A 57,061-nucleotide genomic window follows, 5' to 3' on the forward strand; every position below is an offset into this window, starting at 1 on the left:
CCCCCCCCACACCCCCCCCCCCCCCCCCCCCCCCCCCCCCCCCCCCCCCCCCCCCCCCCCCCCCCCCCCCCCCCCCCGCGTTTCTGCCGCTTGTTTTTGCCCGATTCTTTCGACCAGTTCCGACCAGACCAGGAGAGCCTCAATGGCCCGTATCCGCATCACCGCCGGCGGCTACCAGTTCGTCGCCGAGACCAATCCCGACGCCCCGCTCACCGTAGCCGCCTTCACCAAGCTGCTGCCCTATCGCCAGAAGCTGATCCACGTGCGCTGGAGCGGCGAAGGCTGCTGGATTCCGCTGGGCGAGTTCAAGCTCGGCGTGGGCTTCGAGAACCACACCAGCCACCCCTCCGTGGGCGACATCCTGTTCTACCCGGGCGGCTACAGCGAGACCGAGATCATCCTCGCCTACGGCAGCTGCTGCTTCGCCAGCAAGATGGGCCAGCTCGCCGGCAACCACTTCCTGACCATCGTCGAAGGCAAGGAAAACCTGCGCGCGCTCGGCACCAAGGTGCTGTGGGAAGGCGCGCAGGATGTGGTGTTCGAGGCGATGTAGCGCGAGCCATGCGGGGCGCCGCCGGGACGCAGCTTCATGGGTCCCGTTGCGAAATTTCCCCGACAAACTCCGCCATCCGCTTGCTACCCTGCGCAACGCATGCCCGCGCCGCGCAGCCGTCGCGTGCCTCACGGCATGCACGGCCTGCGAAAAAACACCAATGGAAGCGAGCATCACACGATGGCGAAGCACCTGATCCTGTCCGCGCTGCTGCTGGGCAGCGCCGCCCCCGGCGTTCTTGCCGCGGCAGCATGCGTCCCCGCAACCGAGTTCGAACCGCGCACCTGCCTCATCCACCTGCCGCAGATCCGGTCGGTCACGATCACGGAGAATGCGCGGCGCTCGCCGCTGGCCACCGATGCCGACTCCACCTGCAAGGATTTCGTCGTCACCGCGCGCACGGTGCGCCGCTTCCTGACTGGTGCAAGAGAGATCAGTCAGCAGGATGCCCTTCACGCCGTCGACTGGTCGCCGTGCTCGGCCGCCGGCGAGGTGTCGTTCAAGGACGGGAAACGGGGCACGTGGAGTGTCACGCAGTATCGGTCGGGCAATCTGGTCATCGAGGGCGAGCCCGGCGTGTCGCTCTATTGCCCCACGTGCCATTTCAAGCCGTTCCGGTGACGGGGGAATAGTCCCGGGCGAATAGTCCCCGTCCCGGCACGAAACAGGGCCGCGCAGGCTTGCGCGGCCCTGCCGGCGGCATCAGCGCGCCACCACCGCCCCCGCCTCCGGCGCCTTCACCCTGAACCACGCCGCGTACAGCGCCGGCAGGAACAGCAGCGTGAGCGCCGTGGCGACGATCAGGCCGCCCATGATGGCCACCGCCATCGGGCCCCAGAAGGCCGAGCGCGAGAGCGGGATCATGGCCAGCACGGCGGCCGCCGCGGTCAGGATGATGGGGCGGCAGCGGCGCACCGCCGATTCGACGATGGCTTCCCAGGCCGGCGCGCCGCCGCGGATGTCCTGCTCGATCTGATCGACCAGGATCACCGAGTTGCGGATGATCATGCCGAGCAGCGCGGTGATGCCGAGCTGGGCGACGAAGCCCATCGGCGCGCGCAGCAGCAGCAGCGTGGCGGCGGCGCCGATCAGGCCGAGCGGGCCGCTCAGGAACACCATCAGCGCGCGCGAGAAGCTGTGCAATTGCAGCATCAGCAGCGTGAAGATGATGAAGATGCACAGCGGCAGCTGCGCCGCGATGGAGGCGCCGGCCTTGCCGCTTTCTTCCTCGGCGCCGGCGACCGTGATGCGGTAGCCGGGCGGCAATTGCGCGCGCAGCGCGTCGAGCCTGGGATTGATCTGCGCGGTCACGGTGGGGCCCTGGATGCCTTCGACCACGTCGGACTGCACGGTCACGCCGAAGTCGCGGTTCTCGCGCCAGACCACGCCGGGCTCGGAGCGGAACGCGATGCGCGCCACCTGGGTCAGCGGCACCACGCGGCCGCTGGCGGTGGGCACCTGCACGTTCTGCAGGTCGGACATGGCGTCGCGCTCGTTGCGCGGGGCGCGCATCAGGATGTCGATCAGCTTGTCGCCGTCGCGGTACTGGCCGACCGCCACGCCGGTGAGCACGGTCTGGGTCACGCGCGCGATGGCGGTGCTGCTCACGCCGAGCGCGCGCGCCTTGTCCTGGTCGATGTCCAGGCGCAGCACCTTGACGCTCTCGTTCCAGTTGTCGTTGACGCCCAGCGTGTTGGGGTTGGCGCTCATCACCGCCTTGACCTCATCGGCCAGCTTGCGCACGCCGGCCGCTTCGGGGCCGATCACGCGGAACTGCACCGGATAGGCCACGGGCGGCCCGTTGGGCAGCAGCTTGACGCGCCCGCGCAGGTGCGGGAAATCGCTGGCCAGCAGGTCGGTCACGCGCTGGCGCACACGCTCGCGCAGGGCCACGTCGGCCGGCAGCACGATCACCTGCGCCACGTTGCTCTGCGGGAAGATCTGGTCGAGCGGCAGGTAGAAGCGCGGCGCGCCGGTGCCGACGAAGCTGGCCAGGCTGGCGATCTCGCGGTCGTCGCGCAGCGCGCGCTCGAAGCGCCGGGTCTCGGCCTCGGTCTGGGCGAAGCTGCTGCCTTCGGGCAGCCACAATTCCACCATCAGCTCGGGGCGGCTGGAGTCCGGGAAGAACTGCTTCTCGACGAACTTGAAGGCATAGAGGCCGAGGCCGAAAGCCACCAGCGTGACCGCGATCACGGTCTTGCGCCAGGTCACGCACCAGTGCACCAGCCGCCGGAAGCGGTTGTAGAACGGCGTGTCGAAGACCTCGTGCTGGGCGCCCTCGCCGGCCGGGCGGGCCTTGAGCAGCAGGTAGCCCAGGTAGGGCGTGAAATAGACCGCGGCCAGCCACGACAGCACCAGCGCCAGCGCCGTCACGGCGAAGATGGCGAAGGTGTATTCGCCCACCGTGGAGCGCGCCAGCCCCACCGGCAGGAAGCCGGCGGCGGTGATCAGCGTGCCGGTCAGCATCGGCATGGCGGTGGAGGTGTAGGCGAAGGTGGCGGCCTCCATCTTGGAAAAGCCTTCCTCCAGCTTGCGCACCATCATCTCCACCGCGATGATGGCGTCGTCCACCAGCAGCCCGAGCGCCACGATCAGCGCGCCGAGCGAGATCTTGTGCAGGCCGATGCCGAACAGGTTCATGAACAGAAAGGTCACGGCCAGCACCAGCGGGATGGTCAGCGCCACCACCAGCCCGGGCCGCGCGTCCAGGCGCAGCGGCCGGGTGTGCAGGCCGAGCGAGACGAAGCTCACGCCCAGCACGATCACCACCGCCTCGATCAGCACGTGCACGAACTCGCCCACCGAGCGTTCCACCGCCTCGGGCTGGTTCTGCACCTGATCGAGCTCGATGCCGACCGGCAGCTGCCCGCGCAGGCCGTCCATCGCCGCGCGCAGGTTCTTGCCCAGCGCGATGATGTCACCGCCCTTCTCCATCGAGATGCCGAGGCCGATCACTTCCTTGCCCTGGAAGCGCATCTTGCTCTGCGGCGGGTCCACGTAGCCGCGGTAGACGTGGGCGATGTCGCCGAGGCGGATGTTGGCGATGCCGCTGGGTCCGCGCAGCACCAGGTTCTCCAGGTCGGCCACGTCGGCGAACTGGCCCGACAGGCGCACCTGCAGGTTGTCGCCGGGCGTCACCAGCACGCCGCTGGCGTTCATGCCGTTCTGCTGCGAGATCTGGTCGGCGATGGCGTTGATGTCGAGCCCGAGCTGGGCGAAGCGGGCCTGATTGAACTCGATGAAGATCTTCTCGTCCTGCAGCCCGATCAGCGCCACCTTGGCCACCGCGGGCACGCGCAGCAGTTGCTGGCGCACCAGGTCGGCGTACTCGCGCAGTTCCTTGTAGTTGAAGCCGTCGGCGGACAGCGCGTAGATCGAGCCGTACACGTCGCCGAACTCGTCGTTGAAGAACGGCCCGCGCACGCCGGCCGGCAGCGTCTGCGCGATGTCGCCGACCTTCTTGCGCACGGTGTACCAGATCTGCGCGGTCTCTTTGGCCGGCGAGGTGTCCTTGAGCTGGAAGATCACCGTGGTCTCGCCGGGCTTGGAGAAGCTGCGGATCTTGTCGGCGTAGGGCACTTCCTGCAGCTGGCGCTCGATCTTGTCGGTGACCTGCACGGCGATCTGCTCGGCGGTGGCGCCGGGCCAGTAGGCCTGCACCACCATCACGCGGAACGTGAACGGCGGGTCTTCGTCCTGGCCGAGCTGAAAGTAGGCGAACAGGCCGCCCAGCAGCAGCACCACCAGCAGGTAGCGCGTCAGCGGCTGGTGCTCGAGCGCCCAGCGCGAGAGGTTGAAGCGGGAATGTTCCATGCCGCGCGCCTCAGTTGCGCGCGGTGGCGGGCGCCACCGACGGCAGCGGCTTCACCTTCTGGCCGGGCTTGAGCAGGTGCACGCCGGCGGTGACGATGGTCTGCCCCGGCGCCAGCCCCCGCGTGACCTGCACCTCGTTGCCCTGCGGCTCGCCCAGCGTCACGCTGACCGGCCGCACGGTGCCGGCCACCGCGTTGGCGGCGGCCTCGTAGATCCAGACCTGGTTGCCGCCGCCCTGCTGCAGCAGCGCGGACAGCGGCACGCGCAGCGCGGCGCTGTCGCCGGTGCGCGTAAACGTCACCACCGCGGTCATGCCGAACTTGAAGTCGGCCGGCGGGTTGGGCACGCTGACGCGCGCGGCGTAGGTACGCGTGACCGGGTCGGCCATCGGCGCGATCTCGCGCACGCGGCCCGGCAGCGGGCGGCCCGGCTCGGCCCAGGTGCGCACCGTCACGTCCGAGATGCCGCGCAGGCGCTCGACCTGGTCTTCGGGCAGCCCCACGGCCACTTCCTTCTCGGCGGTCTGCGCCACGCGCACCACCGGCTGTCCGGGCGTGACCACCTGGCCGACCTCGGCGTCGATGGCCGTGACCACGCCGTCGGCATCGGCGGGCAGCACGGCATAGGCGGTCTGGTTGGACTGGTTGCGCAGGCCGGCCTCGGCCTGGCGCAGGCGCGACACGGCGGAGTCGAAGGTGGCCTGGCGGCGCTGCTGCTCGGCGGCGCTGATGAAGCCCTTGGCGAACAGGTCGTTGTAGCGCTTGAGATCGGCCTCGGCGAGGTCGCGGTCGGTCCGGGCGGCGTCGAACTGCGCGCGCGAGCCGGCCTCGGCCAGGCCCAGGTCGGTCGGGTCGAGCCGGGCCAGCGGCTGGCCCTTGCGCACCGTGGCGCCCACGTCGACCAGCCGGGCGGCGATCTTGCCGCCCACGCGGAAGCCCAGGCGCGACTCGATGCGGGGCCGCACGTCGCCGGAGAACTCGAAATCGGTCTTGCCGGCGCCTGCCTGCAGGCGCATCAGGCGCACCGGGCGGACTTCCGGGGCCGGCTCCGGCTTGGGGCTGCAGGCCGCCAGCACCGACAGCAGGCCAGCCGCGGCCAGGCAGGCAGCCAGGCCGCGCGCGCTCCGGGCGGCCCGGCCGACTCGGCCGGCGGGCGCGGAAAGCGAGGAAGAAAACACTTCGGCGGCCGCGACGTCCGGCCTGGGGCAAGGCACTGGCATGAATTGAGCGTGAGATCGGTGGGACTGCGGGCACAGCGAGAGCCGGCGGGGCAATTAATAACCCGCCGGTCAGCAATATAGCGGGGTGGACCCGAATGCGTCAAACGGCGCTCCGTGGGGGAAGCCCTCTAAAGCGCCCGCGGCGGCGCTTGCCGACCGTCCCGGACACCACCGGCAGGCGATGGCGGCAAGCGCGGCGGATTGTCGCAGCAGCGCGCCCGGCGCATGCGGGCCGGCGCGGGCGCGGTGCTACAATCCGCCGCGTTCCCCGGGCGGCCCCGCCGTCCGGCGCGGATGCCCCCCGCGGATGCCCCCACTTCACCGACCGAGACCGGCGTGACGCCCGATCAGTATTGCCAAGACAAAGCCGCCCGCAGCGGCTCCAGCCTCTATTACAGCTTCCTGTTCCTGCCGCCCGCGCAGCGCCAGGCGATGACGGCGCTGCACGCCTGGTGCCGTGAGATCGGCGATGCCGTCGACGACACCCAGGACGCCAGCGTGGCGCACCAGCAACTGGCCTGGTGGCGCAACGAGATCGGCCAGATGTTCATGGGCGCGCCCAGCCATCCGGTCACGAAGGCGCTCCAGCCCCACGCGCAGGCCGCCGGGCTGACGCAGGCGATGTTCGGCGAGGTGCTCGAAGGCATGGAGATGGACCTCGCCCAGTCGCGCTACCTCGACGACATCGCGCTGGCCCGCTATTGCCATCACGTGGGCGGCGTGGTCGGCACCATGAGCGCGCGCCTGCTGGGCTGCCAGGACCCCAGCACGCTGGCATTCGCCGAAAAGCTCGGCCTGTCGCTGCGGCTGGTCGACATCCTGCGCGACGTGGGCGAGGACGCCCGGCGCGGGCGCATCTACCTGCCCGTCAACACCATGCAGCGCTTCCAGGTGCCGGCGGCCGAGATCACGCGCGGCACGCATTCGGAGCGCTTCGCCGCGCTGATGCGCGAGCGCGCCGGGCAGGCCCGCGCGCTGCACCGCGAGGCGCTGGCGCTGCTGCCGCGCGCCGACCGCCGTGCCCAGCGCGCCGCGCTGGTGATGGGCGCGATCCACCAGGCGCTGCTCGACGAGCTGGAGGCGAGCGACTTCCAGGTGCTGAACCAGCGCATCTCGCTCACGCCCATGCGCAAGCTGTGGATCGCGTGGAAGACGTGGCTGCGCAACCGCTGACGCGCGCCGGGCGCGCCAGGCGCGTGGTTTGCCGCGAGAATTGAGCGCGCCGGCGGCGTTATCATCCCGGTTTCACCCCCGTTTCGCCATTCCCGCTTCGCGCCGCCCGCCCGCCGGGGGCGCGCCGCTGCTGGCACGCTTTTCTTTCCTGCCATGACCCAGTTCACTCCGCTCCCGCAAGCCGGCGCCCCGCTCGGCCAGACCATCCTCGACCAGGCCGACGCGCTGGCCCGCTTCTCGGACATGGAAGGCGGCCTGACCTGCGCCTACCTGACCCCGGCCCACCGCGCCGCGCAGGCGCAACTGGCCGAGTGGATGCGCGCGGCCGGCATGGCGGTGCGCATCGACGCCATCGGCAACGTGATCGGCCGCTACGCCGCCGACCCCGCCGCGGGCGAGGCGGCGCGCGTGCTGATGACCGGCTCGCACTTCGATACGGTGCGCAACGGCGGCCGCTACGACGGCCGGCTCGGCATCCTGCTGCCGGTGGCGGTGGCGGGCGCGCTCAACGCGGCCGGCATCCGCCTGCCCTATCACTTCGACGTGGTCGCCTTCGCCGAGGAAGAAGGGCTGCGCTTCAAGACCAGTTTCCTGGCCAGCAGCGTGCTGGCCGGCCGCTTCGACCCGGCCCTGCTGGCGCGCGCCGACGCCGACGGCGTGACGCTGCGCGAGGCGCTGGCCGCCTCCGGCCTGCCGGGCGCGGGCAGCCTCGACGCGCTGCGGGCCGCGGCGGTCGATCCCGCCACGCTGCACGGCTTCGTCGAGGTCCACATCGAACAGGGCCCGGTGCTGCTGCACCACGAACTGCCGCTGGGCGTCGTCACCCAGATCGCCGGCAGCAGCCGCTTCCAGGTGCGCGTGCGCGGTCTGGCCAGCCACGCTGGCACCACGCCGATGACCATGCGCAAGGACGCCGCCGCCGCGGCGGCCGAGATGGTGCTGCTGGTGGAGCGCCGCTGCGGCGAGGCGCCCACGCTGGTGGGCACCGTGGGCCAGTTGCAGGTGCCGAACGGGTCGAGCAACGTCATTCCCGGCGAGTGCGTGTTCTCGATGGACATCCGCGCCGGCGAGGACGGCATCCGCGAAGCCGCCATCGCCGACATCCTGGCCGGCATCGAGGCCATCGCCGCGCGGCGCGGCCTGGCCGCCGAGGTGGAGCGCGTGGCGCCGGTCAACAACGCGCCGTGCGCGCGCTGGCTGATGGACCAGTTCGGCGCGGTGCTGAAAAAGCGCGGGCTGGAAGCGTTCGAGCTGCCCTCGGGCGCCGGCCACGACGCCATGATGATGCAGCGCATCACCGACGTGGCCATGCTGTTCGTGCGCTGCGGCAACGGCGGCATCAGCCACAACCCGCTGGAGACCATCACCGCCGCCGATGCCCAGCTCGCGGCGGAAACGTTCGTGGATTTCCTGCGGCATTTCCAGCCGCACGGCTAGGCGCCGCGGGCGGGATCGGTAAGAGGCATGCCAATCACAACGCCCCGCCGGAAGGCCGGCAAGCCCGCGCAGGCATGGTGCGGGCAAGGGGCGGGCATGCGGCGGGCGCGGCGTCAGCCGCCCTGGTACATCTCCCGCCCGAGGTCGTAGAGGTTCTGGCGCAGCTTGCGGCGCTCGTCGGGCGACAGCTTGTCGTTGGACTGGTCGCGCGACAGCCGTTCGTTGAGATCGCGCTCGGCGCGGTACTTGCCGGCGCGGGCGCGCGCCTCGTCCTGGCCGAAGCGCTCGCGCTCGTTGCGCGCGAAGCCGTCGCGGGCGGGGGGATTGGGCGCGGCGGCCCGCCCCGGACTCTGCAGCAGATGCGCCATGCCCGGCGACTGGGCATGGCCGGCGCCGGCGGCGAGCAGCAATGCCACCGCCGCGCCGGTACGATAAAGAGAAATCCCGGCGCGCTTGCGGGTAACTTTCATTGATAATGGCGGTTTTCGCTTCTGGAACGGCGGCCGGCCGGCCTGCCGGAAGCAGGAGATCCCGTTGCCCCGCCGCGCGCATCCTCCGGTATTGCCGGGGTCGTGCACGGCGACACCCGCGCAAGCGGCACGAACTGCGGCAAAACCCGCGGTGCGAGCCGCAGTACAAGCCGCGGCAAAGCCGCGGTACGAGCGCGCGCGGGCGCGGCTGCGGAAACGGTATGCGGCAGTGTACAAGGACGCCGGATGCGCGCCGCCATGCCACGGGGTAAAGTATGTAACCTTTTGTTAAGCCATTTTGAGCGAAAGCGATTGTCGCTAAGATACCGCCATGGAAAATACCAGCCACAAGATTCTCGTCGTGGACGACGATCCCCGTCTGCGCGACCTGCTGCGCCGCTACCTTGGCGAACAGGGCTTCACGGTACTGGTAGCGGAAAACGCCACCGCGATGAACAAGCTCTGGCTGCGCGAGCGTTTCGACCTGCTGGTCCTCGACCTGATGATGCCCGGCGAGGATGGCCTGTCGATCTGCCGCCGCCTGCGCGGGGCCAATGACCAGACCCCGATCATCATGCTCACCGCCAAGGGCGAGGACGTGGACCGCATCGTCGGCCTCGAGATGGGCGCCGACGACTACCTGCCCAAGCCGTTCAACCCGCGCGAGCTGATCGCCCGCATCCACGCCGTGCTGCGCCGCAAGGGTCCGGCCGAGGTGCCCGGCGCGCCCTCGGAAACGCCGGAGACCTTCGCCTTCGGCGACTTCGTGCTCAACCTGGCCACGCGCACGCTGACCAAGAACGACGAGGAGATCACGCTGACCACCGGCGAATTCTCGGTGCTCAAGGTGTTCGCCCGCCATCCGCGCCAGCCGCTGTCGCGCGAGAAGCTCATGGAAATGGCGCGCGGGCGCGAATATGAAGTCTTCGACCGCAGCCTCGACGTGCAGATCTCGCGCCTGCGCAAGCTGATCGAACCCGATCCGGGCAACCCGAGGTTCATCCAGACCGTCTGGGGGCTCGGCTACGTATTCATTCCCGATGGCGTGAAGTAAGGCGCCGCGCATGGCGACCGCCCTCGGCCGCGCGGCCACACGCCTGTTCGGTTCGCTGTTCTGGCGGACCTTCATGCTGATCGCCCTCCTGCTGGCGCTTTCGCTCGGTATCTGGTTCCAGAGCTACCGGCTGTTCGAGCGCGCGCCGCGCGCCCAGCAGATCGCCATGCAGGTGGTCAGCGTGGTCAAGCTCACGCGCGCCGCCCTGCTCTATTCCGACCCCGCGCGGCGGCGCTTCCTGCTGCTCGACCTGGTGCAGAACGAAGGCATCAAGGTCTACCCGCGCGAGAAGGACGACGATTTCTCCCGACCCACGACCAACCCGTTCCTGACCCAGCTGGTGCAGCAGGAGATCCGCGGCCGGCTCGGCGAGGACACCGTGATCGCCACCACCGTCAACGACATTCCCGGCGTGTGGGTCAGCTTCGAGATCGAGGGCGACGACTACTGGGTGGCGATCAGCCCCGAGCGCTTCGAGCGCGTGCCCGGCATCCAGTGGCTGTGGTGGAGCATCGCCGCGCTGCTGCTGTCGATCATCGGCGCCGCCTTCATCACCTCGCTGGTCAACCATCCGCTCAAGCGGCTGGCCAACGCGGCGCGCGCCATCGGCGGCGGCGGCGACCCGCCCACGCTGCCCGAGCACGGCGCCAGCGAAGTGGCGCTGGCCAACCACAGCTTCAACCAGATGGTGCGCGACCTGCGCCAGCTCGACGACGACCGCGTGGTCATGCTGGCCGGCATCTCGCACGACCTGCGCACGCCGCTCACGCGGCTGCGGCTGGAGACCGAGATGTCGCCCGTGGACGACGCCACGCGCGAGGCCATGATCGCCGACATCGAGCAGATGGACGCGATCATCGGCCAGTTCCTCAATTACGCCCGCCCCGCGCTGGAAACGGTGGAGCCGGTCGACCTGTCGGCGCTGGTGCAGGACGCGGTGGGCGTCTACGGCGCGCACGACGACGTGCAGGTGCACGTGCGCGCGGGCGAGCCCGTGATGGCGGTGGCCAACCGCATGGAAGTACAGCGCATCCTCGACAACCTCGTCGAGAACGCGCGGCGCTACGCCAAGGCCGAGGACAACGGCGTGGCGGTGGTCGAGATCAGCACCCGCATCGAAGACAAGGAAGCGGTGCTGACCGTGGCCGACAACGGCAGCGGCGTGCCCGAGGCGCAGCTGCCGCTGCTCACGCGCCCGTTCTACCGGCTCGACGGCGCGCGCAGCGAGGCCAAGGGCGCGGGGCTGGGGATGTCGATCGTCAACCGCATCCTGCAGCGCAACGGCGGCCGGCTGATGCTGGCCAACCGGCCGCCGCCCGAGACCGGGCTGGTGGTGAGCGCATTTTTCCGGCGCGCCTAGCAGCCGTTTCAAGAGGATCCTGGCGGCGTCGCATCGAAGGCCATTTCGCCGTGCCCCGCGCGGGCATCGCGAAATGGCCTTCCGCATTTCCGCCCCAGCCCTGCGCCCGGAAAGTCCGCCGCAAGTGCCCCTCCCCACACCCGCGCCGGCGACTGACAGGTTTTCGACAGCCGCTGATATCAATTTGAAAGGCCTTTGACAGCGGATTGACAGCGCCCCGGCGCAAACTCCCGCCATCAGCCGGACCGCCGCCCACGGCACCGCGCAGCCACGTGCGCGGCCTCCCCGCAAGGCTGACAGAAACCACCACAATCAAGCCGCCGGGACTGACCGGCGGCGCCTGCGAGAGACAGCCACATGTCAAGCTCCACGTCCCAGCAGCACGGGTTCCGTACCGTGTTCCGCGTTGTCAGCGGCAACTTCCTGGAAATGTACGATTTCATGGTGTACGGCTTCTACGCCGCCGCCATCGCCAGGACGTTCTTTCCGAGCGGCAACGAATTCGCTTCCCTGATGCTTTCGCTCGCGACCTTCGGCGCGGGCTTCCTGATGCGCCCGCTCGGCGCGATCGTGCTGGGCGCCTACATCGACCACCACGGCCGCCGCAAGGGCCTGATCCTGACGCTGGTGCTGATGGCGTGCGGCACCCTGCTGATCGCCTGCGTGCCGGGTTATGCCTCGATCGGCGTGGCCGCGCCGCTGCTGGTGCTGGCCGGGCGCCTGCTGCAGGGCTTTTCCGCCGGCGTCGAGCTCGGCGGCGTGTCGGTCTACCTGGCGGAAATCGCCCAGCCCGGCAAGAAGGGCTTCTACGTGGCCTGGCAGTCGGCCAGCCAGCAGGTCGCGGTGATCTTCGCCGGTCTGCTGGGCGTGGCGCTGCACGCGCTGCTGTCGCCCGAGCAGATGGGCGAATGGGGCTGGCGCGTGCCGTTCGTGATCGGCTGCCTGATCGTGCCGTTCCTGTTCCTGATCCGCCGCTCGCTGGAAGAGACCGAGGAATTCAAGGCGCGCAAGCACCGCCCGAGCGTGGGCGAGATCTACCGCTCGATGGCCGCCAACTGGCGCATCATCGTGGCCGGCTGCCTGCTGGTGGTGATGACCACGGTGTCGTTCTACATGATCACGGCCTACACGCCGACCTTCGGCAAGACCGTGCTCAAGCTCGACGACGTGGACAACCTGATCGTCACCATGTGCATCGGCCTGTCCAACTTCATCTGGCTGCCGCTGATGGGCGCCGTGTCGGACCGCGTGGGCCGCAAGCCGATGCTGATCCTGTTCACCGTCCTCACGCTGGCCACGGCCTATCCGGCGGTATCGTGGCTGGTGGCCGAGCCGTCGTTCGGCCGCCTGCTGATGGTGGAGCTGTGGCTGTCCTTCCTGTACGGCGGCTATAACGGCGCGATGGTGGTGGCGCTGACCGAAGTGATGCCGCCGGCGGTGCGCACGGCCGGCTTCTCGCTGGCGTACAGCCTCGCCACGGCACTGTTCGGCGGCTTCACGCCGGCGATCTCCACCTACCTGATCCACAGCACCGGCAACAAGGCCGCGCCCGGCCTGTGGCTGATGTTCGCCGCCGCGTGCGGGCTGGCCGCCACGCTGACGATCTTCCGCGCCGGCCGGCAGCAGGCCTACGTGGAAGCGGCCGGCAAGGCCGCCTGAACACGGCCGCCATGCGGCACCGGCGCGCCGGCCGCGCGCCGGTGGAGTAGACTTCCGATGCCGGCCGGCCTGGCCTGCGCGATGCCCCTGCATGGCACGCGCGGCGCGTGTCCCGGCTGACATGGCGCCGCAACATGCGGCGGCCACCATCGTTGGCCGGCGTGCATGGCCGGTGCGCGCAGGCGCCACCCCGGCTATCGGGCTCTTTGAGATTTTCAATTAGCCCGGCCTCCGGGGATGACGCATAATCCATGTTCGTTGCGCTGCTGTTCTGCCCCCCGGCGGATGGCGGCGCGAGCGTCTCTCTTCAACCGCATCCAGGAGCAGTCTATGAAGACCGTTGGTGACAAGATCGAAGCCTTCCACGTCGTCGGTGTCAAGCCGGGTTTCAACAACCATGAAGAGAATGGCCAGTCGGCATTCGAAGACATCACCGAGAAGTCGTTCGAAGGCAAGTGGAAGATCATTTACTTCTACCCGAAGGACTTCACCTTCGTGTGCCCGACCGAAATCGTTGCCTTCGCCAAGCTCAACGGCGACTTCGCCGACCGCGACGCGATCGTGCTGGGCGGCTCGACCGACAACGAATTCGTGAAGCTGGCATGGCGCCGTGAACACAAGGACCTGAACAAGCTGGACCAATGGCAGTTCGCCGACGTGACCGGCTCGCTGATCGACCAGCTCGGCGTGCGTGACCACGCCGCGGGCGTCGCCCTGCGCGCCACCTTCATCGTCGACCCGGACAACGTGATCCAGCACGTGTCGGTGAACAACCTGAACGTCGGCCGCAACCCGGACGAAGTCCTGCGTATCCTGGACGGCCTGCAAACGGACGAACTGTGCCCGTGCAACCGCGCCGTTGGCGGCGCCACGCTGTAAGCTTCAGTACGGCTTGCATGCAGCGCAAACTGCCGGTGCCACAAGGCCGGCGGTTTGCGGCGATCTGCGCGCGGGCTACGGCCCGCGTCTCGAAACCCGCCCCGGCGGGTTTTTTGAGCCCCTACCGATAGGAGATTTGTATGGAATTCATCAGCACGATTAAGGGCCTGATTCCCGACTACGCCAAGGACATCCGCCTGAACCTCGACGGCACCATCGCGCGCTCCTCGCTCGAGGGCAACGATGCCGTGGCCGTGGCCCTGGCCGCCGCCTTCGCCGCCAAGAGCCGCGTGCTCGTCGACACGATCCGCAACTCCGGCGTGCTGTCGCCCGAGGAAACCAACGCGGTGCTGACCGCCGCCGCGCTGATGGGCATGAACAACGTCTGGTATCCGTACATCGAGATGGCCGACGACCCCGATCTGGCCAGCCAGCCCGCGGGCCTGCGCATGAACGCGTATGCCACGCACGGCGGCGTGGACAAGCGCCGCTTCGAGATGTATGCGCTGGCCGCGTCCATCGTCGGCAAGTGCCATTTCTGCGTCAAGTCGCACTACCAGCTGCTCAAGAACGAGCAGGGCATGACCGCGCAGCAACTGCGCGACGTGGGCCGCATCGCCGCCGTGATCGTGGCGGCCGCCAACGTGATCGCCGCGGAATAAACTCCCCGCAAAACGCCCCCGCAGCTCGCCACGGGCGGGAAGGCAGGCGCCTTCCCGCCATGTTGGCCACCGCATCGGCCAACATGACGGCCACCGCACCGGCGCCTGTTGCCGGCGCGCCAAGTCGGTAATTCACTGACTGCTTTTGTGCTCCGAAGGGCCTACAATCCAGCAAGGTCACAGCCTTCGCCCCACCATGAGCACCCTGCCTTCGCATACTTCCCCGCGCTTTCGCTACCGTCTCGCCGCCGTGCACGACTGGGGCGACATCGCCGCCGTGACCCAGCAGGCCTACGGGCAGTATGAGCTGGAGATCATGGAGGACTGCCGCGCGTCGTTCCAGCAGGGCATGAAGTCCGTGCTGGCGGCGAACACCTCGGAAATGGAATGGTGGGTGGCGGAGACCGATCACGGCGTCAGCGGCGCCGTGCTGTTCTGCCATCCCGGCGCGACCGTGCCGGTGCTCGACGGCAGCACCGTCACGCTGGCCCTGCCCGAGGCGCGGCTGCTGGCGGTCAGCCCGCAGGCGCGCGGGCTGGGCCTGGGGCGCACGCTGATGCAGGTCTGCATCCAGCGCACGCGCGACATCGGCGCCGGCGCGCTGCTGGTGCGCACCATGCCCGAGATGAAGTCCGCCAACCGCCTGTGCCAGCAGATGGGCTTCGTCAAGCGCACCGAGGCCGGCGCGCGCGCGGGCGCGATGGCCCGCCTGATCGACTACGTCTACGCGGTGCCGCCCGAAGGCGCGGCGGCGCCCAAGGGCTGAGCGCGCGCGTCGCTCCTCCGTTTTCCCTCGATCCTTCAGTCCTGCTGCTGCGTGATCGTGCCGCGCCAGATCAGCACCACCGCCTGCGCCACGATGCCTTCCTGGCGCCCCTCGAAGCCGAGCTTCTCGTTGGTCTTGGCCTTGACGTTGCAGCTCGCGGGCGGCAGCCCGAGGTCCTCGGCCAGGTTGGCCACCATGCCGCCGACGTGCGGCGCCAGCTTCGGCGCCTGCGCGATCACCGTCGCGTCCACGTTGCCGATCTCGTAGCCGGCCTCGCGCACGCGCCGGGCCGCCTCGCGCAGCAGCACGCGGCTGTCGGCGCCGGCGAAGCGCGCGTCGGTGTCGGGGAAATGGCGGCCGATGTCGCCCAGGCCGGCCGCGCCGAACAGCGCGTCGGTGATGGCGTGGAGCAGCGCGTCCGCGTCGGAGTGGCCCAGCAGGCCGCGGTCGTGGGGAATGTCCACGCCGCCCAGGATGAGCTTGCGCCCGGGCACCAGGGCATGTACGTCGTAGCCTTGGCCGACACGGATATCGAATGGGGTCATGGAAGCGTCACTCCTTCAGGGACAGGGGTTCGAATGGGCAAGGCGGATCAGGACCGCGCGGCGGCGTCGCCCAGCAGCAGCTCGGCCAGCGCGAAGTCTTCCGGATACGTCACCTTGAAGTTGCGCAGCGAGCCGTTCACCAGGCGCGGATGCAGGCCCAGCCGCTCGATGGCGCTAGCCTCGTCCGTCACCACCGCGCCGGCCGCCAGCGCTTCCTGCAGGGCCTGGCGCAGCACGCCGATGCGGAACATCTGCGGCGTCTGCGCCTGCCACAGGCCTTCGCGCGGCACGGTGGCGCCGATGCGCACCGCCGCGCCCTGGCCCGGCGCGTCGCTGGCGCGCTTGAGCGTGTCGGGCACGGGGATCGCGAGGATGCCGCCGATGGCGGCGTCGGGGCCGTCTTCCTCACCGCCCTCGCCTTCCACCGCGCGCACCAGCGCGTGGATCATGGCGGGCGTCAGGCCGGGGCGCGCGGCATCGTGCACCAGCACCCAGTCGCGCTCGGTGGCGCCGAGCTGCGCCAGGTGATGCAGGCCCGCCAGCACCGAGGCGTGGCGCGTGTCGCCGCCCACGAAGGCGGTATCGAAGCGCAGCCCGGCAAACGTGCCGGCGCCGAAGCGCGACTCCAGCGGCATGTCGTCCGGCGCCAGCACCAGCGCGGTCGCGCTGACGGCATCGCAGGCGGCGAAGGCAGCCAGCGCGTACCAGATCATCGGCCGGCCGGCCACGGTCTGGTATTGCTTGGGCAGGCGGCCGCCGGCGCGGCTGCCGGTACCGGCACAGGGGATCAGGGCAAAGCGGCGGACGGACACGGATGGCGCAAGGAAACGAAGTGGGTGCGCGGGGCACGGGACGCGCGGCAAGGCCAGCGGATGCTGGCCGCCGGGGGGAAGGCGGGCAAACGCGGCTCCTGATGCGCAGCTCTTGGAACGGCTGTTGAAACGTGGATTCGGTGCGCATTCTATAATACGGCCTTCGCTCGCGGACAAACGGGCGATGAAAGCACAATGCCGAAGCGCGCCGCCGCCTGCTTCGGCACGGGTTGCATGCAGCGACACCCCGCCCGCGATGCCGGCGGGGTGTCGCTGCTGCGCGGCCCGCGCTTTCTCGTTCGTCTTGCCGCCGTCCTGCGTTCGTTTCGCGTTCGTTGTGTGGCCCGCTGTGTAGCCCGCCGCGTGCCCGCCGTGCGTTGTGCGTGGCGCCGCATGCGTGCGTCACATGTGTCCACTAACGTGCCCATGCCACCGATGCGCGACGATACGCGACGATACGCGCGCGTTTGCTCGATTGCCCGATTGCCCGCGCCCTGCCGCTCCGGTGCCCCGGTGTCCGTTTGCCGAATGCCCGCCGCAGCAAGGCCTCCGCACCCAACCGCCAGTCCGTACCTGATGCCCGAAGCCAATCGTCCCGTCCCTTTCGCCAGCCTGCCCTTGGTCAAGGCCGGCCAGCGCCACACCATCGCCGGCCTGCCGGGCTCCGCCGACGCGCTGGCGCTGGCCGCCTACGCGCGCCAGCACCGCGCGCGCGTGCCGATGCTGGCGGTGGTCTGCGCCAACGCGACCGACGCGCAGCGGCTGGCCGACGAGATCCCGTGGTTCGCGCCGGAGCTGCGCGTGCGCCTGCTGCCGGACTGGGAAACGCTGCCCTACGACAGCTTCTCGCCGCACCAGGACCTGGTCTCCGAGCGGCTGGCCACGCTGCACGACATCCAGGGCGGCCAGTGCGACATCATGCTGGTGCCGGCGCAGACCGTGCTCTACCGGCTGGCGCCGCCGGCCTTCCTGGCAGCCTACACCTTCTTCTTCAAGCAGGGCGAGCGGCTCGACGAAAACGCGCTCAAGGCGCAGTTCACGTTGGCCGGCTACGAGCACGTCAGCGCGGTGATGCGCCCCGGCGAGTACAGCGTGCGCGGCGGGCTGATCGACCTCTATCCGATGGGCTCCACGCTGCCCTACCGCATCGACCTGTTCGGCGACGAGATCGAGACCATCCGCGCGTTCGACCCCGACACGCAGCGCAGCCTCTACCCGGTCAAGGAAGTGCGCCTGCTGCCGGGCCGCGAATTCCCGCTCGACGAAGCCGCGCGCACCGCCTTCCGCGGCCGCTGGCGCGAGCTGTTCGAGGGCGACCCGACCAAGTCGCCGATCTACAAGGACATCGGCAACGGCGTGCCGTCGGCCGGCATCGAGTACTACCTGCCGCTGTTCTTCGAGCAGACCGCGACCGCCTTCGACTACCTGCCGGCGGGCAGCCAGCTTGCCTTCGTGGGCGACGTGCCCGACGCCATCCGCCGCTTCTGGGCCGACACCACGCAGCGCTACAACTTCATGCGGCACGACCGCGAGCGCCCGCTGCTCACGCCGGCCACGCTGTTCCTCTCCGACGAGCAGTTCTTCACCGCCGCCAAGCCGCTCGCGCGCCTGGTGCTGCAGGCGACCAACGACAACACCGCCGCCGCGCCGCTGGCCGAGGCCCTGCCCGACGTCTCGGTCAACCGCCGCGCCGAAGACCCGCTGGTCAACCTCGAGGCGCTGCTGCTCAGGAAGGACCGGCGCGTGCTGATGTGCGCCGACTCCGCCGGCCGGCGCGAGACGCTGATGCAGCTGTTCGGCGAGAGCGGCCTGCGCCCGCTGCCGGTGGACGATTTCGCCGCGTTCCTGGCCGGCGACTCGCATTTCTCCATCGCGGTGGCGCCGCTGCAGAGCGGCTTCGCGCTGCCGGCCGCCGACGGCGGCGCGCCGCTGGCCTTCGTCACCGAGGCCGAGCTCTACGCCGGCGTGGCGCGCCGCACCGGACGGCGCAAGCAGGAACAGGCCAGCGCGGTCGATTCGATGGTGCGCGACCTGGCCGAGCTCAAGATCGGCGACCCGGTGGTGCACAGCGAGCACGGCATCGGCCGCTACCAGGGGCTGGTGACGCTGGACCTGGGCCAGGGCAACGAGGAATTCCTGCACCTGGACTACGAGAAAGGCAGCAAGCTCTACGTGCCGGTGCACCAGCTGCACGTGATCTCGCGCTACTCCGGCGCCGACCCCGACACCGCGCCGCTGCACTCGCTCGGCTCCGGCCAGTGGGAGCGCGCCAAGCGCCGCGCCGCGCAGCAGATCCGCGACACCGCCGCCGAGCTGCTCAACCTGTACGCGCGGCGCGCGGCGCGCGAGGGCCATGCGTTCCCGCTCTCGCCCAGGGACTACGAGAAGTTCGCCGAGAGCTTCGGCTTCGAGGAAACGCCGGACCAGGCCGCCGCCATCTCCGCGGTGATCGCCGACATGACCTCGGGCAAGCCGATGGACCGCCTGGTGTGCGGCGACGTGGGCTTCGGCAAGACCGAGGTGGCCTTGCGCGCGGCCTTCGTCGCGGTGATGGGCGGCAAGCAGGTGGCCATGCTGGCGCCCACCACGCTGCTGGCCGAGCAGCATTTCCAGAACCTCTCCGACCGCTTCGCCGAATGGCCGGTGCGCATCGTCGAGCTGTCGCGCTTCAAGACCAGGAAGGAGATCGACGGCGCCATCAAGATGATCAACGACGGCACCGCCGACATCGTCATCGGCACCCACAAGATGCTGTCCGACGACGTGCGCTTCCAGCGCCTGGGCCTGGTCATCATCGACGAGGAACATCGCTTCGGCGTGCGCCAGAAGGAGGCGCTCAAGACGCTGCGCGCCGAGGTCGACGTGCTGACGCTGACCGCCACGCCGATCCCGCGCACGCTGGGCATGGCGCTCGAAGGCCTGCGCGACTTCTCCGTGATCGCCACCGCGCCGCAGAAGCGCCTGGCCATCAAGACCTTCGTGCGGCGCGAGGAAGACGGCGTGCTGCGCGAGGCCATCCTGCGCGAGCTCAAGCGCGGCGGCCAGGTCTACTTCCTGCACAACGAGGTCGAGACCATCGAGAACAAGCGCGCCAAGCTCGCCGAGCTGGTGCCGGAGGCGCGCATCGCGGTGGCGCACGGGCAGATGCACGAGCGCGAGCTGGAGCGCGTGATGCGCGATTTCGTCGCGCGGCGCGACAACATCCTGCTGTGCACCACCATCATCGAGACCGGCATCGACGTGCCGACCGCCAACACCATCCTGATCCACCGCGCCGACAAGTTCGGCCTGGCGCAGCTGCACCAGCTGCGCGGGCGGGTCGGGCGCTCGCACCACCAGGCCTACGCCTACATGCTGGTGCACGACGTGGACGGCCTGAGCAAGCTGGCGCAGCGCCGGCTCGAGGCGATCCAGCAGATGGAGGAACTGGGCTCGGGCTTCTACCTAGCCATGCACGACCTGGAGATCCGCGGCGCCGGCGAAGTGCTCGGCGACAAGCAGTCGGGCGAGATCCACGAGATCGGCTTCCAGCTCTACACCGACATGCTCAACGCCGCCGTGAAGGCGCTCAAGGGCGGCAAAGAGCCGGACCTGATGGCGCCGCTGGCGGCCACCACCGAGATCAACCTCGGCACGCCGGCGCTGCTGCCCAGCGACTACTGCACCGACGTGCACGAGCGCCTGTCGCTGTACAAGCGGCTGGCCAACTGCGAGACGGCCGAGCGCGTGGACGACATCCAGGAAGAGCTGATCGACCGCTTCGGCCGCCTGCCGGACCAGGCCCAGGCGCTGATCGAGACGCACCGCCTGCGCATCGCCGCGGTGCCGCTGGGCGTGCGCAAGATCGACGCGAACGAGACCGCCATCAGCATGCAGTTCCTGCCCAACCCGCCCATCGACGCGCTCAGGATCATCGAGCTGGTGCAGAAGAACCGCCACATCAAGCTGGCCGGCCAGGACAAGCTGCGCATCGAGGGCAAGATGGCCGACGTGGCCGTGCGCGCGCAGACCATCAAGCACACCCTGCGGCAACTGGCCTGATCATTGCTCGCTTCCCGGGTCCGCCACGCTGCGGCCCCGGGATGGTGCGCCACGCATGGACCCCGGTCCGCGCGCGGTGTAGCATCACCCGCTTGACACCTTATCCAAAGCCATACCAAAGGCACCCCGCCATGCAAGCCGACACCCTCAGCAAGCCTGCCGACGCCGCCCCCCGCGGCAGCGCCCTCGACTGGATCCAGCGCCTGGTCAGCTACGACACCACCAGCCGCCATTCCAACCTCGGCCTGATCGAGACGGTACGCGACCATTTCCTCGCCAAGGGCCTGCGTCCGCACCTGAGCTACAACCCGCAGAACGACAAGGCCAACCTGTTCGTCACCGTGCCCGCCGCCAACGGCGCCACCGACGGCGGCATCGTGCTGTCCGGCCACACCGACGTGGTGCCGGTGGACGGCCAGAACTGGACCACCGACCCGTTCAAGCCGGTGATGCGCGACGGCCGCCTGTACGGCCGCGGCACCTGCGACATGAAGGGCTTCATCGGCACCAGCCTAGCGCTGCTGCCCACCATCCTGCAGGCCAAGCTGCGCGAGCCGGTGCACTACGCGCTGTCGTTCGACGAGGAAATCGGCTGCATGGGCGCGCCCTACCTGCTGGCCGAGCTGCGCGAGCGCGGCGTGCGCCCGGCCGGCTGCATCGTGGGCGAGCCCACCAGCATGCGCGTGATCGTCGCGCACAAGGGCATCAACGCCTACCGCTGCTGCGTCAAGGGCCAGGCCGCGCATTCGTCGCTCACGCCCAGAGGCGTCAACGCCATCGAATACGCCGCGCGCCTGATCTGCTTCATCCGCGACATCGCCGACGAGTTCAAGGCCAACGGCCCCTACGACCAGGCCTTCGACGTGCCGTTCACCACCGCGCAGACCGGCACCATCCAGGGCGGCATCGCGCTCAACACCATCCCGGCGCTGTGCGAGTTCGTGTTCGAGTTCCGCAACCTGCCCGGGGTCGACCCGGAAGCGATCTTCGCGCGCATCCAGGCCTACGCCAACGACGTGCTGCTGCCGAAGATGCGCGCCGAGCATGCCGACGCGGGCCTGGCCATCAGCAAGATCGCCGCCGCGCCCTCGCTCGACGTGGCCGAGCAGGAAGCCATCACGCAACTGGTGCGCGTGCTGACCGCCGACCGCGACGTCAACAAGGTGGCCTACGGCACCGAGGCCGGCCTGTTCCAGCGCGCCGGCATCCCGGCCGTGGTGTGCGGCCCCGGCGATATCCAGCAGGCCCACAAGCCGGACGAGTACGTCGAGCTGACGCAGCTCGCCGCGTGCGAGTCGTTCCTGCACAAGGTGATCGACAGCCTGCGCGTGAGCTGAGCGGAATCGGCTCCGCGGGGTTGTGGGGCCGGCGGGCGCGCGGACGTTTACAATACGGGTCCTTGCCGCCACGGCGGCCTGCCATTCCGCATCCAACGCCACCCGGCGCGCCGCGCGCGCCCGCATCCACGCCATGCCCCTGATTCTCCAAAGCCTCGCGCCGATCGGCGCCGCCGACCTCGACGCGCTGCGTTCCCTGGCCCAGGCGCCGCAACTGGCCGCGCGCACCGGCCAGGTCGCCACCGCCGACGACTGCGCGCCGCTCACGCCCGCGCTGCGCGAGGCGCTCGACGCCTTCTGCGGCCCGCGCGCCATCGACTGGGCCATCGTGCCGGCCGGGCGCAGGCTGTCGGACTTCAGGCTGGTGGCGATGGACATGGACTCCACGCTCATCACCATCGAGTGCATCGACGAGATCGCCGATTTCTGCGGCCTCAAGGCCGAGGTCTCGGCCATCACCGAGGCCGCCATGCGCGGCGAGATCACCGATTTCAACGAGAGCCTGCGCCGCCGCGTGGCGCTGCTCAAGGGCCTCGACGCCAGCGTGCTGGAGCGCGTCTACGAAGAGCGCCTGCGCCTGTCGCCGGGCGCCGAGAACATGCTGCGGGCCGTGCAGGCGCTGGGCCTGCGCACGCTGCTGGTGTCGGGCGGCTTCGTGCATTTCACCGACAAGCTCAAGCCGCGGCTGGGCCTCGACTTCACGCGCGCCAACACGCTGGAGATCGTCGGCGGCAAGCTTACCGGCCAGGTGCTCGGCGAGATCGTCAACGCCGACGTGAAGGCCCGCACGGTGCGCGAGGTGTGCGCGCAGATCGGCGCCGATCCGGCCCAGGCCATCGTCATGGGCGACGGTTCCAACGATCTCAAGATGATGGCCGTGGCCGGCCTCTCGGTGGCGTTCCGCGCCAAGCCGGTGGTGCGCGCGCAGGCCAGCGTGGCGTTCAACCACGTCGGGCTCGACGGCCTGCTGCAACTGTTCCCGCACTGATTTCCGCGCGTTGATCCGCCCCGCCCCGGGACGCGCGCAGCCAGCCCTACCCCGGCGCCCGCCGGGGTTTCCCCTCCGTCCCGCCGTCTGATCGTCCCTGCCCGCCCGCGCGCAGGGCGCCTTGTCACGCACCGTTGCGGGGCAAATTTCCCTCTCCAGGCTTGCAAGTACAAATCGTAATCATTATCATTTGTCTTTTCCAGAATAATCCCGACCCGCCATGCAAGTGCTCGCCGTGCTGCTTGGGTTGGGCGGCGCCTGTGGTTTTTATCTTGCATCGCCCAACCAGCGCCTTCTTTCTCCCCTGCCATCCGCCGCCACCGCCTGGCTGTGCCGGGCAGCGGCAGTAGCCGTCGCCGTGTCGGCCTGGGCATGGAGCACGGCGCAGGGCTGGCCCTGCGCCATTGCCGCGACGCTGGCCACGGTCGGCACCGGCCTGTCGCTGTGGCCGTTCGCGGGCGCCTGCCTCGATGCGCGGCGCCAGCGCCAGGAGCGGCAACCGGCGGGAGCCGCCCGATGACGGCGGCGAGCCTGCGCGGCGCGCGCAAGCCCCGGCCCGGCATGGGCACCAGGTGGCTGGCCGGCACGCTGCTGGGCCTGCCGCTGTCCGTGGCGCTGTGCGCGCTGTCCGTGATGTGGCTGCCGGGCGGCTGGCAGAGCGGCGCCGTCGGCGCCATGCTGGCGTGCCTGCCGCTGTGGGTGGCCATCATCAGCGCCTCGGTGCTGTTCCGCAGCAGCCTGGCCGCGTGGTCGTGGCTGGCGGCCGGCAACGCGGCCGCGTTCGGCGCGCTGTGGGCCTGGCGCCTGCTGGCGGGCGGCGCGGCATGACCCCGCGCAACAGGAGCGACACATGAAAGCCGCCACGCTGCGCCTTTACCAGACCCTGCATACCTGGGTCGGCCTGATGGCCGGCTGGGCCCTGTTCATCGCCTTCTTCGCCGGGGCCATCACGGTCTTCCACGAGGAACTGCACACGTGGCAGTCGCCGGGACGCGCACTCGCCGACCGCCCGGCGGCGCAGGGCGCCGATCCCGCCGCGCTGGACCATTTCATGCGCGCGCTGGTGGCGGCGCATCCCAGGAGCGCGGAAAGCGCCTACGTCACGCTGCCGACCGTGCACGAGCCCGAGTTCACCGCCTACTGGCTGGACCAGGACGGCAACTGGCAGACCAGCAGCTCCGGCAAGCTCGAAGCCGGCCGGAACACGCCCGGGGACACCTCGCTCGATGCCGAGCACGGCGAGCTGGCGGCGTTCATCGACAGCCTGCACTACACGCTGGGCGTGCCGGTGGCGGGCAACTATTTCATGGGCGCGGTCTCGGTGCTGTACGGCCTGGCGCTGGTGTCCGGCGTGCTGCTGCACCTGCCGCGCCTGAAGGCGGACCTGTTCGCGGTCCGGCCCGGGCGCAACCTCAAGCGCTTCTGGATGGACGCGCACAACGTGATCGGCCTGTTCAGCCTGCCCTTCCATCTCGTGTTCGCCATCACCGGCGCCGTGCTGTGCCTGGCGATGGTGCTGATCACGACGTTCAACGTGCTGGCCTTCGACGGCAAGCTGTTCGAGGCGCTGCCGCGCCTCACCACCGCCTCGCCGGAGCTGAAGGCGGCGGGCCGGCCGGCGCCGATGCTGCCGGCGGCCACGCTGATGGAGGCCGCGCGCGCCAGCGCTGGCGCGCGCTTCACGCCGCTGTCGGTGCGCTACCAGCACTACGGCGACGCCCGCGCCCTGATCGAGATCCGCGGCAACAGCGCGCGCGCGCTCGGCAACTATGGCTCGGTCTCCGTGCACGCCGCCGCCGGCCAGCCCGACAGCGGCCGCGTGCTCGCGGACCAGACCGCCGGGCGGCGCGACGCCAACCACGCCATCTACAGCGCCATCTACGCCCTGCACTTCGGCACCTACGGCGACCTCGCGCTGCGCCTGGTCTACCTGATTGGCGGGCTGGCCGGCGCCTTCCTGTTCTACTCCGGCAACCTGCTGTGGATCGAGTCGCGCCGCAAGACCCGCCAGGCAGAGCAGCCGCGCGTGCACCGCCTGCTGGCGCAGGCCACCGTGGGCGTGTGCATCGGTTGCTGCATCGGCGTGGCCGCGGCCTTCTGCGGCGCGCTGGTCTGGCCCGGGCGCGCGGCCGGCTGGCACTACTTCCCGGTATTCTTCGCCGCGCTGGCCTGGGCGCTGCTGCGCGCGCCGGCGCGCGCGGCCATCGAACTGCTGTGGGCCGCCGCGGCCGGCGCCGCGCTGGTGCCGGCGGTCAACGCGGCGATGACCGGCGACTACCTGTGGCAGGCGGCGCTGGCCGGCCACTGGGCCGTGGCCGGTTTCGACTTCGGCGCGCTGGCGCTGGCCTGCGGCTTTGCCGTGCTGGCCCTGGCCACGCGCCGGCGCGCGCGCAACGGGCCGCCGCATTCGGTGTGGGCCCTGCCGGCGCGCGGCGACCCCGCCACCGCGGCCAAGGCGGCCAAGGTGCCGGCGTCGCTGGCCGAGCCGTCCTGAGCGCCGCGGCGCCCGCCTTTCATCCGCTTTCGTCGTACCCGTCCGGGCCCGCCAGCGGGCTGGCCTGGCCTCACTTTTCCTAAAGAACCGTCCTTATGCCTTCTTTTCGCCCATCGCAAGGGTGCGCCGCCGCATGCGCGCCCGCTCTCCGGCTCTCGCCTGTCGCCAGCGCGGTGCTGGGCCTGACCGTCGCCTTCGCCGCGCTGCCGGCGCTGGCCCAGGCCCAGGCCGAAGCCACCTTGCCGACCGCCACCGTGTCCGCCTCGCGCGACGCGGAGCCGGCCAAGGTCGAACGCGTGAGCGGCGGCGCGCTGGGCGACCGCAAGCCGGTGGACACGCCGTTCTCCGTGGTCGGCGTCACCAGCGAGGAGATCCAGGAGCGCATGGCGCAGACTGCCAACGACGTCTTCAAGTACGACCCGTCGGTATCCATCCTGGGCGACAACACGCGCACCGAGAATTCGTATTTCGCCGTGCGCGGCATGCGCGTGGACCCGCTCAACGGCACCAAGGTGGACGGCCAGAATTTCGTGGCCTGGGATACCGAGCTGCCGCTGGAGCCGTTCGAGCAGGTGGAACTGCTCAAGGGCCTGTCCGGCTTCATGTACGGCTTCGGCACGCCCGGCGGCATCGTCAACTACGTGGTCAAGCGCCCCACCGACACGCCCTATCGCCAGTTCACCTTCGGCTACCAGGCCAACAACATCTGGAGCGAGAAGCTCGACCTCGGCGGCCGCTTCGGCGTCGACGACCGCTTCGGCTACCGCATCAATGCCGTCAACGAGGAAGGCAACTCGGTGGACCCGAACGTGCGCGTGCGCCGCCAGGTCTTCTCGCTGGCCACCGACTTCCGCATCACGCCGGACCTGACCTGGTCGGCCGACGTCATGTACTGGAAGCGCAAGACGAGCGGCACGCTCTTCGGCATGTCCTTCGCGCCCGGCGTCGACGTGCCCGGCGCCAGCAAGGTCGCGCGCGACATCGTGCAGCCCTACTCCTCGCACGAGACCGACACCACCACCGTGGGCACCGGCCTGGACTACCGCATCAACGACGCCTGGAAGGCCAGCTTCAAGTACCGTTTCGCGCGCGAGAACCGCCTGAACGCGGACAGCTTCCTGTTCGTCGAGGACGCCGCCGGCAATTTCGCCGACACGCAGTACCGCTGGAAGACGGCCTACTACTACCAGGCCTACGACGCGATGGTGCAGGGCAAGTTCGACACCGGCGGCATCAAGCACGAGGTGGTGGCCGGCGTCGGCTACCAGACCCAGGTGCGCGAGCTGGATTCCGGCCTCGGCGGCAACGGCATCTACCTCGGCGAGAGCAACCTGTACAACCCGGTGCCGCTGCCCGAGCAGGCCGGCGTGGGCAAGGACTACGTGCCCTACCGCGACTACAAGATCACGCAGAAGTCGCTCTACCTGAGCGACACCATCCAGTTCACGCAGCGCTTCTCGGTGCTGGCCGGCCTGCGCTACACCGACTTCGCCCAGAGCAGCTACGACACCTCGGCCCAGACCACCTCGCGCTACAAGGCCAGCCCGGTCTCGCCGACGGTGGCGCTGATGTACAAGACCGACGACTTCTCCACCGCCTACTTCAGCTACGTGCAGGCGCTGGAGCAAGGCGGCTCGGCCGGCATCACCAACGCCAACTACCCGGCCGTCTACGGCCCGCTCAAGAGCAAGCAGTACGAGATCGGCTTCAAGACCGAGCGCCGCGACTGGGGCGCCAACGTGGCGCTGTTCCGCGTGGACCGCGGCTACGAGTACACCAACACCGCGAACGTGTTCGTGCAGGACGGCACGCAGCGCTTCACCGGCCTGGACACCAGCGGCTGGCTGCGCATCGCGCGCGACGTGCGGCTGCTGGGCGGCGTGATGTGGCTCAACGCCAAGGCGCACGGCGTGGACGATCCCGCCATCGACGGCAACCGCGTGTACGCCACGCCGCGCTACATCGCCACCGCCCGCGTCGAGTACGACACGCCGTTCCTGCGCGGCCTGACGCTGTCGGCCGGCGCCAAGATCACCGGCGACATGTACGTGAACTCGGCCAACACGCAGAAGGTGCCGTCCTACACCACCGTGGACCTGGGCGCGCGCTACCTGACCAAGGTCGCCGGCAAGGCGGTGACGCTGCGCGCCGGCGTCAACAACGTGGCCGACAAGCGCTTCTGGACCACCACCTACGACGGCTTCGTGCTGCCGGGCGCCTCGCGCACCTTCCTGGCCAACGCCAGCGTGCAGTTCTGACCGCGCCGCCGGCGCCTTCCGCGCGCGCCATGAAAAACGGCCCCGCCGAGGCTTCGGCGGGGCCGTTTTCGCATGCGCGCCGGACTCAGGCGCGCAGCGTCGCTTCCATCGCCGCGCGCAGGTCGGCGATCAGGTCGCGCGTGTCCTCCAGGCCGATGTACAGGCGCACCAGCTCGCCCGTGCCTTCCCAGCCGGCCGGCGGCCAGCTGCCCGCCGGCCGCATGGTCTGCACGTGGTACGGCACCGCCAGGCTGTGCGCGCCGCCCCAGGACCAGCCGATGGCGAACAGGCGCAGCGCCTCGACGAAGGCGTCGACCTGCGCGCGCGTGTAGCGCTCGCGCAGCACGATCGAGAACAGGCCGCTGGCGCCGGTGAAGTCGCGCCGCCAGAACTCGTGCCCCGGGCAGTCGGGCAGCGCCGGGTGCAGGACCTTGGCCACTTCCGGGCGCCGGCACAGCCATTCGGCCACCTCGCGCGCGGCGCGGTCGTGCGCGGCCAGCCGCACCGGCATGCTCGGCAGCGAGCGTAGCACCAGGTAGCAGTCGTCGGCGGACACGCCCCAGCCCATCAGCATGCGGGAGCGCCTGATGCGGTCGTGGAGCTTGTCGTCGCGGGTCAGCACCGCGCCCATCAGCACGTCGCTGCCGCCCGACTGGTACTTGGTCAGCGCCTGCACCGAGATGTCGATGCCCTTGTCGAACGGCCGGAAATACACGCCGGCCGACCAGGTATTGTCGATGGCGGTGAGCACGCCGCGCGCGCGCGCCGCGGCCACGATGGCTTCGGTGTCGGGGATTTCCATCGTCACCGAGCCGGGCGACTCCATCCAGATCAGCTTCGTGTTCTGGCGGATCAGGCCCGCGATGCCGGCGCCGATCATCGGGTCGTAGTAGCGCACCGACACGCCGAAATCGCGCGCCAGCCATTCGCCGTGCTCGCGGTTGGGGCCGTAGACGTTGTCGGGCACCAGCACGTCGTCGCCCGACTTGACCAGCGCGAAATACACCTGCGAGATCGCCGCCAGGCCGGACGGCAGCAGCAGCGTGTGGCGCGCGCCCTCGATCAGCGCCAGATGCTGGCACAGCGCCTCGCTGGTGGGCGTGGCGTGCAGGCCGTAGCGCCAGTAGGTGGTGGCGCCGTCGCCGTGCGCGCGCAGCTCCGCGAGGTTGCGGAAGACCACGGTGGAGCCCCGGTGCGTGGGCGGCGAGAACGAGGCGAAGCCGGGCGCGAGGTCCAGCTCCGGCTGGACGGCCACGGTTTGCAGGAAGGCGGGTTGGGGAGCGGGATGAGAAGCGGACGGCTCCGGCGGCTGGCGGTCGGACACGATGGTTCCTTGTCTGGCGATGACTCGATAAGCATTCGAGCTTACCAGCATTCCGGCGCGCGTTGGCCCGGGGTGCCTTCTTCGCCTCCGCCCGCGCCCGGCTGGCTAGTGGTCGGAGATCGACGACTTCGGCGGCGGCGGCGCGTAGGTGATGCCGCTGCCGGGCCTCATGTCGAACGGCGGGATCACCAGCACGCCGAGCGGCCGGATCATGAAAGGCAGCACGATGGCCGGGTTGGCCGGGTCGGTCCAGTTGCCGCGCACCGCGCCGGTGGCGTCGATGGCGCCCTCCCAGCTGCCGGTCACGTGGGTGCCGTCGCTGGATTCTTCCATGAGGAAGCCGCCGTTCTCGTATTCGCCGGCCAGCAGGCGCACGCCGCCGCCGCCCGCGCTGTATTCGCCGTGCACGCTGTCGCGCTCGTCCGGCTTGGGGCCGATGCGCAGGCGCACCGGCTGGTCGCCCAGCGTGCCCACGTAGACCGGCAGCGAAGCGTATTCGGGGCGCGGCGCGAGTGGCCGGGGCGCGCCCGTGGAAAGCTGCGCGCCGCGCTTCGCCTCGCCGTCGCGGATCGCCTGGTTGATGCCGAAGCCCTTGCCGTCGCCAGCCGGCGGCGCCGTGGACAGCTCGGTGCCGCCGGCGGCCAGCGCGGCGCCGGCCAGCATGGCCGCGGCCACGCCGGCCGCCAGCGGCAGCCGGGCGCGGAACGATCGGTTCGCGGGACGACGCACTGCCGCTGCCTCAGATGCGCTCGAAGATGGCCGCGATGCCCTGGCCGCCGCCGATGCACATCGTCACCAGCGCATAGCGGCCCTGCACGCGCTGCAGCTCGTACAGCGCCTTGACCGTGATCAGCGCGCCGGTGGCGCCGATCGGGTGGCCGAGCGAAATGCCGGAGCCGTTCGGGTTGACCTTGGCCGGATCGAGGCCGAGCGCCTTGGTCACGGCGCAGGCCTGCGCGGCGAACGCTTCGTTGGCTTCGATCACGTCGAGGTCCGCCACGCTCAGGCCGGCGCGCGCCAGCGCCTTCTTCGTGGCCGGCACCGGGCCGATGCCCATCGTCTTCGGGTCCACGCCGGCGTGCGCGTAGGACACCAGGCGCGCCAGCGGCTTGAGGCCGCGCTTCTCGGCCACGCCGCGCTCCATCAGCACCACGGCCGCGGCGGCGTCGTTCAGGCCCGAGGCATTGCCCGCGGTGACGGTGCCGTTTTCCTTGACGAAGACCGGCTTGAGCTTGGCCATGTCGTCGATGGTGACGTCGTGGCGCACGTGCTCGTCGGTGTCGAAGGTCACGTCGCCCTTGCGGGACTTGAGCGTGACCGGCAGGATCTGGTCCTTGAAGTGGCCGGCGCGGATGGCCGCCGAGGCGCGGCGGTGCGACTCCAGCGCGGTCTCGTCCTGCTGGCCGCGGCTGATGTCGTATTCCTTGGCCACGTTCTCCGCCGTCACGCCCATGTGGATGCTGTGGAACGGATCGTGCAGCGCGCCGAGCATCATGTCGAGCAGCTTGGCGTCGCCCATGCGCGCGCCCCAGCGGGCCGACTGCGCCAGGTACGGCGCGCGGCTCATGCTCTCGGCGCCGCCGCCGATGGCCACGTCGGTGTCGCCCAGCAGGATGGTCTGCGCGGCGCTCACGATGGCCTGCAGGCCCGAGCCGCACAGGCGGTTGACCGTCAGCGCGGGCGCGTCGATGCTCACGCCGCCCTCCACCGCCGCCACGCGCGACAGGTACATGTCGCGCGGCTCGGTCTGGATGACGTTGCCGAACACCACGTGGCCGACCTCGTCGCCGCCGACCTGCGCGCGGGACAAGGCCTCGCGCACGACCAGGGCGCCCATCTGGGTCGGGGAAAAATCCTTCAGGCTGCCGCCGAAGGTACCGATCGCGGTCCGGACGCCGCTCACCACCACCACTTCACGTGTCATCTTGTGTCTCCTGGGCTGATGTTGCAGCGCACAGTATAGCGGCGCGCCGGGCAAAACGAACGACCGTACTTTTACCTAAGCCTCGCCGGGCGGGTCAGACCTCGCCCCACAGGTCGTGGCCGTCGGCGCCGGTGATCTTGACCTCGACGAACTCGCCGACCTTGTAGCGCTGCCCCGCGCCCGCCGGCGGATCGATATAGACCAGCCCGTCGATCTCCGGCGCATCCGCGGCCGAGCGGCCGATGCCGCCGTCCTGGTTGACCTCGTCCACCAGCACGCGCAGCGTCTGCCCCACCTTGCGCTGCAGGCGGCGCGCCGAGACTGCCTCCGCCACCTCCATGAAGCGCGCGCGGCGCTCCTCGCGCACCTCGTCCGGCAAGGCGCCCGGCAGGTCGTTGGCGGTGGCGCCGTCCACCGGCGAATAGGCGAAGCAGCCCACGCGGTCCAGTTCGGCCTCGGCGATGAAGTCCAGCAGCGTCTGGAACTCCGCCTCGGTCTCGCCGGGGAAGCCGGCGATGAAGGTGCTGCGGATGGTCAGCTCCGGGCAGATCTCGCGCCACGCGCGGATGCGGTCCATCGTTTTCTCGGCATTGGCCGGGCGCTTCATGCGCTTGAGCACGTCCGGGTGCGCGTGCTGCAGCGGCACGTCCAGGTAAGGCAGCACGTGGCCCTGCGACATCAGCGGAATGATCTCGTCCACGTGCGGGTACGGGTACACATAGTGCAGGCGCACCCAGGCGCCGTAGCGGCTCGCCAGTTCGCCCAGCGCCGCCACCAGCTCGGTCATGCGCGTCTTGAGCGGACGGCCGTCCCAGAAGCCGGTGCGGTACTTCACGTCCACGCCGTAGGCGCTGGTGTCCTGCGAGATCACCAGCAGTTCCTTCACGCCCGACTTGAACAGGTTCTCCGCCTCCAGCATGACCTCCGCCACCGGGCGCGACACCAGGTCGCCGCGCATCGACGGGATGATGCAGAACGAGCAGCGATGATTGCAGCCCTCGGAGATCTTCAGGTAGGCGTAATGCTTGGGCGTGAGCTTGATGCCGGCCGGCGGCACCAGGTCGGTAAACGGATCGTGCGGCTTGGGCAGGTGCGCGTGCACCGCCTGCATCACCTCGCCCAGCGCGTGCGGGCCGGTCACGGCCAGCACCTTGGGATGCACCGAGGTAATCATGTCCTCGCCATTGGCGTTCTTCTTCGCGCCCAGGCAGCCGGTCACGATGACCTTGCCGTTCTCGGTCAGCGCCTCGCCGATGGCGTCCAGGCTCTCCTGCACCGCCTCGTCGATGAAGCCGCAGGTATTGACCACCACCAGGTCCGCGCCGTCATAGGTGCCGCTGATGGCGTAGCCCTCGGCGCGCAGCTGGGTGATGATCTGCTCGGAGTCGACCAGGGCTTTCGGGCAGCCCAGGCTGACGAACCCCACATTCGGAATACGGTCTTTGTTGGTCGTTGATTCTGCAGGGTTTTTCACGGTTACTTCCAGATGTGGGGCGGGCCGGGCGGGACATGGCCGCCGGGCCGTACGAAGCCAATCGCGCATTTTAACCGTTCGCCGGCGTTTGCCGGCGGCTAAGGCCACACATCTCCATTCACCCGAAGTCTCTCCCCATTTGACGCCGAAGAAGTCGTTTCAAAATGGAGCGAAGCGGTCCTGGCTAAGGCCGAGCAGGGAATTCGGTGATCCGCCTGCGCAGCGACGCGCCCTGCAAGGGTGCGGCCGCAGACAGTACAAGTGGTACTTGCCGTGCCGCGCAACGATGCCAGGATCCTTTTGAAACGGCTTCTAGAGCCTCACGGCCGTGAGGCCGTGCACCCACCCTCCCACTTGCGAACAGCTGAAATCGTTCGAGACTCCACTTCGACGGCAGCCACCAAGCTGGTGACTGCTCTTGCACCTGCGACAGATCGCTTGCCAGTCCCTACGAAAAGCTACTCTTAATTAACATTAACATTATGCCAATGCCATATCAGCGAGCGCCGGTTCCTTTTTTGTTCTTGCCGTACCGAACTATGGCCAGATCGGGCAGCCACAAGCAGCATGTTTGCCGAGGGGCGGTTGCCCAGTTCCAATGCCATATGCACATTGCTTTTCTGCCTCACGCTCGTCAGGGAGCCCGTAATCGGGACAGGGTCCACTGGTCCACTATCTCAGTTCACTCATGCCGACGTCAGCCGTCGGCGGATATGCAGCCCCTTATGCGCCTCCTCACCGATACCCTCTATTGCAGGCTCAGTTCCAGCCCTCCTTTGCAGTCCACCAATGCCAAGTATTTCTGCCCGCCTTTGCGGAATGCAATGCTCGACAGCGTGGAGTCATACACCGAGCCGGGGACAAATTCGATATCGTCAGCTCCTTTTCCGTTGCGGATAAAATAATCGCGTACGGCTGATTCATAAAACTGCGGAGTCGCATCTGGGCAAGCCCCCGTATTACCATCATAGTGGCGCAACCCTATTACAAATGGGACCAAGAAGATCGCCAACACAGCAGCAACCAGGACACCGACAAGAGCAACCCCCATCCGATTTAATATTTTCAATATTATTTTCATTTGCTATAAATAAATTATCCACATAAGTATAAAATAAACAAATAAAATAATACCCCCCGAAAAAGAAATTTTGCTTCTCTATTTCTTACCAGGACCGAGCGGGGGATCCTTCGGTGTGGGATACTTGATCGGCGGCATCGATTGGTTACTCAAAGGACCATCGAATTCGAGCGGAGCGGCTCCAGTGAATTCGATGGTGTAGTCAGTATGGCCAAAGGTATCGCCAATCCAGCGAAGGAAGGTAGTCAGAGCCTCCTGATAAAATTTGCGCACATTCGGGTCCGCATCGTAGCGATCCGGATTCAGGGTGTAGCGCCCCCTGAACGAATAGTGACCGTTTTCCGTAACGGTTACGATGCCGTCGATTCGACCGGAAACCCGACCAAGCGTACCGCCGACCCAACCATTCTGCAGCATTGGCTCGAAGGTATTGTATGAAAAGGGCACGTTGATGGCATATTGACCGGGTGTGCGGTTCAATTGCACAAGGGCTTTGAAATCACCATGAATTCTATCGAGTGCGAGAGAAAGCTGCAGACCTTCGACCGGGACGCGCACGCTCTGGCCACCACCGTCAATCCAGTGCCACAACGCCTTGATTGGTAGCAGCGGATTACCATACCAGCTTCGCCCTGGATCCGCTGAGGTCAAGCGGCCATTTGCCTGCCATTGATACAACCCGGCGAGTTCGGCCACGAAATTTGGGCGCATGGCCTGCTCCAATGTCAGACCATATTGCGAACCACCAACGATATCCAGCGAGTGAGCCGCCATGTGATCAGTAAACTCGCCCCACGAGCGAATCTGCCCCCACGCAAAGGGACCAGGTCGGCCACTCAAGCCCTTGCAGAATTCCTCAAGGACGCCTTGAGGGTTACCCAATTGGGCCTGGTCAAAAACCTTCACGCCGTTGTACATTAAGCCGTAGGCCAACTGCGCCGGATTAGTAGGAGGCGAACCCGGGGGCGGCATGACGGGCGAGGTACCGCTGCTACCAGTACCCCAAAATGGATCACCTTGTGGCGGATTTGCATAGACCGTGACGGTCGGGAGAGTACCAATATCAATGGACATGAAATTTCTCAGCAATAATTGAATTCGATATAGAGAAACAAAAATCCGTCTAAATCCACCTTGACAGGCATGAACCCACTGAACAAGCAGAGGCTGCCTGTTCACGTCGCCCGACCCGAGCTAGGAAAAATCTCTTCGCTCCGACGCGCGCAACGCGACGGACTGGCCTCTCCACTCCAACCACGCGCCTCTCTTGACTTTCTTGACTTTCTTTATCCCCAATCGAGTCAACAATGGCATCTCCAGTCATGGATTAACAAGAGACAGCCGGGCACAATGGGACAGCATACCGATTCTGCAATCGCGATAAAATCGGCCAACTCTTAATCCGACCATCTTATTTTTGTTACCGGAATTAAATATGAATTAATTATTTTTATGGAACCAATTCAACGGTAATTTGATTTCGGAAAAAACTTAGGCATATTCCGAAGTTCACAAAAATCTCAGCGCCCTGAGTCGATAAGATCACAGAGAACAGTTTTGGCACCCGATGGATTCTTCCGCACTCATTAGGTGCCGCTTTTGGGTTGCTGAGCACACGCTGACATCCAGAGTGCTGCAGTAACGCTCCGCCTATGTGACGCCGGAGGTAGTTAGCTAGCGTCGTGCTGGAGGTGGGACGGCGCCGTGACAGTAGTGAGCTGACACGCAGGCTGTGGGAGTGAGAACATTGCGGACAGTGTCGAACGGCTGATGGAAAGCGAACTCGCTCCGCAATATCAGGGGTTCGAATCGGAATGACGGCGAGACTATGCTATGGGGAGAAATACTAAGCAAACATCACTTTAACGATGACGATGCTGGCAAGGGCGCCACAGCATTTTCTATCACCCCACGTATTTCCCTCGAATCCTGCATGCGCCGGATCGCGTCATGCAGTTCGGCGGCCTGCGGCCAGGTCCGTTTCAGGTAGCTGAGCCACAGCTTGACGCGGCCGTGCTCATGGCAGGAGGCGATGCGGTCCTGCAGTTTCTTCAGGTAGTCGGCGATATGGCGGAGCACCAGCGGCCATTCCTCGCCGCAGGGCGAGCGCTCCATGCGCCCGCGTATGCGCAGGGCCAGGAAGGGATCGGACACGGCGCCGCGCCCGATCATCACGTCGGCACAGCCGCTCACGGCCCGGCATCGCTCCCAGTCGTCCACGGTCCAGACGTCGCCGTTGGCGATGACGGGCACGTCCACCGCGTCATCGATGCGCGCGATCCATTCCCAGTGGGCCGGGGGCCGGTAGCCGTGGTCGCGCGTGCGGGCATGCACGACGATGGAGGCCGCGCCGCCTTCGGCCAGCGCGGTGGCGCAGTCGATGGCCAGCGAGGTGTCGGACACGCCCAGCCGCATCTTGGCGGTCACGGCGATGCCGGCGGGCACCGCGGCGCGGACCGACGACACGATGCGGTTGAGCAGGCCGGGGTCCGCCAGCAGCATGGCCCCTCCGCCGTGCCGGTTGACGACCTTGGCGGGACAGCCGAAGTTGAGGTCGAGGCCGTGCGGCGACAGCGCCGCGGCCTGGGCGGCATTCCGCGCCAGCCATTCGGGATCGCTGCCGAGCAACTGGATCACCATCGGCGTGCCGCCGGGCGTGCGGGCGCCGTGCAGCACCTCGGGCGTGTCCCGCTCGTAGACGCGCCCGGGCAGCAGCGAGCCCGTCACCCGGACGAACTCGGAGACGCACCCGTCATAGCCGCCCGCGGCGGTCAGCACGTCGCGCAGGACGTAGTCGGCAAGCCCTTCCATCGGGGCGAGGAAGAGCCGGCTCATGCGGGAGTGGGCGCGCAGCCGCTGCCCTTGCCCCGGCGATACGCCGGCGCCGCGGAAAACGCGAAACCGGGCGCCTGGACGGGCTCGGCCTGGGCGGCATGTGCTGCGGGAATGGCTCGGATTTCGGAGGGCATCGGGATTGGCGCTGCGCGGACGATCACGCAGATGAATCGCCACATTCGGGAGAGGCAGCCGCCGCGATCGTTGCTGGCGCTGCCCGGACCGGCGTGATTCTAACCGATCCCCCGGCGGCGGACTTCGGCGCGGGCCGCGGGGAGCCGTTGCGAGATCGTAGCGCATACGCTACAGTCTGGCCATGTTCGAGATCCGGACCACGACCACCTTCGACGCCTGGTTCGCCGGGCTGCGCGACCGGCAGGCCCGGATCCGCATACAGGTCCGCATCGACCGCCTGGAGCACGGAAACCCCGGCGATGCCAAGCCTGTCGGCGGCGGCATCAGCGAAATGCGCATCGACCACGGGCCCGGTTACAGAGTCTATTTTCAGCAACGCGGCGCGGTGCTCGTGATCCTGCTATGCGGCGCAGACAAGGCGACACAGCAGGCCGACATCGACAAAGCCCATGCCATCGCCGCACGTCTCGACCTGGAGTAAGCCATGAAAGAATCCACTCGCCCCTGGGACTCCGCCGAACACCTGAAAACGGACGAGGATATGGTCGCCTATTTCGAGGCCTGCCTGGCCGAAGCCGGCGACGATCCCAGTTTCATCGCGCATGCGCTGGGCGTCATCGCCAAGGCGCGGGGCATGTCGAAGCTGGCGCGCGACACGGGGCTGTCGCGCGAGAACCTCTATCGTTCCCTGTCAGGCGAAGGCAACCCCGAATTCAGCACCATCTGGAAGGTGATGCGCGCACTGGGAATCCGTCTGCACGCCGGCCCGGCCTGAGGCCAGCCATTTCGACGATCGTCCGGCCAGCCCTTGCGCGAAAACCTGCCGCCCGTGGCCGGGGCGGAGATGGTGGCAGGCCAGCCGGCAAGCACCCGCCCTACTTCTTCTCCGGCTGATTGAACGGGAACGTGCCGAACATGTTCTTGGCCTGGCTCTGCATCTGTTCCTGCATCTGCACGAACAGGTTCTTGCTCTGCTCGATGTAGTTGCTCATCATCCCCTGCATCATCGGGCCCTGCATGTTCATGAACTGGGACCACATGTCGGGGCTGAACGGCTCGCCCGAGTACAGGCCCTTGGAGTTCTCGGCCAGCTTGCTCTGGATGTCGATGAAGGCCTGGATGTTCTTCTCCAGGTAGGTGCCCATCATGCCCTGCATCGCATGGCCGTAGAAGCGGATGATCTGCGAGAGCATCGCGCTGGAGAACATCGGCACGCCGCCGGTCTCTTCTTCCAGGATGATCTGCAGCAGGATGCTGCGCGTGAGCTCGTCACCGGACTTGGCGTCGATCACCTTGAAATCCTCGGTGTCCATCACGAGCTGCTTGACGTCCGCCAGCGTGATGTAGGTGCTGGTCTGCGTGTCGTAGAGCCGGCGATTTGGATACTTCTTGATCAGTCGCTCTGCGCCTTTCTTGGTGGTAGCCATCGGTGCTCTATCCTTTTATCGTCGCTGTTGCATGCTGCTGCACCGCATGCTGTGCGGTGCGCAATCGGGGGAACCGCCAGCGGGGGATACAACGTGTTGACCTGCAACGCATGATCTATTTTGGTGCGGGCATGCCGCTGCCCTGATTCTATGCCCAACAAGGCACTATTGAAAGCCGGCGCGTTTAAGGAAAACCCGCACGGGGCAATGGATTGCGGGAATTCCCGGGGGAAGGCCGCGGTTTCCGGCGCAGCATTGATGCGGTGCGGGCAATGCAACGCAATATCGGCGCCGGAAAAGAAAAGGCCCTCCGCAGAGGGCCCTGGCACTGGCAGGCCGCCCCGGCAGCGAGGCGGTCCCGCGCTCAGCCCATGTGCAGGCCGCCGTTGAGCGAGAAGTCCGCGCCGGTGGCGAAGCCCGACTCGTCCGAGGCCAGCCACGCGCAGATCGACGCGATTTCTTCCGGGCCGCCGAGGCGCTTGACCGGAATCGTGCCGACGATCTTGTCGAGCACGTCCTGGCGGATCGACTTGACCATGTCGGTGGCGATGTAGCCCGGCGACACGGTGTTGACGGTCACGCCCTTGGTCGCCACTTCCTGCGCCAGCGCCATCGTGAAGCCGTGCAGGCCCGCCTTGGCGGTCGAGTAGTTGGTCTGGCCGAACTGGCCTTTCTGGCCGTTGACCGACGAGATGTTGATGATGCGGCCGAAACCGCGGTCGGCCATGCCGTCGATGACCTGCTTGGTCACGTTGAACAGCGACGTCAGGTTGGTGTCGATCACGGCGTCCCAGTCGGCGCGCGTCATCTTGCGGAACACCACGTCGCGCGTGATGCCGGCGTTGTTGATGAGGACGTCGACCTCGCCGACCTCGGCCTTGACCTTGTCGAAGGCGGCCTTGGTCGAATCCCAGTCGGCCACGTTGCCCTCGGACGCGACGAAATCGAAGCCCAGGGCCTTCTGCTGCTCGAGCCACCTTTCGCGGCGCGGCGAATTGGGGCCGCAGCCCGCCACCACCTTGAAGCCTTCCTTGGCCAGGCGTTGGCAGATGGCCGTTCCGATGCCGCCCATGCCACCCGTTACGTATGCGATGCGCTGAGTCATATCTACTCCTTGATGGCTAGTTGTTATTAGGCCGGCGGCGGGAAAGCCATCTCGCCGCCGGCACACCCCTCTGAGCGGCCGGGCGCGGCATGCCGCGCCCGGCCATCGCTTTGCTTACCGGCGTTCCAGCGCTCGCGCTCTGTTACTGGCGTTCCACCGCCAGCGCCACGCCCATGCCGCCGCCGATGCACAGCGAGGCCAGGCCCTTCTTCGCGTCGCGGCGCTTCATCTCGTGCAGCAGCGTGACCAGCACGCGGCAGCCGGACGCGCCGATCGGGTGGCCGATGGCGATGGCGCCGCCGTTGACGTTGACCTTGGAGGTGTCCCAGCCCATCTGCTGGTGCACGGCCAGGGCCTGCGCGGCGAAGGCTTCGTTGATTTCCATCAGGTCGAGCTCCCCGACGCTCCAGCCGGCGCGCGACAGGCAGCGCTTGGAGGCCGGCACCGGGCCCATGCCCATCACCTTGGGATCGACGCCGGCGGTGCCGTAGGCGCGGATGGTGGCCAGCGGGGTCAGGCCGAGCTCCTTGGCCTTGGCGGCGGACATCACCACCACGGCGGCGGCGCCGTCGTTCAGGCCCGAGGCGTTGGCCGCCGTCACCGTGCCGGCCTTGTCGAAGGCGGGCTTGAGGCCGGACAGGCCGTCCAGCGTGACGCCGTGGCGCACGTATTCGTCGGTGGCGAACAGCACCGGGTCGCCCTTGCGCTGGGGAATCGGCACCGGCACGATTTCCTCGGCGAACCTGCCGGCCTTCTGCGCGGCTTCGGCCTTGTTCTGCGAGCCGACCGCGAATTCGTCCTGGGCCTCGCGCGTGATGCCGTATTCCTTGGCCACGTTCTCGGCAGTGACGCCCATGTGGTACTGGTTGTAGACGTCCCACAGGCCGTCCACGATCATGCTGTCGACCAGCTTGGCGTCGCCCATGCGGAAGCCGTCGCGCGAGCCCGGCAGCACGTGCGGGGCGGCGCTCATGTTTTCCTGGCCGCCCGCCACCACGATCTCGGCATCGCCGGCGGCGATGGCGTTGGCGGCCAGCATCACGGCCTTCAGGCCGGAGCCGCACACCTTGTTGATAGTCATGGCCGGCACCATCACCGGCAGGCCGGCCTTGAGCGAGGCCTGGCGCGCCGGGTTCTGGCCGGAGCCGGCGGCGAGCACCTGGCCCATGATCACTTCGCTGACCTGCTCGGGCTTGACGCCGGCGCGCTCGAGCGCGGCCTTGATGACGATGGCGCCCAGCTCGGGCGCCGGGATCTTGGCGAGCGAGCCGCCGAACTTGCCAACCGCAGTACGGGCAGCGGATACGATGACAATGTCAGTCATTGGGAGATCCTCTCGAGGTAATTGCATGTAGGAAGTGAATCAGCCGGCCGCGTGCGGCAGCCGGCCCGGACCTGTCTCATGCCCTGGCCTTGACGTAGCGTCCGGGGGCAGGCTCGATGGCACGGTAGTCCTTGTTTCCGTAGTCCGCAGGCGCGGCCTTGCGCGCGCCGGCATGTTTGGCCAGCCACGCCGACCAGTCCGGCCACCAGCTGCCGGGATGCTCGGTCGCGCCGTCCAGCCATGCCTGCGCGGAGTCTGCGATCTTGTCGTTGATCCAGTGGCTGCGCTTGTTCTTGGCCGGCGGATTGATCACGCCGGCGATGTGGCCGGACGCGCCGAGCACGAAGCGCACCTTGTTCTCGAGCAGCGCGGTCGAGGCGTAGGACGACATCCACGGCACGATGTGGTCCTCGCGCGAGCCGTAGACATAGGTCGGCACGTCGATGCTGCCCAGGTCCACCGGCGCGTTGCACACGGTCAGCCGGCCCGGCACCTTCAGTTCGTTCTGCAGGTAGGTGTGGCGCAGGTACCAGCAGTACCACGGGCCCGGCAGGTTGGTGGCGTCGCCGTTCCAGAACAGCAGGTCGAACGGCACCGGCGTGTTGCCCTTCAGGTAGTTGTCGACGACGTAGTTCCACACCAGGTCGTTGGGACGCAGGAACGAGAACGTGTTGGCCAGCTCCACCCCGCGCAGCAGCGCGCAGGGCGCGCCCGCCGCGCCGCCGAGGGTGGCCTCGCGCAACTGCACGTGGGCCTCGTCGACGAACACGTCCAGCACGCCGGTGTCGGCGAAGTCGAGCAGCGTGGTGAGCAGCGTCAGGCTGGCCACGGGGCGCTCGCCGCGGTGGGCCAGCACGGCCAGCGCGGTGGCGGCGATGGTGCCGCCCACGCAGAAGCCGAGCAGGTTGATCTTGTCCTGGCCGCTGATCTCGCGCACGACCTCGATCGCGCGGATCGCCGCGTGCTCGATGTAGTCGTCCCAGCCCAGCTCCGCCATCGAGGCGTCCGGGTTGCGCCACGACACCACGTAGACCGTATGGCCCTGCCCCACCATGTAGTTGACCAGCGAGCTTTCGGGCTGCAGGTCGAGGATGTAGTACTTGTTGATGCAGGGCGGCACCAGCAGCAGCGGGCGCGCGAACACCTTGCTGGTGGTGGCCTTGTACTGCAGCAGCTGGAAGTAGGCGTTCTCGTAGACCACCGCGCCTTCGGTGACGGCCACGTTGCGGCCCACCTCGAAGGCGGAGTCGTCGGTCTGCGAGATCTTGCCGCGGCCGAGGTCGTCCAGCATGTTGCGCACGCCGGCGCGCAGCGATTCGCCGCCCGACTCGATCAGGCGCTGCTGCGCCTCCGGGTTGGTGGCGAGGAAGTTGGCCGGCGACATGGCGTCGACCCACTGCGAGATCGCGAAGCGGATGCGCTGGCGCGTCTTGGCGTCGGCCTCGACCGCGCCGGCCAGCTCGTTCATGGCGCGCGCGTTGATCAGGTAGAACGCGGCCGCGTAGTGGAACGCGGCGCTGCTGCGCCAGGCTTCGCCAGAGAAGCGGCGGTCGCCCAGGACCGGGGCGGGACCGGCATCGCCCTCGGCCATGCGGCGCCACAGCTCGGTGAAGTCCTTCATGTAGCGCTGCTGGATGTCGGCAAGCTGATCGGGCGGGATCTTCACGCCCGCCGCGGCGGAACCGGCCAGCGCCTCGAAGCCGGGGATGCCCGGCATGCCGGGCAAGCCCTGGGGCATTGCCGCGCCGTTGCCGCTGCCATTACCGCTACCACTGCCGTTGGCCTGCGCCTGACGGGACCATGCCAGCCATGCCGCTGGATCGAATGGCCCCGGTGCAAATGAAAACGGTTGGGACTTGTCTTCCCTGGAGGAAGCTGCCGCACCTTTGCCGGTTGCCATGATGTTTCGTCTCTCTGCCGTCACTTATTTGAAGGCCGGCCGGACGGTGTGCCGCCACTGCGCGCTACGCCGCCGCCAGCCCCGGGACCGGCCCGCCCCGACGCCCTCGGCTGGTGGCGCCATGCGGTATGCTTGCCGGATATGCCGCGCCGCGGACCGGGCGGTCCCGGCGGAGCCTGCGAATGACCGCGAGCAGACCGCCTCGCAAGACATTCGAGGCCATTGTTGCCTTGCAATGTTCTGCCTGTCAATGCGGAAAACTGCGCGGGCGCAAGGCACCGGCAGATTGCGCCGGGCGCGCCCCGGAACCGGGCCCGCCGCGCGAAGGGGCGAGCTTGCCCGAGGAGGATGACGTTCTGATGTATATCGTTGCGATCGGCTGGCTCTACGTGGTGCTGATGATGGCCATCACCGAGCATACCGTGGTGGCGGGCGTGGCCACCTTCGTGTTTTATGGCCTGGGGCCGGTTGCCATCCTGGTGTACATCATGGGCACGCCGGGCCGCCGCCGGCGCCGCAAGGCCGAGGAAGCGAAAGCGGAAAAAGCGGCGGCGGCGGACGCCGCGGATGCCGCCGCGCCCGCGGACACGCCTGCCGGCGCGGCGCAGGCACCGCGCGAATGAAGCAGCAGGGGTTCAGCCTTCCAGCCAGGCCAGGCTGGCCATGCGGCCGGTGACGCCGTCGCGCCGGTAGGAATAGAAGCGCTGCGCGTCGGTGACGGTGCAGGCATCGCCGCCGTGGACGTCGAGGCAGCCGGCCCGGGCCAGCCGGGTCCGCGCCAGCGCGTAGATGTCGGCGAAGTACTTGCCCGGCGCGCCGGGACGGAAGGCCGCGCCGACCTGCGCGATTTCCGCCGGCCGCGCCGCGTCGAGGAAGGCCTGCCGCACTTCCGCCCCCACTTCGAACGCGGTCGGCCCGATGGCCGGGCCGAGCCACGCCAGCCATTGCGGCCGCGGCCCCGCCTGTGCGCCCATGCGCGCCAGCGCGGCCTCGATCACGCCCGCGCACAGGCCGCGCCAGCCCGCGTGCGCGGCGCCGACCACGGTGCCGGCGCGGTCGCACAGCAGCACCGGCAGGCAATCGGCGGTCATCACCGCGCAGACGCGCCCCGGCGCCGTGGCGATGCTGGCGTCGGCCTGCGGCACCGCGCCGCCCGAGGCAAACTGGTCGGCGGTCGCGACCGCGCAGCCATGCACCTGCTCCAGCCACGCCGGCGCCGACGGCAGCCGCGCGGCCAGGCGCGCCCGGTTGGCGGCCACGGCCGCGGGGTCGTCGCCCACGTGCGTGCCCAGGTTGAGCCCGCCGCGGCTGCCGTCGGCAAGGCCATAGGGCGCGCCGCTGACACCGCCCTGGCGCGTGGTGGACAGCGCGCGCACGCGCGCCGGCGCCGGCCAGTCCGGCACCAGCCAGTCCGCCTCGGTCGATGCCGGGTCGATCGATGCCGGCTCAGTCGTCATCGCCGTACACCCACACGCCGTCTTCGCCCTCGACCCAGCCGTCATCGTCGTCATCGTCGCCGGTGCCTTCGAAGTCGAGCACGTCGATCAGCGCCTGCAGGTCTTCGGGCGGCGGCGCCTCCCAGGACATGTCCTTGCCCGTCACCGGGTGCACCAGCCCGAGCCGGAAGGCGTGCAGCGCCTGGCGGTCCAGCGGCCGCGGCAGCGGCGCCTTGATGGCCGGGCGCTGGCCGCGCCGGGTGGCGGCGCGGTGGTAGACCGGATCGCCCAGCAGCGGATGGCCGATGGATTCGAAATGCACGCGGATCTGGTGCGTGCGGCCGGTTTCGAGCTGGCACATCACCATCGAGACATGACCGCGGCCCAGCGGCACCGTGCCCAGCGTGCGGAAATGCGTGCGCGAGGGCTTGCCGCTGTTGGTCAGCACCACGCCCATGCGCGTGCGCTCGCGCGGGTCGCGGCCGATCGGCGCGTCGATGGTGCCGGAATCGGGCGTGGTCCCCCACACCAGCGCCAGGTAGCGCCGCTTGACGGTGCGCGCCTGCAACTGGCGCACGAGGTCGGTCTGCGCGGTCAGCGTGCGCGCCACCACCATCAGGCCGGTGGTTTCCTTGTCGAGCCGGTGGACGATGCCGGCGCGCGGCAGCCCGACCGCTTCGGGATAGCGGTGCAGCAGGCCGTTGAGCACGGTCCCGCCCCAGTTGCCCGCGGCCGGGTGGACCACCAGCCCGGCGGGCTTGTTGATGACCAGCAGCGCGGCGTCCTCATACACCACGTCCAGCTCGACGTCCTCAGCCACGAAGGCGCGCGATTCCGGCGCGGCCTGCGGCCTCACCTCGATGCGCTCGCCCATCTGCACGGCGTCGCGCGAGCGGCGCGGCGCGCCGTTGACCAGCACCGAGCCGCCCTCGATCCATTGCTGCAGGCGGCTGCGGGAGAAGCCGCCGAGATGGCGGGCCAGCAGTTTGTCGAGGCGCTCTCCATGTGAAGCGCTGTCGACATCGAACGAGACCGGCTGCATCTCCGTCTCGATCGGCGTGAGCGGCGCGCCGGGCGGCAGGCCGCCCAGCGCGGCCACGTCGACGAGGTCTTCCAGGTCCTCCACCTCGTTCAAGGCGTCGGCCGGATCCGCGGCGCGCGGCGTGGTGCCCTTGGCGGCGGTTTCCGGCAAGGGGCTTGGGCTATAATGCTTGACGCTATTTTTCATCCGGGATACGTTGCCCATGCAATTGATGAGCATGAAGCGCGCCAGTTGGCGCGCAAGAATTGGAGCGATTCTGCTCGCAGGCGGCTGCGTCATGCTGTCGGCATGCGGCCTGCTGTCGGATCAACCAGACGAGACTGCCGGCTGGTCGGCCAACAAATTATATTCGGAAGCCAAGGACGCTCTCGATTCAGGTGACTTTACCCGCGCGGTCAAGCTGTACGAAAAGCTCGAAAGCCGCTATCCGTTCGGCCGTTTCGCGCAGCAGGCGCAGATCGATACCGCCTACGCCAACTACAAGGACGGCGAGACTGCCGCCGCGCTGGCCTCGGTGGACCGCTTCATCCAGTTGCACCCGAATCACCCGAACATCGATTATGCCTACTATCTCAAGGGCCTGATCAACTTCAACGACAACCTCGGGTGGCTTGGCCGTTTCTCGGGCCAGGATCTCAGCGAGCGCGACCCGAAGGCCGCGCGCGCCGCGTATGATGCCTTCAATACGCTGATCACGCGCTTCCCGGAAAGCAAGTACGCCCCGGATGCCGCCGCGCGCATGCAGTACATCGTGAACTCGCTGGCCCAGCACGAAGTCCACGCGGCACGCTACTACTACCGCCGCGGGGCCTACCTGGCCGCCGCCAACCGCGCCCAGCAGGCCCTCAAGGACTATGACGGCGCGCCGGCCAACGAGGAAGCGCTGTACATCATGATCCGCAGCTACGACTCGCTGGGCATGAAGGATCTGCGCGACGACACCGCGCGCGTGATGGAAAAGAACTTCCCGAACAGCGATTACATCAAGTACGGCGAGCGCCGCAAGGACAAGTCCTGGTGGGAAGTGTTCTGAACGACAGCCAGCGCTGACGAAAAAGCCCGATTCCGATCGGGCTTTTTCTTGCCTGCGCGCCCGCCCGCGCGCGTCCTACGCGGCGGGCGCTTCGCCGCCGGACTCGCCGCCGGCGCCGCTTTCCGCCTGATCCGCCTCCCCCGCATCCTCTGCCGCCAGTCCGCTCCCGCCGCGCAGCGACTCCAGGAAATGGATCACCGTGTCCGCCTCGCGCGTGCGCTTGAACGGCGGCAGGCTCTGCCAGATCTGGCGGCCGTAGGGCTTCTCCACCAGCCGGGTATCGCAGATCACCAGCACGCCGCGGTCGGTTTCCGAGCGGATCAGGCGCCCGGCGCCCTGCTTGAGCGTGATCACCGCGTGCGGCAGCTGATGCACGGCGAACGGGCTCAGCCCCTTCTTCTGCAGCACTTCCATGCGCGCGGCCAGCACCGGGTCGTCGGGCGGCGCGAACGGCAGCTTGTCGATGATGACCAGCGACAGCGCCTCGCCGCGCACGTCCACGCCTTCCCAGAAGCTCTGGCTGCCGACCAGCACCGCGTTGCCAAGCTCGCGGAAGCGGTCCAGCAGCTCGGTGCGGCTGGCCTGGCCCTGCACCAGCAGCGGCAGTTCCAGGCCGCGCTCGGCGAAGGCGTCGTAGAGCAGGTCCGAGGCGCGCTGCACCGCGCGCAGCGTGGTGCACAGCAGGAAGGCGCGCCCGCCGGCGGCCTCGATCAGCGGCAGCGCGGCCTGCACCACGGCGTCGGTGAACTGCGGCGACTGCGGCGCCGGCAGGTCGCGCGGCACGTAGAGCAGGCCTTGCTCGGCATAGTCGAACGGGCTCGGCAGCGTGAGCGATTTCTCCTTGTCCAGCCCGAGCTGCGCGGCGTAGTGGCTGAAATTGCCCTTCACCGACAGCGTGGCGGAGGTGAAGACCCAGGCGCGCGGATGCCCCTCGCGCTGGCGCGTGAAGATCGGCGCGATCGACAGCGGCGTGCGGTGCAGCTGCACGGTGTGCGAAAACACCTCCACCCAGCGCACGGTGTCCGGCCCGAAGGCGGCTTCCGGCGTGGCGCCATCGGCACCATTGGCACCCTCGGCGCCCTCGCCGCCGGCCGGGGCCGGGGCCGGTTTCGGCGCGGCCTTGGCGTCGCTGCGCCACGCGGCCAGGCGCTGCTCCAGCTCCACCGCGCGCCGGTGGCACTGCTCCAGCGATTCGGCGCGCTCGGCCTGGCTCTCGAGCAGGGCCACGAAATCCGCCAGCGCGCTTTCCAGCGCGTCCAGCGTCTCGAAGAACGGCTTGCCGATGCGCGGATCGGCCTCGACCTGGCTGACCGCCAGGCGCACGTTGTCCTTGCTGAAGGCCAGCCGCAGGTCGCGCGCGGCGCGTTCCAGCGGCGCGGCCATGCGCACCCAGTCCGCCGCGTCGCGCGCATGCGAGAGGCCCTCGGCCACGGTGTCGCGCGCGATCTCCAGCAACTGGCTGGTGGACAGGCTCTCGCCGAAGAACAGCGTGGCGGTTTCCGGCAACTGGTGCGCTTCGTCGAAGATCACGGTGTTGGCCGCCGGCAGCAGTTCGGCCATGCCGGTATCGCGCAGCACCACGTCGGCGAAGAACAGGTGATGGTTGACCACCACGATGTCGGCCTGCTGCGCCTCCTTGCGCGCGCGCATGACGAAGCACTCCTTGTACTGCGGGCACTCCGTGCCGAGGCAGTTGTCGCGCGTCGACGTGACCAGTTGCCAGACCGGCGCGTTCTCCGGCACCGAGGCCAGCTCCGCCTTGTCGCCCGACGCCGTGACCTTGGCGAAGCTGGCGATCTCGCGCAGCCAGGCCGCATCCTGGCGCGACGCCAGCCGGCCCTGCGCCTCGGCCTGCTCCAGGTGGTAATGGCACAGGTAGTTGGCCCGCCCCTTGAGCAGCGACACCGACACCGGCACGTTGAGCGCGCGCCGCACCGTGGGGATGTCGCGCAGGAAAAGCTGGTCCTGCAGGTTCTTGGTGCCGGTGGAGAGGATCACCTTGCCGCCCCACAGCATCGCCGGCACCAGGTAGGCGAAGGTCTTGCCGGTGCCGGTGCCGGCCTCGACGATGACCGTGTCGCTGCGCTCGATGGCGCCCGCCACGGCCGCGGCCATGCGCTCCTGCGCGTCGCGCGGGCGGTAGCCGTCGATGGCCTGCGCCAGCGTGCCGGTCCTGGCGAAGATGGTGGCCAGCTGCGCCGCGTGGGCGGCCGCCTGGTCGACCTGGCCCGCCGGCACGGCGGCGGCGCCTTCGGAGACGCCGGAGGCGTCGGGCGTGGCCGGGGCCGCGAGCGTATCGGGCATGTCGGCGGTGTCGGGGAGATCTTCGGAGGCAGGCAAGGCGGGGCTTTCTGGCGAGCCGGCTAGGCGCCGGCCCGTGGATGAGAGGGATGAAGAGATCGCGAGGTCGGAAAGGTCGATCGGCGGGCGCTCAGGCGGGCACGTCCGGCTCGAGCTGAAGCTGGAGCAGCGTGATCGCATCCTTGAGCTTGAGGCGGCGCTTCTTCAGGCGCCGCATCTGCAGTTCGTCGTGCACGGCGTCGGCCGCCATGCGGTCGATCAGGTAGTCCAGGTCGCGGTGCTCGATCTGCAACTCCATGATCTGCCGCGCTAGGGTATTCAGGTTGCGGTCCATAGGCTCCCCCTGCTCAAGGCCGGCGCTGCGCCGGCGGCGCCGGCATGGTGTCGGGCACCGGCTGTTGTCGCCAATCGTGGCCTGTCATGGCCTGTTGCTGCCTGTCCTGGCCGGCATTGCCCCCGGCCCCGGGCGCGGCTCGCGCCGCTCAGAAGCCGAAGGGCCGCGGCGCCGAGCCCTGCCCTTGCTGCTGTTCCTTGGCCTTGGCGCGGCGCTCGTCGAGGTCCTTCTGCCGCTGCTCGGCGTCGCGCTGCTTGGCGTCGAAGGCCTTGACGTTCTCCTGCCGCTGCTGGGCCTTTTGCGCGCCCTGCTCCTGCGCCTGCTTCACGCGGGCATCGAAATCCGCCTGCTTCTTGTCGTAGGCCTGCGCGTTGGCGGCGCGCTGCGGCGCGCCCGCCGCGTGCTCGGCGTCGCGCAACTGCTGCTCCTGCTGCTTGCGCTCGAAGCTCTCGCGGCTGGCCTGCTCGTTGGCCTCGCGCTTGGGCTGGTCGGCCTCGTATTCGGCGCGCTGGATGGCCTGCTGGCGATCGCGCTCGACCGCCTTGAAGGCACGCTCGGCCTCGCCGACTTCCAGTTCCCGCTTGCGCAGCACCTGCAGCTCGGCGCGCTGCTCGTCCTTGGCCTTGTCGAGGCAGTGGGTGACGAAGAACTTGCTGTAGCAGTCGTGCGCGGCCTGCCCGTAGCGGTAGTTGGTCCATTCGCGCGAGTCGCCGATGGCCTTGCGCTCGGCGGCGAAGTCCCGGGGCGGCGCCTGCGGCGCGGTGGCCTCGGGTGCCGCTGCGGGCGCCTGCGCCATGCCGGGCACGGGGCATAGACAGGCCGCCGCGAGGGCGGCCAGCACGATGCGCCGCGCCCGCGGCAGGCGGGGCGCGCGGGCCACCGCGCGGGTGGCGCGGGGGGCGGGGAACGCGGCCGGATGAGCGGCCGGATGTGGCTTGACGATCATGCCCCGATTCTATCACCCGGCCTGCCTCCTGCCGCGCCGCGGCACGGCGCGTGCGGCCGCGCGCCGCGTCGCGGCGCTGCGCGCTTGTGGCAAAATGCCCCGCTTTCGACTGACTGTTTTCCTGATGTCCAATCTGCCAGCTTCCGTCACGCAAAAGATCGTGTCGCTCATCGCGGCCGAACTGTCCGTCCAACCCCGCCAGGTGGCGGCGGCCGTAGCACTGCTCGACGAAGGCGCGACCGTGCCCTTTATTGCCCGCTACCGCAAGGAAGTGACCGGCAACCTTGACGACACGCACCTGCGCACGCTGGAAGAGCGCCTGCTCTATCTGCGCGAGATGGAAGAGCGCCGCGCCGCCATCCTCGCCTCGGTCGAGGAACAAGGCAAGCTCACACCCGAGCTGCGCGCCGCCATCGAAGGCGCCGAGACCAAGCAGACGCTGGAAGACCTCTACCTGCCCTACAAGCCCAAGCGCCGCACGCGCGCCCAGATCGCGCGCGAATGCGGGCTGGAGCCGCTGGCACAGGCGCTGCTGGCCGACCCCACGCTGGACCCGCAGGCCGAGGCCGCCAAGTACGTCAACGGCAATCCCACCGCCGACGGCGGCGTGCCCGACGCCAAGGCCGCGCTGGACGGCGCGCGCGACATCCTCTCCGAGCAGTTCGGCGAGACCGCCGAACTGCTCGGCAGGCTGCGCGAGCACCTGTGGAGCAACGGCCTGGTGAGCTCGTCGGTGATGGAAGGCAAGGAAGGCGCGGAGGAAGAAAAATTCCGCGACTACTACCAGTACAGCGAAACCATCCGCACCGTGCCGTCGCACCGCGCGCTGGCGCTGTTCCGCGGCCGCAACGCGGGCGTGCTGATGGTCAAGCTGGGGCTCGGCGAAGAGCAGGACGCGCTGGTGCCGCACCCGTGCGAAGGCATGATCGCGCGCCATTTCGGCATCCAGAACCAGAACCGCCCCGCCGACAAATGGCTCGGCGACGTGTGCCGCTGGTGCTGGCGCGTCAAGGTGCAGCCGCACCTGGAAACCGAACTGCTGACGCAGTTGCGCGAGACCGCCGAGAGCGAGGCCATCAAGGTGTTCGGCCGCAACCTGCACGAGCTGCTGCTGGCCGCGCCGGCGGGCCCGAAGTCCGTGATGGGCATCGACCCGGGCATCCGCACCGGCTGCAAGATCGCCGTGGTCGACACCACCGGCAAGCTGCTCGACACCGCCACCATCTACCCGCACGAGCCGCGCCGCGACTGGAACGGCTCGCTCGCCACGCTCGCGCGCATGGCGAAGCAGCACAACGTGATGCTGGTCTCGATCGGCAACGGCACCGCCAGCCGCGAGACCGACAAGCTGGTGCAGGACCTGATGAAGCAACTGCCCGAAGCCAAGCTGACCAAGATCGTGGTCAGCGAGGCCGGCGCTTCCGTCTACTCGGCATCCGAGCTGGCGGCCAAGGAATTCCCCGACCTCGACGTGTCGATCCGCGGCGCGGTCTCGATCGCGCGCCGCCTGCAGGACCCGCTCGCGGAACTGGTCAAGATCGACCCCAAATCCATCGGCGTGGGCCAGTACCAGCACGACGTCAACCAGCGCGAGCTGGCGCGCGCGCTCGATGCCGTGGTGGAGGATTGCGTCAACGCCGTGGGCGTGGACGTCAACACCGCCTCGGCGCCGCTGCTGGCGCGCGTGTCGGGCCTGAACTCGGTGCTGGCGCGCAATATCGTCGAGTACCGCGACGCCAACGGCGCCTTCCCCAACCGCGACGCGCTGAAGAAGGTGCCGCGCCTGGGCGACAAGACCTTCGAGCAGGCCGCCGGCTTCCTGCGCATCAACGACGGCGACAACCCGCTGGACCGCTCCTCGGTGCACCCGGAAGCCTACCCGGTGGTCACGCGCATCCTCGACCACATCAAGAAGGGCCTGCGGGACGTGATGGGCAACCGCGAAGCGCTGCGCGGCCTCTCGCCGACGGCCTTCACCGACGAGACCTTCGGCCTGCCGACCGTGCGCGACATCCTCGCCGAGCTGGAAAAGCCCGGCCGCGATCCGCGCCCCGAGTTCAAGACCGCCACCTTCCAGGACGGCGTGGAGGACATCAAGGACCTGCAGCCCGGCATGGTGCTCGAAGGCGTCGTCACCAACGTGGCCGCGTTCGGCGCCTTCGTCGACATCGGCGTGCACCAGGATGGCCTGGTCCATATCTCGGCGCTGTCCTCCAAGTTCGTCAAGGATGCGCACGAGGTGGTCAAGGCCGGCCAGATCGTCAAGGTCAAGGTGATGGAGGTGGACGTCAAGCGCAACCGCATCGGCCTGAGCATGCGCCTCGACGACGAACCGGGCCAGGCCCTGGCGCGCGCTGGCCAGAGCGAGCGCGGCAATGGTCCGCGCCAGGGCCAGAACAAGAGCTTCGGCGGCGGCCGCCGCGAAACCGAGCCGGCCGGCGCGATGGCGGCGGCGTTCGCCAAGCTCAAGCGCTGAACGCGCGGGGCGGAAGAACGCCCTCCAGGCCGCAAATTACCGAGGTTGCCTCCCCTCTCCCGCCTGCGTGAGAGGGGAGACAGCCTTCGGCAATATGATGGCGCGCCAGCAATCCGAAAACACCCTCACCGCCCTCCTCTCCCGCCCATCAGACTGGACCGCCCGATCACCGTCGCCGTCTTCTCCGGCGGCGCCGGGTCCGAGAAGCCGGCCGCCTCGATGGCCGGCGTCAGTTGCCGCAAGCCGGCGTTCCTGCGCGTGCTGCGCAGCGATTCCATGCCGTCGTTCCATGCGTGCAGCATCTGCTTGGCCACGCCGCGCCAGCGCGGCTCGTTGCGCGACGCCTCGATGAGTTCGTGGCCCACCGCCACCGCCGAATCGCACAGCGCCTCGACCATCGCCGCATAGCGGCGCGGCGGGATGCCCATGCGCGTGTTCAGCAGCCGCTCCAGCGTCTTGCCCGCGGCCCAGGTCTTGCGTCCGTCGATGAACAGGCCTGGCGGGTTGCTGGCGAAACGCGGGTAGGCCTGGGTCGTGACGATGTCGTAGACCGGGCTGAACCTCACGTCGTCCACGCCCGAGTAGTACAGCGCGATGTTCTTGGCATGGCAGTCGGCATTGCGCACCACGTAGTTGACCAGCAGGTGCCAGGCCAGGTGTTCCATCTGCGCGTGCAGCGCGTCGCGCGCGAGGTAGGCGCGCGACGCGGCCAGCACCTTCTCCGTGGTGGCCGCGTATTTCTCGTGCGGCGGCAGCCCCAGCAGGCTGCACATGTCTTCCACGCCGTAGACCGGCAGGCCGTCCTTGTCCACGTCGAAGCGCTCCACCACCAGCGCGCGGCCGTCGTCCGACATGCGCGTGGCGGCAACCGGCACCGCCTGCAGGCGCGCCAGCACGCGCATCGAATAGAACTCGTTGAAGCCGAGGAACGGCGTGCTGTCGTCCGAGCCCTTGACGATGTAGCGGCTGGTGCGCAGCGTGGGCTTGCCCAGCGGCGCGGCCTGCGCGCCCTGCGCGTCCGGCGCGATGAACTTGGGCACCGCGCCCGAGATGGCGGCGCGCGCGTATTCCCTGACCAGCGCGGCGAAATGCGCCTCGGTGTTGTCGCCGTGCAGGATGCGCTGCACGTCCAGGCCTCGCAGTTCCGTGCCCGGCGCCACGCCCTCGGGCGTCACCGTGACGCGGCCGATGCCCATCGCGCCGACCACCGCCAGCAGCGACAGATCGGTGCCGTCCAGCAAGGGGCCGAACTGCTCGCGGATCAGGTTGAGCAGGAAGCCCTCGGGCAGGTTCTGGCGGAAGAAGGGATGAAGGTCGCGCGGCCAGCGCCACGGATCCTCGCGCACCGGCATGGCCAGCGAGACGAAATCCTGCGGCCGGGCCTCGGGCAGGTACCGCAGCACGTATTCGTCGCGCTCGCGGTAGAGCGTGGCGACCCGCCGCCGCATGACATGGACGTCGAGCCTCATTGCGGTGGCGCCTCGCGCTGCTCGGCCAGGATGTCGTCGAGCGTGCGGCCGTGGCCATGCCTGACCGCCTTCAGGTCGTAGCCGGCCGATTCCAGCAGGCGCACCAGCGCGGACACGCTCATGTCGCCGCGCGCGAGGGTTTCCATGCGGGCGACGGTGGTGCGCGCCACGCCGGCGCGCTCGGCCAGTTCCTGCTGGGACAGGCCGGTTTCGCGGCGCACCTCGCGCAGCATCTCGCCGATGTCGGCCAGGGTCGTCATTCTGTAGCCTCCGGGCATCAAAACGGTTCGGATTCCGCTTTATTGTAGCCGGTGGGCGACAAAACGGAAGCCGAATTTTGATGCCCTAGGGCTACAGAAATCCCGTTTTCACGATATCCCGTAGCCCCCGGGCCACAGCAACGATCAGATCTCCACCTTCGTGCCCAGCTCCACCACGCGGTTGGCGGGGATCTGGAAGAAGTCCGAGGGCTTGGCGCCGTTCTGATGCATCCACGCGAACAGGCTTTCGCGCCACATCGACATGCCCGGCAGCTTGGACGGGATCACCGATTCGCGGGCGATGAAGAACGAGGTCTCCATCAGCTCGAAGGCCATGCCGAGCTTGCGCTGCGCGAGGTCCAGCACGCGCTGCACGTCGGGCGTTTCCTTGAAACCGTATTCGGACTTGAGGATGAACACGCCGCCGCCGAGGTCCTTGCAGGTCAGGCGGTGGTCGTCGTCCACGTAGGGCACGTCGCGCGTGACGAAGCTCAGGAAGACCACGCGCTCGTGCAGCACGCGGTTGTGCTTGAGGTTGTGCAGCAGCGATACCGGCACCGATTCGGTATTGCCGGTCAGGAACACCGCGGTGCCCTCGACGCGATGGGGCGGGTGCGCCAGCAGGCCGCCGATGAACGGCTCGAGCGGGATGCCGTCTTCCAGGCTGCGGGCGCGCAGCAGCTTGCGGCCGCTGTGCCAGGTCATCAGCAGGAAGAACGCGGTGCCGCCCATCAGCAGCGGGAACCAGCCGCCTTCGGCGACCTTGAGCAGGTTGGCGGAGAAGAAGGCCAGGTCGACCAGCAGGAAGCTCACGCCGATCAGCGTGACCAGCACCGGGTTCCACTTCCAGACGTTGCGCATCACCACCGCCGCCAGGAAGGTGGTGATCACCATCGTGGTGGTCACGGCGATGCCGTAGGCGGCCGCCAGGTTGTCGGATTTCTTGAAGGCCACCACCACCGCCACCACCAGCACCAGCAGGATCCAGTTGATCACCGGCAGGTAGATCTGGCCGATCTCGGCGGCCGAGGTGTAGCGGATGCGCATGCGCGGCACGAAGCCGAGCTGGATCGCCTGGCTGGTCAGCGAGAACGCGCCCGAGATCACCGCCTGCGAGGCGATCACGGTGGCGCAGGTGGCCAGCAGCACCATCGGCAGCAGCAGCGCCTGCGGCACCATCAGGTAGAACGGGTTGCTGATCGCCTCGGGGTTACGCAGCAGCATCGCGCCCTGGCCGAAGTAGTTCAGCATCAGGCAGGGCATCACCAGCACGAACCAGGCGAAGCGGATCGGGCGCCGGCCGAAATGGCCCATGTCCACGTACAGCGCCTCGGCGCCGGTCAGCACCAGGAACACCGAGCCCAGCACGATGAAGGCCTGCAGCGAATGCTCGGTCAGGAAGCGCACGCCGTAGAGCGGATTGACCGCCAGCAGCACCGACGGCACACCCGCCAGGTTGTACACGCCGAGCGCGCCCAGGGCCAGGAACCAGACGATCATGATCGGGCCGAACAGCTTGCCCACCGCGCTGGTGCCGCTGCGCTGGATCATGAACAGCGCCACCAGGATCACCAGGGTGATCGGAATCACGAAATGCGACAGGCCGGGCGCGGCGATCTCCAGCCCTTCCACGGCGGAGAGCACCGAGATGGCGGGCGTGATGACCGCGTCGCCGTAGAACATGCACGCGCCGAAGATGCCCAGCATCATCAGCATCTTGGCGGTGCGCGAGCGCGGCGAGGCGGTGCGCAGGGCCAGCGCCATCAGGGCCAGCACGCCGCCTTCGCCATCATTGTCGGCCCGCATGACGAACATCACGTACTTGATGGACACCACGATGGTCATGGCCCAGAACAGCAGCGAGATGATGCCCAGCACCGCGTCGCTGCTGAACGGAATGCCATGCTCGGTGCTGAAGCACTCCTTGAGCGAATACAGGGGGCTGGTACCGATATCGCCGAAGACGACGCCGATCGCGCCGATCACCAGTGCATGCTTGCTGGGACTTTCGACGAAATAATGACTGGTTGCGGTCTGGGTCATGGATAGGGGTCTGGTTTGAAAGGCTCGCGCAACGCGCCGGACGCCCGGGCCAGGGGGCCGGGACGGTCGGGACAAGCAAAACGGGCAAAAGCGGGCCGCTCGCGCTATTGCATTGCACAAACGCGCGCCATTCTAGATGAAGTGCCGGGTGACGACCACTGGGGAGCATCCTGCCTTGCAGAACCTGCCTGGTGCTGGTGACCGGGCAAGCATGCGAGCGAAGTCCCGCCCGGTCAAGCGCTTGCGCGCGCCGGCCCGCCGAATCCCGGCGCGGCCGCGCGCGGGCTGCGTTGCCGCACCGCCACACGGAATGGCTCATGGATCACAATCAAACGCCGAGATAACGATCCAGCGCGCCGGGCTGGGCGGCCAGCACGGCCGCGGGCCCGTCCATCACGACCAGCCCTTTTTCCAGCACCACCACGCGGTCGGCGTTGGCCAGCACGGCGCGGTAGTTGCGGTCCACCACCACTGAGGCGATGCCGGTGGCGCGCACGGTGGCGATCACCCGCCAGATCTCCGCCACGATGCGCGGCGCCAGCCCCTCGGTGGCCTCGTCCAGGATCAGGCAGTCGGGGTTGGTCATCAGCGCGCGCCCGATCGACAGCATCTGCTGCTCGCCGCCGGACAACTGCTGGCCGCCGTGGCCGAGGCGCTCCTTGAGGCGGGGGAACAGGTCCAGCACCCTCGCCTCGTCCCAGTCCTGCCGCCCGGACGGCCCCTTGCGCGCCGCCATCACGAGGTTCTCGCGCACCGACAGATTGGGAAAGATGCCGCGCCCTTCGGGCACGTAGGCCACGCCCAGGCGCGCCACCTCGTGCGGCTGCGCGCGCGAGACTTCGCGCCCGGCGGCGAAGATGGCGCCCTGGCGCTGCCGCACGTGCCCGAGCAGGGTCCGCAGCAGCGTGCTCTTGCCCATGCCGTTGCGGCCCAGCAGGCCCACCGTCTCGCCCCGCCCGACGCGGAAGTCGATGCCGCGCAGCACATGGCTGCTGCCATACCAGGCGTGCACGTCCGTGGCCGCGATGATCTCGCTCATGCCGCCTGCTCCCGGCCCGCGCCGCGGCGTGGCCCGCCTTCATGGATGCCTCCGGCGCTCCCGTGCCCACCCTCTTCCGCGTCCCCTTCCGCGTCCTCTTCCCCCAGGTATGCCTGCCGCACCTCGCGGTTGAGGCGGATCGACGCGGGATCGCCCGAGGCGATCACGGTGCCGTTGACCATCACCGTGATGCGGTCCGCCACCGAGAACACCGCTTCCATGTCGTGCTCCACCAGCAGCACCGCATGGCCGTCGCGCAGCGAGCGCAGCAGCGCCAGCATGCGCGCCGACTCCTCCGCGCCCATGCCGGCCAGCGGCTCGTCGAGCAGCAGCACGGTTGGCTGGGTGGCCAGGCACATGGCGACTTCGAGCTGCCGCTTCTGCCCGTGCGACAGCGCGGTGGCCACGGTGTCGGCGCACGCGGCCAGGCCCGCGCATTCCAGCGCCTCGTCGCCGAGCGCGCGGCTGGTGCGGCAGCGCTGCGCGCCCTCCCACAGCCGCCACGCGCGCTGGGCGCGCGACTGCGCCGCCAGGCGGCAGTTCTCGCGCACCGTCAGCGGCAGGAAGATGTTGTTGCGCTGGTAGCTGCGGCCGATGCCCGCGCGCGCCAGCCGCGGCTGCGCCCAGCCGGTC

General features: G+C 68.7%; 48 protein-coding genes (1 of these 48 cut by a window edge). 22 read left to right on the plus strand and 26 right to left on the minus strand.

Going from position 1 to position 57,061, the window contains the following annotated elements:
• The first annotated feature begins 142 nt into the window (after positions 1-142).
• Both AC3WXD_RS09755 and AC3WXD_RS09760 read left to right on the plus strand, forming a co-directional pair.
• Entirely contained in the window at positions 143-553 is a 411-nt protein-coding gene (locus tag AC3WXD_RS09755) for a DUF3830 family protein (protein ID WP_059413065.1), read from the plus strand.
• Between the two features lie 180 nt (positions 554-733).
• A complete protein-coding gene (locus tag AC3WXD_RS09760) occupies positions 734-1,174 on the plus strand; it encodes a hypothetical protein (protein WP_492323596.1) in 441 nt (146 codons plus the stop codon).
• An 81-nt stretch (positions 1,175-1,255) separates the two neighbouring features.
• Here the strand turns inward: AC3WXD_RS09760 and AC3WXD_RS09765 are convergent, their stop codons facing one another.
• Positions 1,256-4,366, minus strand: coding sequence for an efflux RND transporter permease subunit (locus AC3WXD_RS09765; RefSeq protein WP_492323597.1), 3,111 nt, complete (start codon positions 4,364-4,366; stop codon positions 1,256-1,258).
• 10 nt (positions 4,367-4,376) lie between these two features.
• Complete coding sequence (locus tag AC3WXD_RS09770; protein ID WP_492323598.1) at positions 4,377-5,585, minus strand: efflux RND transporter periplasmic adaptor subunit; 1,209 nt, start codon at positions 5,583-5,585, stop codon at positions 4,377-4,379.
• Positions 5,586-5,921: 336 nt separating this feature from the next.
• Here AC3WXD_RS09770 and hpnD point away from each other — a divergent pair, with 336 nt between their 5' ends.
• Positions 5,922-6,758, plus strand: coding sequence for a presqualene diphosphate synthase HpnD (gene hpnD / locus AC3WXD_RS09775; RefSeq protein WP_020201250.1), 837 nt, complete (start codon positions 5,922-5,924; stop codon positions 6,756-6,758).
• 153 nt (positions 6,759-6,911) lie between these two features.
• On the plus strand, positions 6,912-8,195 hold the full coding sequence (locus AC3WXD_RS09780; RefSeq protein ID WP_492323599.1) for a Zn-dependent hydrolase: 1,284 nt from the start codon (positions 6,912-6,914) through the stop codon (positions 8,193-8,195).
• A 113-nt stretch (positions 8,196-8,308) separates the two neighbouring features.
• Here the strand turns inward: AC3WXD_RS09780 and AC3WXD_RS09785 are convergent, their stop codons facing one another.
• Positions 8,309-8,665: a hypothetical protein gene (locus AC3WXD_RS09785; RefSeq protein WP_029043237.1), complete on the minus strand. Its 357-nt coding sequence runs from the start codon at positions 8,663-8,665 to the stop codon at positions 8,309-8,311.
• Between the two features lie 331 nt (positions 8,666-8,996).
• Between AC3WXD_RS09785 and ompR the strand changes: the two genes are divergently transcribed.
• From ompR to AC3WXD_RS09815, 6 genes are all read left to right on the plus strand, one after another.
• Positions 8,997-9,719 carry an osmolarity response regulator transcription factor OmpR gene (ompR, locus tag AC3WXD_RS09790; protein ID WP_006576352.1) on the plus strand — a complete coding sequence of 241 codons (723 nt, stop codon included), beginning with the start codon at positions 8,997-8,999 and terminating at the stop codon, positions 9,717-9,719.
• Between the two features lie 10 nt (positions 9,720-9,729).
• The gene (locus tag AC3WXD_RS09795) at positions 9,730-11,079 is read left to right on the plus strand and encodes an ATP-binding protein (RefSeq protein ID WP_020201247.1); all 1,350 of its coding nucleotides are present in this window, start codon (positions 9,730-9,732) and stop codon (positions 11,077-11,079) included.
• A 357-nt stretch (positions 11,080-11,436) separates the two neighbouring features.
• Positions 11,437-12,738, plus strand: a complete 1,302-nt coding sequence (locus AC3WXD_RS09800; RefSeq protein ID WP_029043236.1) for an MFS transporter — start codon at positions 11,437-11,439, stop codon at positions 12,736-12,738.
• A gap of 330 nt (positions 12,739-13,068) precedes the next feature.
• Positions 13,069-13,617 carry a peroxiredoxin gene (locus tag AC3WXD_RS09805; RefSeq protein ID WP_020201245.1) on the plus strand — a complete coding sequence of 183 codons (549 nt, stop codon included), beginning with the start codon at positions 13,069-13,071 and terminating at the stop codon, positions 13,615-13,617.
• 140 nt (positions 13,618-13,757) lie between these two features.
• Positions 13,758-14,279 carry a carboxymuconolactone decarboxylase family protein gene (locus AC3WXD_RS09810; RefSeq protein WP_020201244.1) on the plus strand — a complete coding sequence of 174 codons (522 nt, stop codon included), beginning with the start codon at positions 13,758-13,760 and terminating at the stop codon, positions 14,277-14,279.
• A 196-nt stretch (positions 14,280-14,475) separates the two neighbouring features.
• Positions 14,476-15,045 carry a GNAT family N-acetyltransferase gene (locus tag AC3WXD_RS09815; protein WP_020201243.1) on the plus strand — a complete coding sequence of 190 codons (570 nt, stop codon included), beginning with the start codon at positions 14,476-14,478 and terminating at the stop codon, positions 15,043-15,045.
• Positions 15,046-15,080: 35 nt separating this feature from the next.
• On the opposite strand, the gene ispF is transcribed toward AC3WXD_RS09815, so the two are convergent.
• Both ispF and ispD read right to left on the minus strand, forming a co-directional pair.
• A complete protein-coding gene (gene ispF, locus AC3WXD_RS09820) occupies positions 15,081-15,590 on the minus strand; it encodes a 2-C-methyl-D-erythritol 2,4-cyclodiphosphate synthase (RefSeq protein WP_020201242.1) in 510 nt (169 codons plus the stop codon).
• Between the two features lie 47 nt (positions 15,591-15,637).
• A complete protein-coding gene (gene ispD / locus AC3WXD_RS09825; RefSeq protein ID WP_492323600.1) occupies positions 15,638-16,402 on the minus strand; it encodes a 2-C-methyl-D-erythritol 4-phosphate cytidylyltransferase in 765 nt (254 codons plus the stop codon).
• A 576-nt stretch (positions 16,403-16,978) separates the two neighbouring features.
• On the opposite strand from ispD, the gene mfd reads away from it, so the two are divergent.
• The 7 genes from mfd to AC3WXD_RS09860 all read left to right on the plus strand — a co-directional run bounded on the left by mfd (position 16,979) and on the right by AC3WXD_RS09860 (position 27,520).
• The gene (mfd, locus tag AC3WXD_RS09830; protein WP_492323601.1) at positions 16,979-20,443 is read left to right on the plus strand and encodes a transcription-repair coupling factor; all 3,465 of its coding nucleotides are present in this window, start codon (positions 16,979-16,981) and stop codon (positions 20,441-20,443) included.
• Between the two features lie 131 nt (positions 20,444-20,574).
• Positions 20,575-21,780, plus strand: a complete 1,206-nt coding sequence (gene argE, locus AC3WXD_RS09835) for an acetylornithine deacetylase (RefSeq protein ID WP_492323602.1) — start codon at positions 20,575-20,577, stop codon at positions 21,778-21,780.
• A gap of 133 nt (positions 21,781-21,913) precedes the next feature.
• On the plus strand, positions 21,914-22,768 hold the full coding sequence (gene serB / locus AC3WXD_RS09840; RefSeq protein ID WP_020201238.1) for a phosphoserine phosphatase SerB: 855 nt from the start codon (positions 21,914-21,916) through the stop codon (positions 22,766-22,768).
• A 220-nt stretch (positions 22,769-22,988) separates the two neighbouring features.
• Complete coding sequence (locus AC3WXD_RS09845) at positions 22,989-23,288, plus strand: hypothetical protein (protein ID WP_492323603.1); 300 nt, start codon at positions 22,989-22,991, stop codon at positions 23,286-23,288.
• A complete protein-coding gene (locus AC3WXD_RS09850; RefSeq protein ID WP_020201237.1) occupies positions 23,285-23,596 on the plus strand; it encodes a hypothetical protein in 312 nt (103 codons plus the stop codon). The genes AC3WXD_RS09845 and AC3WXD_RS09850 overlap by 4 nt, the downstream gene beginning before the upstream one ends.
• A 22-nt stretch (positions 23,597-23,618) precedes the next feature.
• The gene (locus tag AC3WXD_RS09855; RefSeq protein ID WP_492323604.1) at positions 23,619-25,262 is read left to right on the plus strand and encodes a PepSY-associated TM helix domain-containing protein; all 1,644 of its coding nucleotides are present in this window, start codon (positions 23,619-23,621) and stop codon (positions 25,260-25,262) included.
• A 173-nt stretch (positions 25,263-25,435) separates the two neighbouring features.
• Positions 25,436-27,520 (plus strand): TonB-dependent siderophore receptor, encoded by a 2,085-nt coding sequence (locus AC3WXD_RS09860; protein ID WP_492323605.1) that lies wholly within the window; start codon positions 25,436-25,438, stop codon positions 27,518-27,520.
• A gap of 85 nt (positions 27,521-27,605) precedes the next feature.
• On the opposite strand, the gene AC3WXD_RS09865 is transcribed toward AC3WXD_RS09860, so the two are convergent.
• The 7 genes from AC3WXD_RS09865 to AC3WXD_RS09895 form a co-directional block, all read right to left on the minus strand.
• Complete coding sequence (locus tag AC3WXD_RS09865) at positions 27,606-28,844, minus strand: cystathionine beta-lyase (protein ID WP_492323606.1); 1,239 nt, start codon at positions 28,842-28,844, stop codon at positions 27,606-27,608.
• Between the two features lie 105 nt (positions 28,845-28,949).
• Positions 28,950-29,507 carry a hypothetical protein gene (locus tag AC3WXD_RS09870; RefSeq protein WP_492323789.1) on the minus strand — a complete coding sequence of 186 codons (558 nt, stop codon included), beginning with the start codon at positions 29,505-29,507 and terminating at the stop codon, positions 28,950-28,952.
• A 76-nt stretch (positions 29,508-29,583) separates the two neighbouring features.
• Positions 29,584-30,768: a beta-ketothiolase BktB gene (bktB, locus tag AC3WXD_RS09875; RefSeq protein WP_029043230.1), complete on the minus strand. Its 1,185-nt coding sequence runs from the start codon at positions 30,766-30,768 to the stop codon at positions 29,584-29,586.
• A 94-nt stretch (positions 30,769-30,862) separates the two neighbouring features.
• Positions 30,863-32,242: a 30S ribosomal protein S12 methylthiotransferase RimO gene (gene rimO / locus AC3WXD_RS09880; protein ID WP_052165781.1), complete on the minus strand. Its 1,380-nt coding sequence runs from the start codon at positions 32,240-32,242 to the stop codon at positions 30,863-30,865.
• Positions 32,243-32,990: 748 nt separating this feature from the next.
• Positions 32,991-33,323: a hypothetical protein gene (locus AC3WXD_RS09885; RefSeq protein WP_492323607.1), complete on the minus strand. Its 333-nt coding sequence runs from the start codon at positions 33,321-33,323 to the stop codon at positions 32,991-32,993.
• Between the two features lie 78 nt (positions 33,324-33,401).
• Positions 33,402-34,397: a lipid II-degrading bacteriocin gene (locus AC3WXD_RS09890; RefSeq protein WP_454731423.1), complete on the minus strand. Its 996-nt coding sequence runs from the start codon at positions 34,395-34,397 to the stop codon at positions 33,402-33,404.
• A 783-nt stretch (positions 34,398-35,180) separates the two neighbouring features.
• Positions 35,181-36,158, minus strand: a complete 978-nt coding sequence (locus AC3WXD_RS09895; RefSeq protein ID WP_029043229.1) for a tRNA dihydrouridine synthase — start codon at positions 36,156-36,158, stop codon at positions 35,181-35,183.
• 316 nt (positions 36,159-36,474) lie between these two features.
• Between AC3WXD_RS09895 and AC3WXD_RS09900 the strand changes: the two genes are divergently transcribed.
• Positions 36,475-36,774 (plus strand): type II toxin-antitoxin system RelE/ParE family toxin, encoded by a 300-nt coding sequence (locus AC3WXD_RS09900; RefSeq protein WP_492323608.1) that lies wholly within the window; start codon positions 36,475-36,477, stop codon positions 36,772-36,774.
• Positions 36,775-36,777: 3 nt separating this feature from the next.
• Positions 36,778-37,068: an addiction module antidote protein gene (locus AC3WXD_RS09905; RefSeq protein ID WP_029043227.1), complete on the plus strand. Its 291-nt coding sequence runs from the start codon at positions 36,778-36,780 to the stop codon at positions 37,066-37,068.
• Positions 37,069-37,168: 100 nt separating this feature from the next.
• Here the strand turns inward: AC3WXD_RS09905 and phaR are convergent, their stop codons facing one another.
• The 4 genes from phaR to phaC all read right to left on the minus strand — a co-directional run bounded on the left by phaR (position 37,169) and on the right by phaC (position 42,049).
• On the minus strand, positions 37,169-37,720 hold the full coding sequence (gene phaR, locus AC3WXD_RS09910; RefSeq protein WP_017229831.1) for a polyhydroxyalkanoate synthesis repressor PhaR: 552 nt from the start codon (positions 37,718-37,720) through the stop codon (positions 37,169-37,171).
• A 364-nt stretch (positions 37,721-38,084) separates the two neighbouring features.
• A complete protein-coding gene (locus AC3WXD_RS09915) occupies positions 38,085-38,825 on the minus strand; it encodes a 3-ketoacyl-ACP reductase (protein WP_029043226.1) in 741 nt (246 codons plus the stop codon).
• Positions 38,826-38,967: 142 nt separating this feature from the next.
• A complete protein-coding gene (locus tag AC3WXD_RS09920) occupies positions 38,968-40,149 on the minus strand; it encodes an acetyl-CoA C-acetyltransferase (protein ID WP_020201226.1) in 1,182 nt (393 codons plus the stop codon).
• A 76-nt stretch (positions 40,150-40,225) separates the two neighbouring features.
• Positions 40,226-42,049, minus strand: coding sequence for a class I poly(R)-hydroxyalkanoic acid synthase (phaC, locus tag AC3WXD_RS09925; protein ID WP_492323609.1), 1,824 nt, complete (start codon positions 42,047-42,049; stop codon positions 40,226-40,228).
• 359 nt (positions 42,050-42,408) lie between these two features.
• Between phaC and AC3WXD_RS09930 the strand changes: the two genes are divergently transcribed.
• Positions 42,409-42,672, plus strand: a complete 264-nt coding sequence (locus AC3WXD_RS09930) for a hypothetical protein (protein WP_020201224.1) — start codon at positions 42,409-42,411, stop codon at positions 42,670-42,672.
• Positions 42,673-42,684: 12 nt separating this feature from the next.
• On the opposite strand, the gene pgeF is transcribed toward AC3WXD_RS09930, so the two are convergent.
• Positions 42,685-43,506, minus strand: coding sequence for a peptidoglycan editing factor PgeF (pgeF, locus tag AC3WXD_RS09935; protein ID WP_492323610.1), 822 nt, complete (start codon positions 43,504-43,506; stop codon positions 42,685-42,687).
• Positions 43,496-44,713 (minus strand): RluA family pseudouridine synthase, encoded by a 1,218-nt coding sequence (locus AC3WXD_RS09940; protein WP_043365461.1) that lies wholly within the window; start codon positions 44,711-44,713, stop codon positions 43,496-43,498. The genes pgeF and AC3WXD_RS09940 overlap by 11 nt, the downstream gene beginning before the upstream one ends.
• Positions 44,714-44,729: 16 nt before the next feature.
• Between AC3WXD_RS09940 and AC3WXD_RS09945 the strand changes: the two genes are divergently transcribed.
• Positions 44,730-45,560: an outer membrane protein assembly factor BamD gene (locus AC3WXD_RS09945; RefSeq protein ID WP_029043233.1), complete on the plus strand. Its 831-nt coding sequence runs from the start codon at positions 44,730-44,732 to the stop codon at positions 45,558-45,560.
• A 75-nt stretch (positions 45,561-45,635) separates the two neighbouring features.
• On the opposite strand, the gene yoaA is transcribed toward AC3WXD_RS09945, so the two are convergent.
• From yoaA to AC3WXD_RS09960, 3 genes are all read right to left on the minus strand, one after another.
• Entirely contained in the window at positions 45,636-47,864 is a 2,229-nt protein-coding gene (gene yoaA / locus AC3WXD_RS09950) for a DNA repair helicase YoaA (protein WP_492323790.1), read from the minus strand.
• Between the two features lie 127 nt (positions 47,865-47,991).
• Positions 47,992-48,195 (minus strand): YdcH family protein, encoded by a 204-nt coding sequence (locus AC3WXD_RS09955; protein ID WP_020201219.1) that lies wholly within the window; start codon positions 48,193-48,195, stop codon positions 47,992-47,994.
• Between the two features lie 148 nt (positions 48,196-48,343).
• Positions 48,344-49,141: a hypothetical protein gene (locus tag AC3WXD_RS09960; protein ID WP_492323611.1), complete on the minus strand. Its 798-nt coding sequence runs from the start codon at positions 49,139-49,141 to the stop codon at positions 48,344-48,346.
• Between the two features lie 124 nt (positions 49,142-49,265).
• Here AC3WXD_RS09960 and AC3WXD_RS09965 point away from each other — a divergent pair, with 124 nt between their 5' ends.
• Positions 49,266-51,617, plus strand: a complete 2,352-nt coding sequence (locus tag AC3WXD_RS09965) for a Tex family protein (RefSeq protein ID WP_492323612.1) — start codon at positions 49,266-49,268, stop codon at positions 51,615-51,617.
• A 125-nt stretch (positions 51,618-51,742) separates the two neighbouring features.
• Here the strand turns inward: AC3WXD_RS09965 and AC3WXD_RS09970 are convergent, their stop codons facing one another.
• From AC3WXD_RS09970 to AC3WXD_RS09990, 5 genes are all read right to left on the minus strand, one after another.
• Entirely contained in the window at positions 51,743-53,086 is a 1,344-nt protein-coding gene (locus AC3WXD_RS09970; RefSeq protein WP_454731412.1) for a type II toxin-antitoxin system HipA family toxin, read from the minus strand.
• Positions 53,083-53,346 (minus strand): helix-turn-helix domain-containing protein, encoded by a 264-nt coding sequence (locus AC3WXD_RS09975; RefSeq protein ID WP_020201215.1) that lies wholly within the window; start codon positions 53,344-53,346, stop codon positions 53,083-53,085. Before AC3WXD_RS09975 ends, AC3WXD_RS09970 begins: the two co-directional genes overlap by 4 nt.
• A 144-nt stretch (positions 53,347-53,490) precedes the next feature.
• Entirely contained in the window at positions 53,491-55,389 is a 1,899-nt protein-coding gene (locus AC3WXD_RS09980) for a potassium transporter Kup (protein WP_020201214.1), read from the minus strand.
• A 328-nt stretch (positions 55,390-55,717) separates the two neighbouring features.
• Entirely contained in the window at positions 55,718-56,428 is a 711-nt protein-coding gene (locus tag AC3WXD_RS09985) for an ABC transporter ATP-binding protein (RefSeq protein ID WP_020201213.1), read from the minus strand.
• A protein-coding gene (locus AC3WXD_RS09990) for an ABC transporter ATP-binding protein (protein ID WP_454731411.1) crosses the window boundary here: on the minus strand, positions 56,425-57,061 show its 3' portion. Its footprint extends 206 nt past the window's final position; 637 of the gene's 843 nt are visible here — the last part of the coding sequence; its start codon lies off the right edge, out of view — the gene reads right to left on this strand; it ends in the stop codon at positions 56,425-56,427. The genes AC3WXD_RS09985 and AC3WXD_RS09990 overlap by 4 nt, the downstream gene beginning before the upstream one ends.

The sequence above is a fragment of the Cupriavidus sp. FW216-B1 genome (assembly GCF_058789195.1).

Excerpts from the sequence above, each read along its gene's own strand:
- AC3WXD_RS09755 (WP_059413065.1), top strand. The coding sequence starts at position 143 with ATGGCCCGTATCCGCATCACCGCCGGCGGCTACCAGTTCGTCGCCGAG.
- AC3WXD_RS09760 (WP_492323596.1), top strand. The coding sequence starts at position 734 with ATGGCGAAGCACCTGATCCTGTCCGCGCTGCTGCTGGGCAGCGCCGCC.
- AC3WXD_RS09765 (WP_492323597.1), bottom strand. The coding sequence starts at position 4,366 with ATGGAACATTCCCGCTTCAACCTCTCGCGCTGGGCGCTCGAGCACCAG.
- AC3WXD_RS09770 (WP_492323598.1), bottom strand. The coding sequence starts at position 5,585 with ATGCCAGTGCCTTGCCCCAGGCCGGACGTCGCGGCCGCCGAAGTGTTT.
- AC3WXD_RS09780 (WP_492323599.1), top strand. The coding sequence starts at position 6,912 with ATGACCCAGTTCACTCCGCTCCCGCAAGCCGGCGCCCCGCTCGGCCAG.
- AC3WXD_RS09785 (WP_029043237.1), bottom strand. The coding sequence starts at position 8,665 with ATGAAAGTTACCCGCAAGCGCGCCGGGATTTCTCTTTATCGTACCGGC.
- ompR (WP_006576352.1), top strand. The coding sequence starts at position 8,997 with ATGGAAAATACCAGCCACAAGATTCTCGTCGTGGACGACGATCCCCGT.
- AC3WXD_RS09795 (WP_020201247.1), top strand. The coding sequence starts at position 9,730 with ATGGCGACCGCCCTCGGCCGCGCGGCCACACGCCTGTTCGGTTCGCTG.
- AC3WXD_RS09800 (WP_029043236.1), top strand. The coding sequence starts at position 11,437 with ATGTCAAGCTCCACGTCCCAGCAGCACGGGTTCCGTACCGTGTTCCGC.
- AC3WXD_RS09805 (WP_020201245.1), top strand. The coding sequence starts at position 13,069 with ATGAAGACCGTTGGTGACAAGATCGAAGCCTTCCACGTCGTCGGTGTC.
- AC3WXD_RS09810 (WP_020201244.1), top strand. The coding sequence starts at position 13,758 with ATGGAATTCATCAGCACGATTAAGGGCCTGATTCCCGACTACGCCAAG.
- AC3WXD_RS09815 (WP_020201243.1), top strand. The coding sequence starts at position 14,476 with ATGAGCACCCTGCCTTCGCATACTTCCCCGCGCTTTCGCTACCGTCTC.
- ispF (WP_020201242.1), bottom strand. The coding sequence starts at position 15,590 with ATGACCCCATTCGATATCCGTGTCGGCCAAGGCTACGACGTACATGCC.
- mfd (WP_492323601.1), top strand. The coding sequence starts at position 16,979 with ATGCCCGAAGCCAATCGTCCCGTCCCTTTCGCCAGCCTGCCCTTGGTC.
- argE (WP_492323602.1), top strand. The coding sequence starts at position 20,575 with ATGCAAGCCGACACCCTCAGCAAGCCTGCCGACGCCGCCCCCCGCGGC.
- serB (WP_020201238.1), top strand. The coding sequence starts at position 21,914 with ATGCCCCTGATTCTCCAAAGCCTCGCGCCGATCGGCGCCGCCGACCTC.
- AC3WXD_RS09845 (WP_492323603.1), top strand. The coding sequence starts at position 22,989 with ATGCAAGTGCTCGCCGTGCTGCTTGGGTTGGGCGGCGCCTGTGGTTTT.
- AC3WXD_RS09850 (WP_020201237.1), top strand. The coding sequence starts at position 23,285 with ATGACGGCGGCGAGCCTGCGCGGCGCGCGCAAGCCCCGGCCCGGCATG.
- AC3WXD_RS09855 (WP_492323604.1), top strand. The coding sequence starts at position 23,619 with ATGAAAGCCGCCACGCTGCGCCTTTACCAGACCCTGCATACCTGGGTC.
- AC3WXD_RS09870 (WP_492323789.1), bottom strand. The coding sequence starts at position 29,507 with ATGCTGGCCGGCGCCGCGCTGGCCGCCGGCGGCACCGAGCTGTCCACG.
- bktB (WP_029043230.1), bottom strand. The coding sequence starts at position 30,768 with ATGACACGTGAAGTGGTGGTGGTGAGCGGCGTCCGGACCGCGATCGGT.
- AC3WXD_RS09885 (WP_492323607.1), bottom strand. The coding sequence starts at position 33,323 with ATGAAAATAATATTGAAAATATTAAATCGGATGGGGGTTGCTCTTGTC.
- AC3WXD_RS09890 (WP_454731423.1), bottom strand. The coding sequence starts at position 34,397 with ATGTCCATTGATATTGGTACTCTCCCGACCGTCACGGTCTATGCAAAT.
- AC3WXD_RS09895 (WP_029043229.1), bottom strand. The coding sequence starts at position 36,158 with ATGAGCCGGCTCTTCCTCGCCCCGATGGAAGGGCTTGCCGACTACGTC.
- AC3WXD_RS09900 (WP_492323608.1), top strand. The coding sequence starts at position 36,475 with ATGTTCGAGATCCGGACCACGACCACCTTCGACGCCTGGTTCGCCGGG.
- AC3WXD_RS09905 (WP_029043227.1), top strand. The coding sequence starts at position 36,778 with ATGAAAGAATCCACTCGCCCCTGGGACTCCGCCGAACACCTGAAAACG.
- phaR (WP_017229831.1), bottom strand. The coding sequence starts at position 37,720 with ATGGCTACCACCAAGAAAGGCGCAGAGCGACTGATCAAGAAGTATCCA.
- AC3WXD_RS09915 (WP_029043226.1), bottom strand. The coding sequence starts at position 38,825 with ATGACTCAGCGCATCGCATACGTAACGGGTGGCATGGGCGGCATCGGA.
- AC3WXD_RS09920 (WP_020201226.1), bottom strand. The coding sequence starts at position 40,149 with ATGACTGACATTGTCATCGTATCCGCTGCCCGTACTGCGGTTGGCAAG.
- phaC (WP_492323609.1), bottom strand. The coding sequence starts at position 42,049 with ATGGCAACCGGCAAAGGTGCGGCAGCTTCCTCCAGGGAAGACAAGTCC.
- AC3WXD_RS09930 (WP_020201224.1), top strand. The coding sequence starts at position 42,409 with ATGTATATCGTTGCGATCGGCTGGCTCTACGTGGTGCTGATGATGGCC.
- pgeF (WP_492323610.1), bottom strand. The coding sequence starts at position 43,506 with ATGACGACTGAGCCGGCATCGATCGACCCGGCATCGACCGAGGCGGAC.
- AC3WXD_RS09940 (WP_043365461.1), bottom strand. The coding sequence starts at position 44,713 with ATGAAAAATAGCGTCAAGCATTATAGCCCAAGCCCCTTGCCGGAAACC.
- AC3WXD_RS09945 (WP_029043233.1), top strand. The coding sequence starts at position 44,730 with ATGCAATTGATGAGCATGAAGCGCGCCAGTTGGCGCGCAAGAATTGGA.
- yoaA (WP_492323790.1), bottom strand. The coding sequence starts at position 47,864 with ATGCCCGATACGCTCGCGGCCCCGGCCACGCCCGACGCCTCCGGCGTC.
- AC3WXD_RS09955 (WP_020201219.1), bottom strand. The coding sequence starts at position 48,195 with ATGGACCGCAACCTGAATACCCTAGCGCGGCAGATCATGGAGTTGCAG.
- AC3WXD_RS09960 (WP_492323611.1), bottom strand. The coding sequence starts at position 49,141 with ATGATCGTCAAGCCACATCCGGCCGCTCATCCGGCCGCGTTCCCCGCC.
- AC3WXD_RS09965 (WP_492323612.1), top strand. The coding sequence starts at position 49,266 with ATGTCCAATCTGCCAGCTTCCGTCACGCAAAAGATCGTGTCGCTCATC.
- AC3WXD_RS09970 (WP_454731412.1), bottom strand. The coding sequence starts at position 53,086 with ATGAGGCTCGACGTCCATGTCATGCGGCGGCGGGTCGCCACGCTCTAC.
- AC3WXD_RS09975 (WP_020201215.1), bottom strand. The coding sequence starts at position 53,346 with ATGACGACCCTGGCCGACATCGGCGAGATGCTGCGCGAGGTGCGCCGC.
- AC3WXD_RS09980 (WP_020201214.1), bottom strand. The coding sequence starts at position 55,389 with ATGACCCAGACCGCAACCAGTCATTATTTCGTCGAAAGTCCCAGCAAG.
- AC3WXD_RS09985 (WP_020201213.1), bottom strand. The coding sequence starts at position 56,428 with ATGAGCGAGATCATCGCGGCCACGGACGTGCACGCCTGGTATGGCAGC.